Below are 56,039 nucleotides of genomic sequence, written 5' to 3' on the forward strand. Positions count from 1 at the left end.
CTGAGGGGAGCCATCCTTTCGCGGAGTCAGTGGTAATATTGACCTCGCGCCAAGGTTTATTCAAAGTTGCGGATGCGGTCTGGGCGTCTGTCGCGCCCACAATCGCAGATACTGCAAAGCATAAAACGATATATAATTTCATGACGTCCCCCCCCCCATTCAGTCTTTCAACATTCCTATAGGCCATAGCCTAAAGTCAAGGGATCAACTTGGCGTACCAAACCGGCCCGCCTGATAATCGGCATAGGCCTGATGGATTTCGGCGGCGGTGTTCATCACGAACGGGCCGTGGGCCACGATCGGCTCATTGATCGGTTCGGCATGACCGAACAGCACAACGGCGTCGCCAATGGCTTCGATGTCGACCACGTCGCCTTCGCCAAATTCGACCAGACGTTCACGCACGGCATCGACGCCATTGACCGCCACATCGCCGCGCACCACATAGCAGAAGACATCGCGGTTTTGCAGACCGTCAAAACGGATGCGCCCGCCGGGTTTGAGCACCAGCCAGCTCATGAAAACGCCGGTCAGGGATTGGATCGGCCCGTGCTGGCCCTGCCATTCGCCCGCCACCAGATGCAGGGCGCATTTGCCATCATCAAGAACCGGAATGGCGTTGGCCTGCACGCCGGTATAGCGCGGCGCGGTCATTTTCAGCTTTGCGGGCAGATTGATCCATAGTTGCAGGATTTCCAGCGGCCCGCCCGCCTGTTTGAAGCGTTCGGGCGACACTTCTTCGTGGACGAGGCCCGATCCCGCCGTCATCCACTGCACGCCGCCCTTTTCGATGATGCTTTCATGACCGCCTGAATCGCGGTGCGCCAGTTCACCCTCAAGGATGAAGGTCACCGTCTCGAAGCCGCGATGCGGGTGCGGGCCAAAGGGCAGGCCCCTGTTGCCCGGCGCATAGGTTTGCGGCCCGTGGTGATTGAGGAATAAAAACGCGCCCACATGGCCCAGATGCGGGCCGGGCAGGGGGCGGCGCGTCACCAGATCGCCGATGTCGTCACGATAGGCTTCATGCAGGGCGAGAACGGGTTTGGATGCGATCATAGACCCCATGTAGGCCCTCATGTCGATCAGGCAAGAGGTGTGTCATGATTAGGCCATCTGTCTGGCGCTTTATTCAGCCTGCGTTCAGCTTGGCGAGCCTATAGAACAGCCAGCTTTCCCGTTTGATGAGTCATGACCATGCGTATTGCTCTCCTTCTGGCCCTTGGCCTCGCCGCTGTCGCCCAGCCGGTTCTGGCGCAGAGCGCTTACGACAATCCCAATGACGGCTATCCCGGCGCGCAGCCGCAGTTTCAGCGTTACAGCGGTGCGCAGAATACTGGCGATGCTTATGAGCAGGGCCGGGCCGATCAGGCGCGCGCCGATGATGGCGCGCCTGCGCAGGGTCGCCACTATGACGGCTATTGCTATGCCCGCAAGGATCAGGCCTCGGCCACCGGCGCCATTGCCGGCGCGGCGCTCGGCGGGGTGATCGCCAACGGCGCTTCCGGGCGCTGGGATCGCGGCTCTAACACAGTGGCCGGTGCGCTGCTGGGCGCGGTTCTGGGGTCGAGCGTCGGGCGTTCCAGTATCGATTGCTATGATGGCGACTATTATCCGTATGACGCCGGTTATTACGCGCCGCCGCCACCGCCCGTCGGCTATTCGGTCGTCTATTTCAACAGCCGCCCGTCCTATGGCTATCACTATGTGTACCGGTCTTATGGTCGGGGCTATGGCTGGGATCATGGCTGGGGCGGGCGCGGCTTTCATCATCGCTGGTAAGCTGCTAAATCAGCGCCTATGGATGCGTTGAACACTGCCCTTTTCTGGCTCGACTATGCGGCTGTCGCTGTCTTTGCTGCCACTGGCGCACTGGCGGCGGCGCGCCTGCGTCAGGATTTCATCACCTTCACCTTTTTCGCCGCCATCACCGGCGTCGGCGGCGGCACCCTGCGCGATCTTTTGATCGGCGCGCCGGTCTTCTGGGTGCATCGCCCCGGCTATATCATGGTGTGCGTGGCGATGGCGGGGCTGATCTGGTTCGTCGGCGGGCGCGGCTGGCGTTTCCGGGCGCTGCTGTGGCTCGATGCTCTGGGCATGGCCGCCTATGCGGTGGTTGGCACGGCCAAGGCGCTCAGTCTCGGTGTGCCGCCGTTTTCGGCCATGATCATGGGGGTGCTGACCACGGCGTTTGGCGGGGTGATCCGCGATGTGCTGGCGGGTGAGCCCAATCTTCTGCTGCGCCGTGACATCTACATCACCGCCGCGCTTTTGGGCGCAGCCACCTTTGCGGGCTTAAAGCTGACGGGTTTGAGCTTCTGGCCTGCGGCGATTCCGGCGTTCGTGCTGGCCTTTGGCCTGCGGGCGGCGGCTATTCGTTTCCATCTCAGACTGCCCGCTTTTCAGGGCGCGCAGAAAGACCTGCCGTCCCATCATTCCTGAACAGGAGATTTCCGATGAAATATATTGTTGAAAGCAGCAAAAGCGTCGATCAGGCCGTGGCCGCCCTGCACGAGGCCGTGCCCGCTCACGGTTTCGGCATTCTGCATATTCATAATCTGAAGGAGACGATGGCCAAAAAGGGCGTCGCTTTCGACCACGAATGCCAGATTCTCGATGTCTGCAATCCCGGCAAGGCCAGGGCGGTCTTGAGCGAGGACATGACGATGAGCCTTGTCCTGCCGTGCAAGCTTTCGGTGTATGAAGAGGGCGGCAAGACCCATATCGGCATGGTGCGGCCCACCGCCCTGCTGGGCGCGATGAGCGATTCCCCCGGCATGGCCGAGGTCGCCAAAGAGGTCGAGGCGACGCTGACCGCGATTATTGACGCTGCGAAATAAGCACGCGGAAGGCTTGCTCGGCCACCTCCCAGTCTTCGGGCGTGTCAATATCGACCACCAGATTACGCGGCAGGATAACCGGTGCGGAAATCGGTGAAAAGGTGATCTCGCCCCTCAGCCAGGCCTCGCTCCAGCCCCAGTAGAACTGCGCGGCGTCATGAAAGGCCGGTTCCAGATCCTGTGAGCGCTTCATCAGGTTTTCCGGCCAGAACATGTCAAGCCCGCCATCTGCCGTCTGGCGCAGGGCGCGCTGGATCGGAAAGGCGTAGGAGGTGACGGAAAAAGCGAAGCGCTTGCCCGGTTGTTGCAGGGCGTTCCAGCCCTCTTTCAGCTTGTCGGGATCGAGAAAAGGGGCGGTGGCGTAGATGCAGCAGCAGGCATCGGCGGCTTCGCCCTGTTCGGCCAGCCATTGTAAGGCGTGAACGATGACCGGCCCCGTGCCGGCGTGGTCATTGGCCAGTTCGGCGGGGCGCATGAAGGGGGTTTCGGCGCCGTGTTCGCGCGCCACGGCGGCGATTTCGTCGTCATCGGTCGAGACGATGATGCGCTCGAACAGGCCACTGGCCTGTGCCGCCCGGATCGCATAGCTGATCATCGGCTGGCCGTGAAACAACTTGATATTCTTGCGCGGAATGCGTTTTGAGCCGCCGCGCGCCGGGATGACGGCCACCTTTTTCATGCCATCACCAGTTTGTTGATATAGGGGTCACGGCCTGCAAGCGGCAGGCGCTCGCTACCACGCGGACAAAAGGGCGACGGATAGAGATTATATTCGATGGCCAGCAGCAGGCGTGGTTCATCGACCGGCAACTGCCCCTTGTGAAAGCCATAGACATCTTCGAGAAACCACGAACCGGCGGGGCCGGTGATGCGCGCGATGGACGCCTCGCCAAAGGTGGCGGCAATGGCCTCGTCGGTCTGGGCGCGGCCCGTATCGAGGCGACGGTCGCGGTGGGAGCCGCGCACGAATCTGTGCGGGCCGGACGCTTCATCAACATCGGTGAGATAATAGAAGGCTTTGAAATTTCGGGCGCAATCATAATCGCGGTGGAAGCGCTGCACGCTTTTGGCGGTTTCGCGGCCTGGGTAAGACCAGGTGATGCCGATATTATCGATCACCGGCTTGCAGCCCATATAGGCCTCGGCGACGGCCAGTATGTCGGGCTGGTTCATCAGGGCGGCCATGTGCGGCGCGCGCAGGGTTTCGTTCCAGCTATAATAGCCGATATTGATTTCGTCCGAAGGCGGAGCATCCCAGCGAAAGCTGCCAAGATGCGGCCGGTAGGGGTCATGGCAGGGGGTGGCTTTAAAATAGGTCACCAGATCGGCCAGCCAGCCGGGATCGATGGCGGGCTGCATATCGGTGACGCCCTCTTCGCGCAATTGCTCAAGCAAAGCCCTCGCCCGCGCTGACAGTTTCAGACCGGGCGTTTTTGGCGCAAAGGCGGACAGGGTTTGCACCAGGGCCTGGCGCTGGCCCAAGCCCAGCACGGGCAGCAGGTCATAGGCGATGTTGCGACTGTCTGTGCGCGCCCGCCCGGCGAAATGGCGGAGGCTGGGTATGCGCGTTTTCAGGCGCTCGGAAAAGGTAATCTTGTCGCCCATCAAAGCGTTCGGGCGTTTTACAGATCGACCAGGGCGGCCAGATCGTCGAGGGTTTTGGCGTCTTTCAGCTTGTCGCTATCCACCGCCTTGCCCAGATCGGCATCGACCATAGCGACAAAGGTGATGACCGACAAGGAATCCCAGTTGCCGACATCGTCGATCTTTTCCTCTCCGGTCAGGCCGGACGGATCGGCTTCGAGAATGTCCGCGACGGCGGCGATAAAGGCGGGCTTGTCCATGACGAAATCCTTGCAAAAGAGGCGAAACCGGCCGGTGATGCGACCGCGAATCGTGTGATCATAGCTAAGACTCTATCCCTCAATATAAGCTTAATATTGCGCGAGCAGAACGTGCGATCTTAACCCTTTTTAAGCTTCGCTGACTATGATGCGAATCGCAGTCGGCCTTGCAGGCCAGGGAGGTATCTATGCCCGAAACCCATCTGGATGGGATCGCCTTTCGCGGCGTTCGCGCCTGCGTTCCGGCTCAGTCGCGCACGCTCGAAGACGAAAACCTGATCGATACCGAGGCCGAGCGCGAACGGCTGATGAAATCGATCGGTGTGCGTTCGCGCCATATTGCCCGCCCCGAGGTCATGACCTCCGATCTGTGCCATAAGGCGGCCGACGGCCTGCTCGACCAGCTTGGCTGGGCGCGCGACACGGTGGATGTGTTGATCTTCGTCACCCAAAGCGCCGACTATGTGATCCCGGCCACGGCCTGCGTTTTGCAAACGCGCCTGGGCCTGGGTTCATGCCTGGCTTTCGATGTCAATCTCGGCTGTTCGGGCTATCCATACGGCCTGTGGCTGGCAGCCAGCCTACTCAAAAGCGTCAGCGTCAGCGGACGGCCAGCACGGGCGCTTATTCTGGCTGGTGATATATCTTCGGCGCGCATGGTGCCCGGTGATCGCAGCGTCATTCCGCTGTTTGGCGACGCCGGCACGGCCACGGCGCTGGAAACCGACCCGGACGCCAAACCCATGCACGGCGTTTTCGGTACGGATGGCGCGGGCGCAGAACACATCATCATCAAGGCGGGCGCGCTCAAGGGGTCGTTGCTGCCGCAGCGCGAAGCCATGAGCGAGGAGGCCTTCGAGCAGCTTTACCGCGATTCACGCCTGTATCTGAACGGCACTGAGGTTTTTAACTTCACGCTGAAAAACGTGCCGCCGCTGGTTCAGGCCATTTTTGATGCGGCCGCCGTTTCCATTGACGATGTCGATTATGTCGTCTTCCATCAGGCCAATACCTTCATGCTCAACCATCTGCGCAAGAAATCGGGCCTGCCGGAAGACAAGGTGCCGATCGCCATGGAAACCTTCGGCAATACCTCATCGGCCTCGATTCCGCTGACCCTGTGCGCGCGCCTGTCTGACGCCCTGACTGAGCCGCGCGAACTGGTCTTTATCGGTTTTGGCGTCGGCTGGTCGTGGGGCGCGATGAAGCTGTCAGTCAGTGGCATTCCCGCGCCGCAGATCGATGACTATGGCTGATACGTTCCGCATCGCAGCGCTACGAGGACGGATCGCGGCGGATTACTATCATCGCGATGACGTATTGGCGGCTGAGCTGGAGCATGTCTTCAAGCCGTCATGGCTGTGTGTCGGATTTTTGCAGGATGTGCAAAACCATCAGGATTTTATCACCGCCCGGATCGGTCATCACGACATTGTGGTGCAGAATTTCCACGGCGAACTGAGGGCTTTTCGCAATGTCTGCTCGCATCGCTTTGCCCGCATCCAGTGCGCCAGCACCGGCAATCGTCCTCTCCAATGCCCCTATCATGGCTGGACCTATGACGGCGCGGGCCGTCCGGTTGGCATCCCGCTCAATGGTCACAGCTTCAGTCTGGATGAGGCGGACAAGGATGCGCTGGCGCTCGAAGCCTATGCGCTGGAAACGGTCGGCCACTTCGTCTTTGTACGGATGAGTCGCGAAGGCCCCTCCTTGCAGACATTCCTCGGCAGCTTTTATGACGATTTGCATCATGTCAGCGAAACCTGCCCGGATCGTTTCGAGAAGGATAGTTTCGACTGGGAGGCCAACTGGAAACTGGGCATGGACAATGCCGCCGAAGGCTATCATGTGCCTTTGGTTCATGCCGAAAGCTTCGGTGAAATCCTGTCAACCGACCTGACCCTGACCACGGATGCGGGCCATAGCCGCTATGTCGGTCAGTTGAAAGAGCGCTCGCTGAAATGGTGGGGCAATGTCGCCAAATCGATCCGGCTGGAACCCGGCGACACATATCCGCACTATGCCAGCTTTCTGATTTTCCCCAATATCATCGTTGTTTACGCCTATAGCGCCTTCCTGACCTTCCAGACTTTTGACCCCACCGGGCCGCAAACCTTGCGCATCCATACGTCGGCATGGCTGGCGCGCAATAATGGCCGGGCCGCACGCGATATGGTCGTTGAGTCGCTAAGAGGGTTTTCGGCTCAGGTGCGTGACGAGGATCGTGACATCTGCGCCAAAGCCCAACGCGGCACGCGGGAAGCGGGGGCACGGCGCCCCTTGCTGGGAGTTATGGAAGGGCGTATTCGTCATTTTCAGGAAACCTATATACAGTATATGCAGAAAGCCCGATTACCATGAGCCAGCCCCTCTTCAACCCCATGTCAATGGAGGGGCGCACGGTTCTGGTTACCGGGGCGACGAGCGGTATCGGCATGGCCACGGCCATCTATCTGTCGCGTCTGGGTGCGCGCGTGGTGGCCAGCGGACGCAGCGAAGAACGTCTGGCCGAGGTGATGAGCCAGCTTGCAGGCGAGGGTCATCTGGGCAGGCTGTTCGATCTGGCGCAGCTCGATGAGATCGTGCCGTGGCTGAAGGCCCTGTGCGCTGAGATTGGCCCGCTCAATGGCATCGCCCACTGCGCCGCCGTGCAGGCCACACGGCCTATTCAGGCCATCAATGCCGACTTCGTCACCAACGCCCTGTCGCAGAATCTCGGCGCATCCCTGATGCTGGCGCAGGCCTATCGCCTGAAGGCCTGCCGCGGCACACCCGCTTCGCTCGTCTATTGTTCGTCATCGGCGGCCCTGCGCGCCGCCCCCGGCAATGTCGTCTATGCCGCCACCAAGGGCGGGCTGGTTTCAGCGGTCAAGGGCCTGAGCCATGAACTGGTGCGCGACGGCATCCGCGTCAATGCCGTGGCCCCGGCCATGGTCGATACGCCGATGGCCGAAAATTTCCGCACGATCGTATCGCCGGAAAAGTTCGCGCACGTCGTAAGCCTGCAACCGCTCGGCCTTGGCCGCCCCGATGATGTGGCCGCCGCCATCGCCTATCTGCTGGCCGATACGGGCCGCTGGGTGACCGGCACGGTGCTCAATGTCGATGGCGGGTTTCTGGCGTGACCACGATGGCTCCCGCGCGCAGCCCGGTACGCAAGCTGGCGCGGCGCATCCATGACGGCCATTCGCGCGGGCCTTTGAGCTATCTCGACATGGGCAGGGCCGACGCGCCCGCCATCGTTTTCATTCATGGCTTCGGCGCTGATCTGCTCACCTGGTATCTGTGTCTTGTGCCGCTGGCATCGTCGTTTCGGGTGATCGCGCTCGATCTGCCGGCGCACGGCGCCTCCACCACCGAGGTTGGCGACGCCTCGCTCGACGCCATGCTCGACTGGTTCGAGGAGGCGCTTGAGCTGCTCGATGTGCGGGCCGCCCATCTGGTGGCCCATTCGATGGGGGCCAAGATCGCGCTCGGCTTTGCGCTGCGCCATCCCGAACCCAGCCTCAGCCTTGGGCTGGTTTCGCCCGCCGGACTGGGTGGCCATGCCAATCACGATGCGCTCAACGCCTTTATCGACGCGCCAACGCCAGAGCTGGCCGAAGCCTTTGCCCGTCGGCTGACCGGCCCGGCAGCCGCGCATTTGCTGCCCGCCATGACGCGCGCCCTGATGGAGACGATGTCCGACTCTGAGCGCCGCACCGCCCTGGGTCACCTGCTGGGCCGGTATCAGGCCTCGGCCCTGACCTGTTTTCAGACCAATGCCACTTTTTCTGCCGGGGATTTGCTGGGGCTGCACTGTCCGCTTTTGATCCTGTGGGGCGCGCATGACGACATCCTGCCCCGGCCCGATATGGCGCAATTGCCACCGCACTGCCAATGGGTTCACCTGGCGGATGCCGGACATGTGCCGCACATGGAAACGCCGCAGGCCGTGGTGGCGGCGTTGAAAAGCTTCCTCTCAGCCGGGGTGGCCTGATGCGCCTGTTTATCCGCACGCAAGCCTCAAGCGCCATCGGCATGGGCCATTTCATGCGCTGTTTCGCCATTGCCGAAGCGGCGCGCGCGCAAGGGTTGGCGGTTACCTTCCTGCTGGATGCTCTGGAAGATGGTGTGCGCCAGCGCCTGAGCGAGATTGGGGCGGATGGTGTCGTCATACCCGCTCTGGGCAGCGGCGAAGACCTGATGCGGCTGTCCGAACTGGGCCTGACGCGGCGCGACTGGCTGATCGTCGATTCCTATGCTGCCGACGAAGCCTATCTGGCCGCCTTAAGTTTGCTGGCGCGGCTGTGCGTGATCGACGATCTCGGCCTGCTGGCCGTCTATGATGCTGATCTGCTGATCAATCCGGCTCTGGCCGCGCCCGATATGGGCTATGCGACCAAAACGCGCGCCCGCTGTCTGCTGGGGGCGCCCTATGCCTTGATCCGACGCGAGTTCCGTGAGGCTGTGGCGCGGCCCGACGGGGTGGTGACGATCATGTTCGGCGGTTCCGATCCGCAGAACTTAAGCGCCGCCTGCGCCGAAATCCTGCTTCACAATGATATGTTCCGTGTACGGATCATCGCGGGCCCGGCCAATGCGCACATCGCCGGATTGCGGGCATTGGCGGCGCTGCATGACCGGCTGGAGGTGGTGGCGTCGCCGCCCTCCGTTGCCGAAGCCCTGAGCGACAGCGCGCTGGTGATCACGGCGGCGGGCGGTACGGTGGGCGAGCTGGCGGCGATGGGGCTGCCCGCGCTGGTGCTGGTGGTGTATGATAATCAGGCGGCGGCGCTGAGCGCCTGTCCCTATCCGGTGATCGATGCGCGCACGGGCCTGCCCACGGATCTGACGCTGCGGGTGGCGGCCCTGCTGGCCGATCCGGCGGGGCGCGTGCAAAACGGTCAAAAGGCGCATGGGCTGGTCGATGGGCTGGGGCCGCGGCGCATTATGGAGGCCATGACCGGTGTATAGTTTTTTGTCCTGCCGCCCGGTGACGCCGGATGACGCGAAATTGCTGCTCGACTGGCGCACGGCCCCGCACGTCACGCAATATATGCTGACCGACGTGCCCTATGACATCGAACGCCAAAGGGGCTGGATTCAGCGCTGTCAGGCGCGTGACGATTATCACGACTGCATCCTGCAATGCGAAGGCCGCGACATCGGCTATACCTCCATCACCATCACGGACCGGCATTCCGGCATAGGTGAGATCGGCATCTATATTGGCGACCTGACCGCGCCGCACGCCCTGACCATGTATAATTTCGTTCACACGCTCAACCATGCCTTTTTCACGCTCGGCCTGCACAAGCTGGTCAATCATGTGGTGGCGTGGAATGGGCGCGTGGTGAAGATGCAGGCTTTTAACGGTTATCGCCATGTCGGGGTATTGAAAGAGCACGCCCTGAAGGACGGGGTGCGCCACGACCTGCATATTTTCGAGCAGTCGGCAGCCGAATGGGCCGTATTTCGTAAAAAATTTCCCGATAACCGTAACTGGTGGGGCGCACAAACAGTATATGATGGACATTGAAGCATTCCTTATGAAAGGCGTTCATCATGTCACCTGTCTCCGCCAGAAAATCGGCCCTCGGTTTCGATCTGACCCCGCCCACTTCCGACGAGATTCAGCAACTCGCGGCCCGTCTCGATCCTGAGGCGCGCCGTATCCTGCTCGATCACGGCACTGAGCCGCCATTTTGCGGGGCCTTCGATGAATATGAGGAGGAGGGCACCTATACCTGCAATCTGTGCGCCCTGCCTTTGTTTTCGTCGCGCGCCAAGTTCCATTCCGGTTCAGGCTGGCCCAGCTTTTATGAAAGCCTCAACAAAGAACACGTTCGCTATATCCGCGATACGTCGCATGGCATGGTGCGCACTGAGATCCGTTGCGGGCGCTGTGATTCGCACCTTGGCCATGTCTTCGAGGACGGGCCAAGGCCGACGGGACTGCGCTATTGCATGAATTCCGTCGCTATGGATTTCGTGCCGGATGGTGAGAATCTGCCCGATCCGCTGAACCGCGACGATCCTGAGCATCTTTAGTGTTTATTAAGGACGATCAGGCTACCTTTTGGAGAACAAAGATATAAATAATAACCAAATAAAACCTGGGGTTGATCTTGCTGTCCATGCTCAAAAAACGTCCTGTCGCCGCCATCGAAACGACGAGCTTCACGGACGAAGCCGCCGCCCTTTCCTCGGCTCAGATCATCGCGGCCCTGTCGGCCCTTGAGACGGGTGCCGACCTGCCCGATCTCAGCGCCCTGACTGAGGGCGTGGCCCAGGGCTTACGCGCCGTTCATGCGCGCCAGTCGGCTCAGGCCGAAGCGTTGCGCAAGCAGGCTCAGGCGCGCTCATTGCAGGCCAGCGAGGTCAGGAGCGCCACTCATCATATTACCGGCGAAGTGCGCACCACGCGCGAACACGCCCAGAGCATGGCGGCGGGCATTGAAGAACTGACGGCCTCGATTGAGCAGATCGCCGCCACGGCCAGCCATGTCGCCAGTGCGATGGACGAGGCCAATTCGGCCATGCGGCAGGGCGCGCAGGCGTCGCGCGTGGCCGGTGACGCCTCGCGCAGCATCGGTGAGGCCTTTGATGTCATGACCGGTTCGACGAAGCAACTGACCGAAACCTCGACGCAGATTTCGACCTTTGTTTCGGCCATCGACGCTTTGGCGCAGCAAACCAACCTGCTGGCGCTCAACGCCACCATCGAATCGGCGCGGGCCGGTGAAGCCGGGCGCGGCTTCTCGGTCGTGGCGTCGGAAGTGAAGGCCCTGTCGGGCCAGACCCGCAAGGTCACCGATGACATCCGCGCCCATATCGAGCGGCTGGAAAGCCACGTCAAGGCCCTGACCGACAGCGTCAGCAGCGTGGCCGAGCGCGTGCAGGATTCGATTGCCAATACCGAAAACGCCTGCGTTCATATCGAATCGATTGAAAGCATCGTGGCCGATAATGCGCAGAATATGGGCATGATCGCCGGGGTCATCAATCAGCAGACCGAAGCCGTGCAGGAACTGGCGCAGGGCATTACCGCCACCGCCGAGCATTCCGCCGCTGCGGTGGGCCATGCCGATACGATTGTGGCGCATCTCGATAAGATGATGGTCGGTTAGAACGAAAGGTCTGATAGAACATTCGTTCTAACCATTGCGCAAAGCTTTAATCCGCGTTGAGATAGGGAATAACGTCCGGTTCGGTCTGGGCCAGCAGATTGGCGACCATGCGGCCATAAAAGGTCGCGCCCGTCGTCTGGTTCATGTGGGTATAGTCGAACTTCTGGGGTTCATGACCGCTCATTTGCGAGGCGTCGGTGAAGACCGCCGGCACGGATGTGCCGGTGGCTTCGGTTTTCAGCACATTTTCGGGAATCGGCTGGCCCGCCAGATAATGGTTGGCGGCCACATTGCCCATCGCCTGCACCGCGCGCTGGCTCTCGCCGAACAGGTCGATCAGCGGCAGGTGATGCTCGATGGCGACATTCTGCATCGAGGCAGCAAACGGCGCGATACGGTCGGGCAGCAGCCTATTGTCCACGAAATCGCGCATCGAGATCGGCGTTACCAGCACAAAGGTGGCCCCGGTGCTTTGGGCGTCTTTCGCATAGCCCCACAGATTGGCCGGATATTCCCACAAAACATCGGTGTGGCGTTCCGGCTTGGGCGAGCCGTCATTATGGCCGAACTGCATCAGCACATAGGTTTTGGCAAACGGCACGCCCTGATCATTGGTCGTCTTTTTCAGCGCGGTCATCACATCCTGATCCCAGATGCCATCGACGCGGTAGCTTTTCGTGCTGCGCCCGCCGCGCCCTTCATTGAGGCAGGTCACCTGCGGGCCAAACTGGCGGCAGAAGGCGTCGCCATAGCCGCTCTTATGCGCCATCGTCGAATCACCGACCAGCACGATGCGGATGGGTGGCAGGGCCTGACTGGGCGCGGCTTGGGCCTGAGCCGCGCCGGTGGTGGCGAATAGGGACAGAGAGCCAATAATGGCCAGATGACGGAGCGTGGCAAACATGGCGCGAAAAACCTCCTGCTTGGATGAAGGCGGCATAAAAGCGCCTAATGGTGGCGCAATCAAGCGAATATGATCAAAAAAAATCACTATCAAGCAATTTGGCGACTGAGGCTGACTAAAAGCGGCTGGGTTGTAAAGGCTGCCGAATGTCACGCAAGTGTCACGCACAGACGCCATAGAAGGGACAGTCCAACCCTCTTGCGGAGATCGTGATGAGCTTGCGTTCACATCTGTTATGCGCCGTCGCCGCCCTCAGTTTTATGGCGGCGGGTTCAACACAGGCAGAGCCAGCCCTGATCGCCACACTGAGGATTCCCGCCGATGCGGCCGACAAGGCCGACATGCCCGAAGCCCTTCTGGAAAACGGCGTCTCCAATCATCTGCTAGGTGGCCTGGGTTCCGGCCTGGCCTATGCCGGGGGCGATCACTTCGTCGCCCTGCCGGATCGCGGCCCGAACGCCAATGTCTATAACCCCATCGTTGATAATACGGTGAGCTATGTGGCACGCTTTCATACGCTGAGCCTGCGTCTGACCGCCAATCCGGCGGCGGGGCAGGCGGCGCAATTGCCGTATCGGGTCGATGCCAGTCTGGACAAGACAACCCTGTTGTTTGCCCCGACCCCGCTTGTTTACGGCGATGGCGTGGCGGCGCATATCCGCGACGGCAGGCCTGACATCAATACGGGGTCAAAATATTATTTCACCGGTCGCTCGGATGGTTTTTCGGCGGACGAATCTTCACTGGCGGCAGATCAGGCGCGCCTTGATCCCGAAGGCGTGCGCGTTTCCCCCGATGGCGCCAGCCTCTATATATCGGATGAATACGGCCCGCACCTGTATCAGTTTGATGCCAGAACCGGTGAGCGACTGAAGAGCTTTGCCATACCGGCAAAATTTGGCGTGGCGGTTCAGGGCGCCAGTGAAGATGTCGAACTGGCGGCCAATCGCTCAGGCCGGGCCTCCAATAAGGGTATGGAGGGGCTGGCTATAACACCGGATGGCAAGTTTCTGCTGGGTGCGATGCAGGCACCGCTGTTACAGGATGGTGGGGCATCCGGCACCTGTATTCGCCTGATCCGCTTTGATATAGCCACGGGCAGGACGCAGGAATTTGCTTATGAACTGACGCAGGTCGGCAAGCCGGGAAAGCCGAAACTGTCCGATCTCAATGAGATTCTGGCCGTCAATGACCACCAGTTTCTGGTGCTGGAGCGCGATGGCAAGGGCCTGGGAAATGAATCGAAGGCCGCGTTCAAGCGCCTTTATCTGATTGACCTGGCGTCGGCGCAGGATGTCAGCGATGTCGAGGGGGCGGCAGCCCTGGCACAGAAAGCCGTTAAAAAGACGCTCTTTCTGGATATGGTCAGCACACTGACGAAGGCGGGCATCAAGGCGTCCCACATACCGGCCAAGCTGGAGGGAGCGAGTTTCGGGCAGGATGTCACGCTGGCGGGAAAGACGCGGCATACCTTGTGGCTGTCATCGGATAATGACTTTCTGGCGAGCGTGCCGGATAAGGATGGCAAGATGCGGCCCAATCCCAATCGTCTGTACGTCTATGGTTTTACCGATCAGGACCTGCCCGGTTATCAGGCTGAGATGTTCACGAAATAGGCTTTACGGCGAAGCATAAAAAAAAGCGGCGCACCCGCGAAGGTGCGCCGTTTTCATGTTGGATCAAAAATGACCTGTCTTACGGCTGGATATAGGCCGTCTTGACGATGGTGTAGAATTCCTTGGCATAGGCGCCCTGTTCGCGCGGGCCGAAGGAGGAGGCTTTGCGACCGCCGAACGGCACATGGTAATCAACGCCCGCCGTCGGCAGGTTGACCATGACCATGCCCGACTGGATGCGGCGTTTGAAGATTTCGGCCGATTTCAGCGAGGTGGTGCAGATGCCCGCCGACAGACCCATTTCGGTGTCATTGGCCACCGTGATCGCTTCTTCGAGATCCTTGACGCGGATGATCGAGGCCACAGGCCCGAAGACCTCTTCCTTATTGATCGCCATGTCGGGCGTGGTGTTGTCGATCAGGGTGGGGGCGTAATAATAGCCGGGCGTGCCAAAGGTCAGGTCTTCGCCGCCCGCCACGATGGCGGCACCTTCGGCCTTGGCCTTGGCCACGGCGTCGCGCGCGATGTCGAGCTGTTCCTGCGAAGCAATGGGGCCCATCTGAACGCCATCGGCACGCGAATCGCCGACCTTGATGGCCTTGGTGGCCTTGGTCAGTTCGGCAACGAACTTGTCGGCAATGCCTTGCGTCACGATGATGCGCGACGAAGCCGTGCAGCGGTGGCCGGTCGAGAAGAAGGACGAGTTCAGCACCGAATTGACGGCGATGGTGAGGTCGGCGTCATCGAGCACGACGACGGGGTTCTTGCCGCCCATTTCGCACTGGACGCGCTTGCCCTTGGCCACGGCCTGATCGCGGACGCGCGTGCCGGTCGGTACCGAGCCGGTGAACGAGATGGCGTCGCAGCCGTCGATCATCAGCGGGCCAGCCACCGAGCCGCGCGCAAACACGACGTTCAGCACGCCCTTGGGCAGGCCCGCGCGGTGCAGGATGTCGGCCAGGGCCCAGGCGCAGCCGGGGGTCAGTTCGGCGGGCTTTAAGACCACCGTGTTACCAAAGGCGATGGCCGGGGCCATTTTCCACGCCGGGATGGCGATGGGGAAGTTCCACGGGCAGATCAGGCCGACCACGCCCACCGGTTCGCGGGTGATTTCCACCTTGACGCCGGGACGCACAGAATCGAGCACTTCGCCGTGGGCGCGCAGGGCCTCACCGGCGAAGAATTTGAAGATATGACCGGCGCGGGTCACTTCGCCAATGCCTTCGGGCAGGGTCTTGCCTTCTTCGCGCGACAAAAGCGCGCCCAGCTCGGCCTTGCGGGCCAGGATTTCCGTACCGGCATTGTCGAGCACGTCGAAGCGCTGTTGCGGCGTCGAATATTGCCAGGTTTCAAACGCGGTGCGGGCGGCCTTGATGGCGGCATCGACCTCGGCCTCACCGGCGGTCGAATAGACGCCGATCACGTCATTGGTGTCGGACGGGTTGATGTCGTTAAAGGTCTTGCCCGTAACGACCCATTCGCCATTGATCAGGTTTCCGAATACATTGGGTGTGCTGGTGTCGGCCATGAGCGTGCTCCTCGATTTGTGGCGGTTTCTGTTAAGGCTGACCGGCTCTATAGGCCATCATGGTAGCGTTAACAACAGGGATGTTGACCGTGTCTATATAGTCAGCCGCGCCGCCTTTGTCACGGTGCGCGGGTCAGGTTTTATTGTATTTACTGAAACTTTGGGAAATGCCTTTTGAGGTGTCATTTCCTTCCAGCCTGATAAAGCGCATCCTGCGCCCGGCATATTGCCGTCGGCACCAGTATGAGGATTTCGAGCATGGCCATTCCGTTCATCGATCTGGGTACGCAGCGCGCGCGCATCGGCGCGAAGATCGAAAGCGCGGTGGTGAATGTGCTTAATCACGGCGCCTATATTATGGGGCCTGAGGTCAAGACCTTCGAGGCCAATCTGGCGGCCTTCGCCGGGGCGAAGCACGCGCTTTCTTGCGCCAATGGCACGGACGCTATCGAACTGGTGCTGCTGGGCTTAGGGATAGGCAAGGGCGATGCCGTTTTCGTGCCGTCCTTTACCTTTGTCGCTACGGCCGAAGTGGTGCCGATGACGGGTGCCGAGCCGGTCTTTGTCGATATTCAGCCTGATACCTATAATATCGATCCGCTCAAGCTCGACGAAGCGATTGAAGCGGTCAAGGCCGAGGGGCGGCTCAAACCTGCCGCCATTATCGCCGTTGATCTGTTCGGCCAGCCCGCCGATTATCCGGCCCTGTCGGTCATTGCCAAAAAGCACGGCCTGCATCTGATCTCGGACGCGGCGCAAGGGTTCGGCGGCACGATTGATGGCCGTCAGTCGCTCGAATGGTGCGTGGCCACGGCCACCAGCTTCTATCCGGCCAAGCCGCTCGGTTGCTATGGCGATGGCGGCGCGGTGGTGACCAATGACGACGCCCTGATGGAGCGCCTGATCTCGTTCCGCGTCCACGGTGGGGCCACGCCGACCGATGCGGCGACCATGAACTATGCTCACGAGGCCAAGTACCTCAATGTGCGTATCGGCATGAATTCGCGCCTCGACACGATTCAGGCGGCGGTGCTGATCGAGAAGCTGGCCATTTTTGGTGAGGAAATCGACCTGCGGCAAAAGGTGGCGGCGCGTTATAACCGGCTTTTGGAAGGCCATGTCATAAGCGTGCCCTTCGTGCGCGACGGCTATGTCTCGACCTGGGCGCAATATACGATTGAACACGCGGACCGTGATGGCTTGCAGGCGCATTTGCGCGACGCGGGCGTGCCGTCGGCGGTCTATTATCCGATCCCGCTGCACCGCCAGCCCGGCTATGCCGCCTTCACCGCCGGGCCGCGCGATCTGGGCGTGTCCGACGCCAAGGCGAAAACCGTGATTAGCCTGCCGTTCAGCCCCTATCTGTCGGAGGCGACGCAGGATGAAATCGTCACGGCGGTGCTCAGTTATAAGGCCTAGTATAAGGCCCGGCTGGCCTCACGCCTTATTTCCATATGTTTCGGAATTGTGAGCATGTTTGGGAGGGTTTGCCGAAACCCCTTGACCTTGCGGATAAATTTGACTTTAAAAGCGCGATCTATCCTGTTATGCACACAAATCCGTCACATTTCGCGGCTGCACACGGAGCTTCAAGGCTCCGCGCTGTGTCGTGCTGTGGCATATTTTTCGATGGCTAGAGCGGTCTGCATTCTGATTGAATCGGTCAAAGGCATGCAACCCGCTCTACATTTTACGTTTTTCCGCATCTCGCATTCAATTTGTAAGTCAAATTAAATGCTCGTTGCTCTAGGGGTTACACGACTTGACCACCGCAAATGCACTTTCGGCCGCGCCGCACCTGCTGGCGCATCAGGTTCCGCTGGTACTTAATTCGGGCGACACGGCCTGGATGCTGGCCTCGACCGGGCTTGTCCTGTTCATGACCCTGCCGGGCGTGGCGCTGTTTTATGGCGGCATGGTGCGCAAGAAGAACCTGCTGGCCACGATGGCGCAGTCGGTGGCGGTGACGGTGATTGCCAGCATTATCTGGGTTCTGCTCGGCTACAGCCTGACCTTTGGCGTCGGTGCTACGCCCGCCATCAATAATGTTATCGGTTCGTTCGATGTGTTCGGCCTGCATGGCGTTGGCCTTAACACGGCCTATTCGGCGGCCCCGCAACTGCCCGAATATCTGTGGATCGCCTATCAGATGACGTTTGCGATCATCACCCCGGCCCTGATCGCCGGTTCGATCGTCGAGCGCATGAAGTTTTCGGCCTTTTGCCTGTTCATCGCCCTGTGGAGCATCTTCGTCTATGCGCCGGTGGCGCACTGGGTATGGGGCGGCGGTTTCCTGGCTCAGATGGGCGTGCTCGATTTCGCCGGTGGCGCTGTGGTACACGTCAATTCCGGTGTGGCGGGCCTTGTCGCCTGTCTGGTCATCGGCAAGCGCAAGGGCTTTGGCCGCGACAATATGGCGCCGCATAATCTCGGCTACACCATGATCGGCGCCTCGATGCTGCTGGTCGGCTGGCTGGGGTTCAACGCCGGCTCGGAATGGAAGGCCGACAGCCTGGCCGCCGTGGCGGCGCTCAACACCATCGTGGCCACCATGACGGGCGCTATCGGCTGGATCGTGCCGGAATGGTTCGAGCGTAAGCAGCCGACCCTGCTCGGCATGGTGTCGGGCATGATTGCGGGCCTTGTGGCCATCACGCCTGCGGCAGGCTTTGTCGGGCCGGGGGCCGCCCTGCTGATCGGGCTGATCACTGGCCCGATCTGCTATTTCGCCTCGACCTATGTGAAGAATTTGTTCAAATACGACGACTCGCTCGATGCCTTCGGCGTTCATGCGGTGGGCGGTTTCACCGGCGCGCTGTTGACGGCGGTGTTTGCCGACACAGCCATCAATCCGGCGGGTGCCGGGGCCAGCGTGCTCAAACAGTTGCTGGGTCTGATCGCGGTGATCGCCTGGAGTGCTACAGTCAGCTTCATCATCCTGATGGTCTGCAAATACACAACAGGCCTTCGCGTCACAGATGAGCAGGAGATCGAGGGCCTCGATCAATCGCAACACGGGGAGACGCTGCACGGATAATCTGCTAAACGTTTAAGGCTGATTATATCCCTCCCCCTCGCGATTGAACTGAGGCCCGGCTGACAGGACGAAGGTTCTGGAAAGCCGCTTCAGGATCAGCCGAGGGGGTTCGTGCGTTATATGGCCCCACTATATAGTATCTCGTGGTACTATATCGGCATCTGTGTCATATAGCAGCGGAAAATATGACATGTTTGCCCGGAATGCGGGATTAACACTTTTCTTTGCGGCACTTTTGCGCTTTTAGCAGAGGGTTGCGAAGGCGCGGGGCCGGACGTTCCGGTCGCTACCAGTCGCTAAACGCCGGTTTCACGCTGGCAGGTTAAAGGCAAAGCTTATGGATACGAACCGTTTCGTCATTGAGGTCAAGAAGACTCCTGAGAAGTCGGATGCGAAAACACGCACCGGCAATTTCAATGAGATCTATGCTGACTTCAAGCCGACACAGGCCTCGCATCAGGCTTCGCGCTGTGCCCAGTGCGGCGTGCCCTTCTGCCAGCATGGCTGCCCGTTGCAGAACAATATCCCCGACTGGCTGCGCCTGACCGCCGAAGGCCGTCCGCAGGAGGCATGGGAGCTGTCATCGGCCACCTCGACCCTGCCGGAAATCTGCGGTCGCATCTGCCCGCAGGATCGTCTGTGCGAAGGTTCGTGCGTGCTGGAGCAATCGGGCTGGGAAAATGTCACCATCGGTTCGGTGGAGCGCTATCTCGGCGACATGGCCTTTGAAAAGGGCTGGATCGAACCGATCACGCCGGAAACCGAACGCGCCCAGTCGGTGGGCATTATCGGGGCGGGCCCCGGCGGTATCGCCGCTGCCGACCGTCTGCGCACGCTCGGCTACAAGGTCACCATCTATGACCGCTATGACCGCCCCGGCGGCCTGCTGGTCTATGGCATCCCGTCGTTCAAGCTGGAAAAGCATGTCGTGGCGCGCCGCACCGACCGTCTGGCCGCATCGGGCGTGGACTATGTGCTGAACTGCGACATCGGCACGGATGTGTCATTCGAAGAGGTGCGCGAGAAGCACGACGCCATCCTGATCGCCACCGGCGTTTACAAGGGACGCAGCCTGTCCGTGCCGGGTTGCGGCTCGAAGGGGGTTGTGGCCGCGCTCGATTATCTCACCATGTCGAACCGCGTCGGCTTCGGCTATGAGGTCAACCCCGAAGCCGAGGCGCATCTCGACGCCAGGGGCAAGTCGGTTGTGGTCATCGGCGGCGGCGACACGGCGATGGACTGCGTGCGCACGGCCATCCGCCAGGGTGCGAAGTCTGTATCGTGCGTCTATCGCCGCGACCGTGCCAATATGCCGGGTTCCGACCGCGAAGTGTCGAATGCCGAGGACGAGGGCGTGCATTTCGAATGGCTGTCGGCCCCCAAGGCGGTGCTGGGCGACGCCGATCATGTCACCGGCCTGCGCATCCAGCGCATGCGTCTCACCACGCCGGACGCGCAGGGCCGTCAGGCCGTCGAGGACATACACGGTGCCGAAGCCGACCTGCCCGCCGATCTGATCATCGAAGCGCTGGGCTTTGAGCCGGAAAACCTGCCGGTGATGTTTAATGAACCTAAGCTCGAAGTGTCGCGCTGGGGCACATTGCAGGTTCAGGCTGGCGAGTTCCAGACGATGGTGCCGGGCGTTTTCGCCGCCGGTGACATTGTGCGTGGCGCTTCGCTGGTCGTCTGGGCCGTGCGCGAAGGCCAGGACGCCGCCGCCGAAATTCACCACTATTTGCAAACCGAGCTTCTGTCTGCCGCGAACGGCAATGACGAAGCCCTCCAATTGGGGGCCGCGGAATAATCATGACCCATTTTGATTCGTTTAAGCATTATCAAGACCAGCGCCAGCGCCTGATCGATGGCCACGCCTATGACCCGGAATCGGAAATCTCGGCCTGCGGCGTCGGCGTCGTCTGTTCGATCGACGGTTCGCAACGCCGCGATGTGGTCGATCTGGCCGTCAAGGCGCTGAAGGCCCTGTTCCACCGTGGCGCGGTCGATGCCGATGGCAAGTCGGGCGATGGCGCGGGCATTATGATCAATGTGCCGCAGGCCTTCTTCCGCAAGCAGGTCGAAAATATCGGCCATAAGCCGCGCCCCGGCCCGATCCTCGTCGGTCAGGTCTTTCTGCCGCGCACCGATCTGGGCGGTCAGGAAACGGCGCGAACCATCGTTGAGTCCGAGATCCTGCGTTCGGGTTTCTACCTCTATGGCTGGCGTCAGCCGCCGGTCGATGTGGCGCAACTGGGCGAACGCGCCCTGGCCACGCGCCCGGAAATCGAGCAGATCATGCTGGCCGCCCCGGAAGGTCTGGACGGCGAGGCGCTGGAACGCGCCATGTTCCTGTGCCGCCGCCGCATCGAAAAGCGCGTCGATGAAGCCAATCTGTCCGACTTCTACCTCTGCTCCTTCTCGGCCAAGACCCTGATCTATAAGGGTATGTTCCGCGCCGAGCTGGTCGATGACTTCTATCTTGACCTGAAAGACCCGGAATTTGCATCGTCGGTGGCTATCTTCCACCAGCGTTTCTCGACCAACACCTTCCCTGAATGGCGTCTGGCCCAGCCCTTCCGTATGCTGGCCCATAATGGCGAGATCAACACGCTGCGCGGCAATATCAACTGGATGAAGTCGCACGAAATCCGCATGGCCGCCGCCACCTTCGGCGATCAGGCCGCCGATGTGAAGCCGGTGATCCAGCCGCGCGGTTCCGATTCCGCCGCGCTCGACAATGTGTTTGAGCTTCTGGTGCGCGCCGGCCGTTCGGCCCCGATGGCCAAGGCCCTGCTGATCCCCGAAGCCACGGCCAAGGACGCCAATGTCTCCGACGCCAATAAGGCGCTCTATGCCTATTGCAATTCGGTGATGGAACCGTGGGACGGCCCCGCCGCCGTCTGCGCCACCGATGGCCGCTGGGTGATTGCGGGCAAGGATCGCAATGGTCTGCGGCCTTTGCGCGTCAGCGAAACGCGCGATGGTCTGCTGATCGTCGGTTCCGAAGCGGGCATGACCGGCGTGGCCGAGGAACGCATCGCGCGCCGCATCCATATTGCGCCGGGCCGCATGATCGCCGTCGATCTGGAAGCGGGCAAGCTGTTCTCGGAAGACGAGATCATCGACGCCCTGGCCCAGAAGCACGATTACAAGGGCTGGCTCGAAAACATGATCGAGCTGGAGCCGCTGATCGCCTCGGGCCCTGAGCCGCGCAACCTGACCGGCGAAGACCTGCTGCGTCGTCAGGTGGCGGCGGGCTTTACGCTCGAAGACCTCGATTCGGTGCTCGACGCCATGATCAAGGACGGCAAGGAAGCCATTGGCTCGATGGGCGATGATACGCCCATGGCCGTTTTGTCGAATGAATGGCGGCCTCTGGCCCACTATTTCCGTCAGAACTTCGCCCAGGTCACCAACCCGCCGATCGATCCTCTGCGTGAAGAGCAGGGTATGAGCCTTCGTACGCGCTTCAAGAATCTCGGCAATATCCTGGCCGAGGATGAGGCCCAGACCGATGTGTTCGTGCTGGAAAGCCCGTTCCTGACCACGCTGATGTATGAGCGCATGGTGAAGTTCGACTCGGCGGGCAAGGTCGAGGTGCTCGATGCGACGTTCGATGTGCCTGCCGAAGGTGCGCTGTCCGGCGAGGGGCTGAAGGCCGCGCTCGAAGGTCTGCGCGATCAGGCGGTCGCCGCCGTCAAGGCCGGGGCGTCGATGATCGTCCTGACCGATGAGGCGATCTCGGCAAGCCGCATCGGCGTGCCGATGATACTGGCCGCCGCCGCCGTTCATTCGCGGCTGGTGAGCGCGGGCCTGCGCTCGTTCGTCTCGATCATCGTGCGCTCATCCGAAGCGATGGACCCGCATACGTTTGCGGTTCTGGTGGGCGTCGGCGCCACGGCGATCAATCCCTATCTGTCGCTGGAACTGATGCAGGATCGTCTGGCCGGTGGCCGCTATCCGGGCCTTGATGAGCACAAGGCCTTCCTCAACTACAAGAAGGCCATCGAAGCCGGTCTGATGAAGATTCTGGCCAAGAAGGGCATTTCGGTCATATCGTCGTATCGCGGCGGCTATGAATTCGAAGCGCTGGGCCTGTCGCGTGCACTGGTGGCCGAATATTTCCCCGGCGTGACCTCGCGCATTTCCGGCATCGGCCTGTCGGGTATCGAGCAGAAGCTGAAAGTCCTGCACGGTCAGGCTTTTGCGGCGAAGCGTCCGGTGGCGCAGATCGGCGGCTTCTACAAGATGCGCGCCGCCGGTGAGACGCACTATTACCAGCCGCGCCTGATTCACCTGCTGCAAGACGCCACCACGCGCCGCGACTATGAAACCTTCAAGACCTATTCCGGTCTGATCGCCAAGATGTCGAAGACGCACCCCACCAGCCCGCGCGATCTGCTGGCCTGGCATAGTTCTGAGCCCGCCATTTCGGTGGATGAGGTCGAGTCGGTCAATGAGATCCGCAAGCGCTTCGTCACGCCCGGCATGTCGCTGGGGGCGCTTTCGCCCGAAGCGCACGAGACGCTGAACATCGCCATGAACCGCATCGGCGCGCGCTCGGTTTCGGGCGAAGGCGGCGAGGATCCTGAGCGTTATCAGCGCCGACCGAACGGCGATAACCCCAATTCGGCGATCAAGCAGATTGCGTCGGGCCGTTTCGGCGTCACGGCGGAATATCTGAACCAGTGCCGCGAAATCGAAATCAAGGTCGCGCAAGGCGCCAAGCCCGGCGAGGGCGGGCAATTGCCCGGCTTCAAGGTGACCGAGTTCATCGCCCGTATGCGTCACTCGACGCCGGGCGTGGGCCTGATCTCGCCGCCGCCGCACCACGACATCTATTCGATCGAAGACCTGGCCCAGCTCATCTATGACCTGAAGCAGATCAATCCGCGCGCCCGCGTCACCGTCAAGCTGGTGTCGCAATCGGGGATTGGCGCGGTGGCGGCGGGTGTCGCCAAGGCCAAGGCCGATGCGATTCTCGTGGCCGGTAATGTCGGCGGCACGGGGGCTTCGCCGCTCAGTTCGGTCAAGTTCGCCGGCCTGCCGTTTGAACTGGGCCTGTCGGAAGCCCATCAGGTGCTGACGCTCAACAATCTGCGTGGCCAGATCCGTCTGCGCGCCGATGGCGGTATGCGCACCGGCCGCGACATCGTGATCGCCGCCATGCTGGGGGCTGACGAGTTCGGTATCGGCACGGCGTCGCTGGTGGCGATGGGCTGCCTGATGGTGCGCCAGTGCCAGTCCAACACCTGCCCGGTCGGGGTGTGTGTGCAGGACGAACGCCTGCGCGCCAAATTCACCGGCACGCCCGACAAGGTGATCAACCTGTTCACTTTTGTGGCCGAAGAGGTGCGCGAAATCCTGGCCAGCCTTGGCCTGCGCACGCTCGGCGAAGCGGTGGGCCGTACCGACCTGCTGCAACAGGTGTCGCGTGGCGGCATCCATCTCGACGATCTCGATCTCAACCCGCTTCTGGTGCGCGTCGATCTCGATCCCAAGGCAACGGTGACTGCGCCCGACCAGATCAATGAAGTGGCCGAAACGCTCGACGCCAAGATCGTTCAGGACGCCGCCTTCCTGCTCGACCGTGGCGAAAAGATGCAACTGACCTATGATGTGCGCAACACCATGCGCGCCGTCGGCACGCGCACCTCGTCGGCCATTGTCAACACCTATGGCAACACGCTGGCCGAAGGTCACCTGACGCTGGAACTGTCCGGTTCGGCGGGCCAGTCTCTGGGCGCTTTTGCCGTCAATGGCCTGACGATCAATCTGATCGGCGAAGCTAATGACTATGTCGGCAAGGGGCTGTCCGGCGCGATCATTGTGGTGCGCCCCAAGGCGTGGCACGAAAATCAGGCGCTGGCGGGCAATACCATCCTGTATGGCGCGACCTCAGGCCAGCTCTATATCGCGGGCACGGTGGGCGAACGCTTTGCGGTGCGCAATTCCGGTGCCACCACGGTGGTGGAAGGTGTCGGCGCGCATGCTTGCGAATATATGACGGGCGGCGAGGTGGTTATTCTCGGTCGCACCGGCTCGAACTTCGGCGCGGGCATGACCGGCGGCGTGGCGTGGATCTATGATCCGGCGGGCGCCCTGCCGTCGCATATCAACCCGGACAGCATCACCCTGCGTCCGGTGCCGGACGCCAATGCCGTTCGCCTCAAGGCGCTGATCCGTCAGCATCTGGAGCGCACCCTGTCGCCGCGCGCCCAGGCCATTCTCGATGACTGGGACAATGCCCTGAAGGCATTTGTCGAGGTGATGCCGAATGAAATCCTGGCCATACAGCAAAAGCTGGAAGCCAAAAGAGCCTAAGGACGGGTGCTCTCAAAAAAAAAGCGGCTCCTTACGGGGCCGCTTTTTTTTATGATGTGGTCAACGGTCAGCGCGTCTGGGCCAGTTTCTGCGCCAGAATATCGGGCAGGACGGGCTTGGAAATATAGTCGTCCATGCCCGCGGCCAGACAGCGTTCGCGGTCACCGGCCAGGGCGTGGGCGGTGACGCCGATAATGACATTACGCGGCCCGCCATTTTCCAGATCGCGGATGCAGCCGGTCGTTTCCAGTCCGTCCATGCCGTGCATCTGCACATCCATCAGTATGGCATGATAGGGATGCGCGGCTTGGGTGATCAGCTTCAGCGCTTCGGAGCCGTTCGCGGCGGAATCGGTGGCGTAGCCCAGTTCTTCGAGCATCAGCGACAGCACCATGATGTTGGGCTCATAATCCTCGACGATCAAAACGCGCGGCGGTTCGCCATTCGCCGCCGCCACGGGGCGATAGTCGGGCTTCGGTGCCGCGTCGGGTTCGCTGGGCGATGTCAGGGGCAGGCTGAGTGACAGGCGGAACGAAGACCCTTCCATCGCCTGACTGCGCACGGAAATATCGCCGCCCATCAGTTGCGCCAATGAGCGCGCGATCGACAGGCCAAGCCCTGAACCACCAAAACGCCGGGTGATGGTTTCGTCGGCCTGGGTGAATTTGTCGAAAATGATATTGAGCTTGTCTTCGGGTATGCCGATGCCGGAATCATGCACCACAATATCAAGTTCGCAATCCTCACCCTGACAGGTGGCCTGGGCTTCGATGGCGATCTCGCCGGAATCGGTGAATTTGAGGGCATTCGACACGAGGTTCATCAGCACCTGTTGCAGGCGCGACCGGTCGCCCAGCAGCATCATGCCCTCGGTCTTGTCATCGATGCGCAAGCTGAGGCCCTTGCGTTCGATGTCCTGAGCGAACATGACGCGAATATCTTCCAGTACCGCTGTCACCTGAAAAGGTATGGCTTCCAGCTCGATATGATCGTCCTCGATGCGGCTGATGTCGAGCAGGTCATTGATCAGTTTGAGCAGCAGGTCGGCATTGGTGCGCAGGGTTTCGACGATTTTTTTCTGATCGCCGTCCAGCTTGGAGCGCGACAGGATCGAGGCCAGCCCCGTCACCACATTCATCGGTGTGCGGATTTCATGGCTCATTGTGGCCAGAAAGCGGCTCTTGGCCTGGCTGGCGGCTTCGGCGCGTTCCTTGGCCAGCTTCAGCTCGATGCTTTGCTGGGCATTTTCGCGTAAGAGTCTTTCCTTGGTGAAGGCGGCCACCATGATGGCGGGCAAAAGGTCGAGATAGGTCTGGTTGATGTCCTTGACCGCATAATCGGCCGCGCCTTTTTGCAGGGCCGCCAGGGCGATGCGCTCATCGCCACCGACGGTCAGGATGACGGCGGGCGGGGCCAGCGGCAGTTCGTCCATACGGTCGAGCAGTTCCAGCCCGTTCATGCCCGGCAGATTGTAATCGACCAGCACCAGATCATAGTTGTTGTCATGCAGCAGCTCCAGTCCCTTCTCGGCGGTGCCTGCCAGATCGACCTTGAGCCCGATCCGCTCCATGCGCTTTTGCAGCAGACGCGCCAGCGCCGCGTCGTCCTCGACATAGAGGATGTTGCGCATACCGGTGTGAAGGCCCGTTTGGAGGCCAGAATTGGGGTCGGCATGGGGAGATGCGCTGGGCAGAAGATCAGACTCCGTCATCGCAGAACCGTTGCTTTCAGGGGATACAGGCGGCATGACTTCTCGGAACTCTTTCAGCTTTTATCACGAAAATGGGGTACGCGCACCGTAGTCAGGCTCAGGCCCAGCTTGCGGATGGCTTCGGCGAAATCGTTATGATGAACGGGTTTGGTCATGAAACCGTTGCAGCCCAGCGCATAGCAGCGGTCGATGTCGCTCGGATGGTCGGTGGTGGTCAGCACGATGACCGGCACATCGGCGCTGGCCGGATCGCTTTTCAGACGGCGCAGGATTTCAAAGCCGTCAATATCAGGCAGGTTGAGATCGAGCACCACGACACTGTGGCTGTGGGCGGACGCCGCGCCGGCCAGAAAATAATCGAGCGCCTCGGCACCGTTTTTCAGGCGTACCAGCGGATTGAGCACGCCGACCCGTTGCAGATTGCGCCCGATCAGGCGTGCATGGCCTTCGTCATCCTCGACCAGAACCAGGGTGAAGGGTGTTTTCATGCCTCCACCGCCTCACGCGCCGGTTCGCTTGCCTCTTCATCGCTTGCGAGCGGTTTCTTCGGCAGGCTGACATAGAAGGTGGTGCCGACATCGAGCGCCGAATCGAACCAGATCGAACCCGCCATCTTGCGCAAGGACGCTTTGACATAGGCCATGCCGATGCCCAGCCCACGCACATCACCGACATTGCGGGCGCGCCGGAATATATTGAACACCCGCTCTGTATCGGCCGGATCAATGCCGCGGCCGTTGTCACGCAACGAAAAAATATAGTCGCGGCTCGTCTCATGGCACGAGACTTCAATCACACCTCGACGTTCGGGGTTGAGATATTTCACCGCATTGTCGAGCAGGTTGGAGAAGATCTGTTCGAGCGCCACCGCATCGGTGCGCAACAGGGGCATGTCGCCGATCTTTACCTCCACGCTCTTGGCCGAGATTTCATAACTTTGCGCGCCCAGACATTTTTCAAAGATGGCGCGCGAATCGACCGCCTCTTCCCGATAGCCGAACTTGCCGATGCGCGACAGGTCGAGAATGGCCGTGGTCAGGGTATCCATGCGATCGATAGCATTGCCGATAAAGCCGAGACTTTCGGGAATATCGTGCTTGAGCAGGGTTTCGAGCTGGGCCCAACTGCGCGCGGCGATTTTTTTCTGCTGCGGCTCCAGCAGCGCGCGTACCTCATCGAGCGCGATGTGCAGTTCGTGCGAAAAGCCTTTCAGATTGACCAGCGGCGAGCGCATATCGTGCGAGGTGATATAGGTAAAGGCCTCCATATCGGCATTGAGCTGGCGCAGTTCTTCTTCGCGGTTTTTCTGTTCGGTAATGTCGGTATGGGTGCCGATCAGGGTGCGAATCTGGCCGAAACGGTCCCACGCGCCGACGCCGCGCGCCATGATCCAGCGCCAGGTGCCGTCCTTGTGGCGCAGGCGGAAAATATTGACGTAATCGGCCGTCTTGCGGGTGACATACTGGTGGCGCACGCGGAAATAGGACTCGACATCGTCGGGGTGGATCATCGGCGTGATGACATTGATGTCTTCGTCGAGTTCATCCTCGTCATAGCCGAGCATGGCCTTGAGTTCTTTCGACATATACATGGTTTCATTGACGAAATTGACCTCGTAAACCCCGTCATTAATGCCGTTCATCACCGTGCGGAAACGCAGTTCGCCGCGCTGGTTTTCGTCCTCGATGGCCTCGTTCTCATCCTCCAGACGGATGATGATGATCGTGCCACCCAGCAGAATGCCGATGCCCAGCACAGTGCCAATCACCAGGGTATAGATCAGGTCGTTTTTCTGAGTCTTGACCAGTTCGATGCGCGCCCTCAGTCCGGTCAGCCGGTTGGCGATAGAGGTCTCGACGATATGGCGAAGCTCGTCCATCGCCGCCTTTTCCTTGTTCATCTCGGTCGGGCTGATTGTGCCACGCCCCTGACTGCGTACATGGCTGATCTGGGTTTCGAGCAGGTTTTGAATCGTATCAATGCGGTCATGCCAGGCATTGGTTTCGGCAAACGAATTATCTTCGTAATAGGTGGCGTTACGTAAGGACAAAACCTCGGCCTGCAAGCGGTTTGCGGCGCTTTCAAAAGGCGTGAGGAAACTTTTATCGCCTGTCAGCACAAAGCCGCGCGCACCGGTTTCCATATCGACCACATCCATCAGGATGATCTTGCTCTGGCGAATGTTCTCGTACTGGTAGCGCGTATATTCGTTAAGGTTCTGAACAACCTTATACTGGTTGTAAATGATCAGGCTGAAGACGCAGAGCGCAATCGAAATCAAGCTGAAAAATGCCAGATAGACGTGCTTGACGCTCAATCCCCAGGGCATTCTCATCGATCAAACCAATTCCGCCCAAACTTAAGCTTTACGACTATTCGAATATACCGAGCGCGCGCCTGATGGAACCGGTTTTGATCGTTTGCCCAACAGGCAGCGCCCTGTTACGACATAAACTAACCTATGAGCCATAATGGAACAATAAGCGCTGACGTATCTGGTGTAAGGAAAATATAAGGCGCGCCACGACGACAGCGCAATATCCCGATGGCGCAGTCGTCCGGGGGCGGGACGCCTGTGCATTCGGGATATTGTCTCGCGGGCCGACGGGGGAGGCGGCGGCGAAGGCCGGGTATGGGTTAGAGCGGTTTGCATTCTGATTTAATCGGTGAAAGGAATGCAATCCGCTCTATATTTTACGTTTTTCCGCACCTCGCATTCAATTTGTAAGCCAAATTAAACGCTCGTTTTAAACGCTCGTTGCTCTAGCGGCGCGTGAAAATGGCACCCAGCGCAAAACCGATACCGAGGGCGATCAGGGTGGAGCGCACCGGATTGGTCTTGATTTCGGACTCGACATTATGGCTGACGCGATTGGTCGTGTTGCGCGTCTTGTCGTACATGCCGCGCACCTTCTGTCCGGCTTCGTTGGCATATTCGCTGACATGATCCAGCATTTCGTGGCGCTTTTCATCCACCGCGTCGATGGCATCGTCCAGTACGTCACGGGCGCTGTGGCGGACATCGTTTTCAGCCAGTTTGCGGGTCACATTGGCTGCGGCCTTGGTGGCGGAGGATAACATGGGTAAAGTCTCCTTTGAGACGCCGGAAATGAGAAGGAAGGGAGTTCACGTTCACGAGAATCTGCCAGAACCCTTGGGCTAGGGGGGGCGGTGAAGGGCGGCGGACAAATCCGCGTGAACGTGATAAGTCAGTGTGTTCCAGACGCCTTAAGGAAGCCATGCGGTGCGATGCTGCGGCGCATAAAAAGCCTGTAAAGAGAAAATTACGCCCCTATGGATTCCCATTTTCCGCTGGTTTCCGAAGCGAACAGGGCGTCGAGGCAGCGCATATTGGCGCGTGCATCTTCAAGACCATAGGGCAGGGGTATCCGCCCGCTTACGGCGTCGGCAAAGGCTTCGCCCATCAACTGATACTGATCAGCGGCAGGCAATGTGTAGGTGACCGCCTCGCCGCCATCGAGCGTCGCGCCATCGTCGATCATCACGCGACTGGGCGTCGTGACCGGCTGATTGAACGGAATCGGCAGGTTGAGACGCGCCTTGTTGCCGAACACATTGATCGTCTGGCTGCGACCGGCCTCGGTTGATACCGTAAACGACAATTGCCGTCCCTGACCGAAATCGAGCAGACCCGACGCCACCACATCGGTGCCGAAGGAATCGCTGCGCTTAATCAGCGACAGGGCGCGCTGAGGCTCGGCTTCAAAGAAATAGCGCCCGGCCACGATACAGTAACAGCCGATGTCCATCAGCCCGCCGCCGCCCCATTCCACCCTGTTGCGGATATTGTCAGGATCGAGATTCTCGTAGGAAAAATAGCTCTGCATCATGCGCGGGCTGCCGATGGCACCCTCGCGGATCAGGTCGCGCGCCCTTATCCATTGCAGGGAATGGCGCACCATGAAGGCTTCCATGATGTGCACCCTGTCCTGATAAGGGGCCAGTTGATCGATCTCGTCGGCGTTCAGCGCCATCGGCTTTTCACACAGGACATGCTTGCCGGCGCGGGCGGCGGCCAGTGTCATCGGCACATGCAGGTGGTTGGGCAGGGGATTATAAACGACCTCTATCTCCGGGTCGGCCAGCAGGTCTTCGTAAGAGCCATAGGCCTGTTCGAGGCCAAGTTGCGCCACGGCGGCCCCGGCGGATTCCAGGCTGCGCGAGGCGATGCCCCTGACGCGGATGCGGTCGCTTTTCAGGAAGGCCGGAATGACCTTATTAAGGCCGATTTTGGCGGTTGACAGGACACCGAAGACAACAGGCTGGCTCATTTCAGACTTTCGATCAGGATGTTTTTTCAATCAGGCTTTGCGCGGCGGCGGGATTGGCGACCTTATGGCCGCTGATAACAAAGGCGAAGACATCGCGCGGCGCCACCTTGCGTTCGGACGTAATACAAGCCAGTTCGCCGGGGATTTCGCCCGCCGCCAGAGATGTCAGCCGCCTGGCCCATGTGTCAAGCGCGCTGTCGCTATAGCCTGCCTTGTGGTCTTCGCCTGTGCCCTGCAAACGCAGATAGGCGAAATCAGCGGTCTGGTCGGCGATCTGTGGAAATTCGCAGTCCGCCGCGGTGATCACCGCCACCTTGTAGCGCTTGGCCAGGGCGATGAAGGCCGGATCCTGAAAGCTTTCATGGCGCACCTCGACGGCATGGCGCAAAGCCACGCCTTCGATGGAGGCGGGCAGAAGTTTGAGGAAATTCTCGAAATCCTCAGGCTCGAACTTTTTCGTCGCCATGAATTGCCAGTTGATCGGCCCCAGCCTGTCTTTCAGCTCGATCAGGCCGCTGTTGAGGAAACGCTCGACCGAGTCTTGCGATTCGGCCAGATTGCGTCGGTTGGTGGCGTAACGGATGCCCTTGAGGGCAAAGACAAAACCATCGGGCGTCTCGTCGCGCCATTTGCGGAATACATCCGGCTTTTGCGCACCATAATAGGTGCCGTTGATCTCGATGCCGGTCAGTTGCGAGGCGGCATATTCAAGTTCGCGCTTTTGCGGCAGGTCAGCGGGATAAAACGTGCCGCGCCACGGTTCATAAATCCAGCCGCCGATACCGATATGGATCGCCATGCCTCTCTCCTGCTGCTCTCAATTTTTCATGTTCACATTATGTTCCGGATATGGCAGAGTCAAGTCATGGATTCGTCCGAAGATATAAACCCGCCGCCGCGCAAGATCATCCATGTCGATATGGATGCGTTTTTTGCGTCTGTAGAGCAGCGCGACCATCCCGAATTGCGCGGCAAGCCGGTGGCGGTGGGTGGTTCAGGTACGCGCGGCGTGGTGGCGGCGGCGTCGTATGAGGCGCGCGCGTACGGTGTCTATTCGGCCATGCCCGGCGTCACCGCCAGACGCAAATGCCCGGAACTGATCTTCGTGCCGGGACGTTTTGACGCTTATCGGGCTGTTTCGCGGCAGATTCGTGATATTTTTGAAGACTATACGCCTCTGGTTGAGCCTTTGTCGCTCGATGAAGCCTATCTCGATGTCACCGAAAACCACAAGGGCATGACCTCGGCCACCGACATCGCCAAAGAGATCCGGGCGCGCATTTTCGAAGCCACACACCTGACCGCCTCGGCCGGGGTTTCCTACAACAAATTCCTCGCCAAGATCGCGTCTGACCAGAACAAGCCCAATGGTTTATGCGTGATTCGTCCCGATCAGGGGGCCGCCTTCGTGGCCAGCCTGCCGGTCAGGAAGTTTCACGGCGTTGGCCCGGCCACGGCGGCGAAGATGCAGGCGCTGGGCATCGAAACCGGCGCCGATCTGCGCGGGCGCGATCTGGCGTTTCTGGTGCGCCATTTCGGTGTTTCGGGCAGGCACTATTACAATATCGCGCGTGGCGTCGATCACCGCGCTGTGCGCCCCGACCGTGAGCGCAAATCGATCGGCGCCGAAAACACCTTCTCCAGCGATATTTCGGCCTTTGCACCGGCCTGGACGGAGCTGGAACCGCTGGTCGATAAGGTTTGGCGACATGTGGAAAAGCATGAGGTGAAGGCGCGTACCGTCACGCTCAAGGTCAGGTTCGCCGATTTCCAGACTGTGACGCGCTCGCGCACCGGCAGCGTCATTACCGGAAAATCCGAGATGATCGCGGCGGTCAATGCCCTGCTGCTGAACGTGTTTCCGGTCAGCAAGGGTATTCGCCTTTTGGGCGTCAGCCTGTCTAATCTCCATACGCCGGAGGCGGAAAAGCCGCAGCTCAGTTTAGGGTTTTAGAGTCCTATGCCAAAAAGAGCCATTGGCGGTTTGCAAAGCCCTCCACATGCAAGCGTCAAAATCACCTGAATGCAGACGAACGATGGCGAACACGAGCGACAAGAATGTTCGCGGATTTTGGCGAACAAGGTGATGGTGCCGCCTAGGTGACTCGAACACCTGACCCTCGCATTACGAATGCGATGCTCTACCGGCTGAGCTAAGGCGGCCCGGAACGTCCGGGGTGAAGGGCCCCGCAGACTGGCGCGTTTCATTACACAGGTCAGGCCGTCTTGCCAAGGCCCTGATTGCGCTATTTTCGAGCCTTTAGGTCTTCGACTTTCCCGCTTTCAGGTCTTGCGGCGCGGCCTTGCGCCGGGAGGCACGCGCGGGCCGGGCCTTGATGTCAGGCTCGCCATCGAGATCCTGGCCGGAAAGGGCGGCATCGAAGGCACCGGGATCGTCGGGCAGGGGCACGCCGCCGCCACGCGCCGCCGAGCTGCGCCCAGCCGCCTTGATGAAGGGCATGGAAGGCATGTAACGCGAAGCGATGTCGGGCATTTCGGGCAGGCCCTTTTCGCCGCGTTCAAAACGTGGGTGAGCCAGTGCGGCGGTTTCGGCAAAGGTCAGGATCAGGCGGCTCCAGTCGGAGGCACCATAGGCGAAGGCGCGGCCTTCGGCATCCATATCAGACCAGTCGGGTTCGCCCTTGCTGAGGGTGGCGGCGGCCAGCCAGGTGCGGGCGGCGTCCATATCGCCCTGTCCTTGCGCGCCGCGTGCCATCAGCCCGCCGAGGCGGCGCGTCAGGCGGTCATCAGCCGCTTCGGGAGCGAGGTCGGTCATGGCGGCGCTCATATCGGGTTTGCTTCCGGTCAGAAGCGCGCGTTCGAGATGCAGGATCAGGCTTTCGCGGTGCTTCGGGTTACGGTCGATCAAACCTTGCAGGCGGCGGGCACGCTCGCGCGGCGTCTCATCGGATACCAGATCGCGGTAGGCCAGCCAGATAGCCGGGTGCGGCTGGGCGCTCCACGCGGCTTCGAGCACATCTTCGGCGCGGCCCAGGCGATTGGCCTTGAGCAGCAGGCGCGCCGCGATCACCGGCCCCGGTGTGAATTGCGGTTGCAGCTTGGCGGCGCGCACGGCGTAATCGAGCGCCTGATCGATGTCTTCGCCATCGGCCTCCATGCGCGCCGCCGAAGCGGCCATCAGCGCGGCTTTGGCGCGTTCGCAATAGATGGGTGAGATCAGCTTGCGGTTCAGCGCACCATCCAGCAGGCTCAACGCCTCGCGCCAGTCGCCGGCTTCGAGACGGGCCTCGAACAGGGCCCTGAAGGCCCACATGGTCGGGCGCGGCTGGCTATAGGCCTCGGTGGCCAGACGTAAGGCTTCGGCCTTGTCGCCATCGCGCTGCGCCAGTTCCATCAGGCCTTTCAGCCCGGCCAGTTTCAGGTCAGGCAGGCTGAGCATGGCGCTGTAGGCGGCGCGCGTGGCGGTGGCGTCGCCCGATTCCTGCGCGGCCAGTGCGCCTAAGATTCGCACCAGAACCGTATTGTCGCACAGATCGATGGCCTTGATCGCCAGACGGCGCGCCTCCTTGCCATCGCCCGAAGCCAGGGCCATGAAGCCGCGCGTGATCGCCTCATCGCCCTGCTTGCGCCGCGCCACGGCCCGCGCCTTTTCGGCGCGTTGCGGCGAACGCGACAGCCACAGGGCGACATTCCAGAAGATAACGGCGCACAGGGCCAGAAAGCCGATCAGGATCAATACCGCCGCCGCCGAAGTATCGATGCGGTAGTGCATCCAGTTGAGGCTGGCCTGTCCGGCATCGTGCGTGCCCGCCATCGCCAGCACGACCAGAATAAGAATGCCGAGCAGAATAAGCAGCGAACGGATCACAGCACACCTCCGTTGGCGGGCGCGTTATTGCCGGTATTGAGCTGGTTCAGACGATTCATGGCCGTTTCGCTGATCTGGCGCGTCGTGTCATCGACCAGCAGGCGCGCCTGAGCGGCATCGAGCCAGGGCTTCATCGCATCATGGGCGGCGGGCGGCAGGGCGCTCAGGTAACCGAGCGCGCCGCGCAGATCGCCGAGATTGAGGCGGTTTTCGGCACGCGCCAGAATGGCCTCCGTGCCCTGACCGCTGATATTGTCGGTGCGGCGCACCGAGATGAAGGCCCCCAGCAGGTTACGTACATGGTCGAAAAAGCTGTTCTTGCCGCTGGCGGCCCTGGCGGCGATATTGGCCTTGGCGGCGGCGGCCGGAAAACGCACAGCCAGGGTGACGGCGCTCGATACGCCCTTTTCGGCATAGGGACGTAAGGTCGCGGCGAGGGCGGGATTATCGAGGCTCGGCTCGGCGGCGGAAAGCTCCGGCAGGAAGGGCGCGCCCTCGGCCGCGGCCAGTTGCAGGGTGCGCGCCGCATAGGCCGCACCCGTGGCCTGGGTCAGGGCGCGCTGATCGGCTTCCAGCCGGTCCATGCGCGCCGAAAGCTGGGCCAGTGAGCTGCTGTCAGGCGTATAATAGGGGGGCGAAAGCGTGGTGGCACCAACGGGAGCCTGCGCCTGCGAAGCCTGACCGGGCGGAAGCGGATTCGGTTGCGCGGTCTGGTTTTGCAGGGTGGCGATCCGGGCCTGCAAGGCGGCGATTTCGGCGTCCTTGCTGGCCTCGGTGGCGTGGGACTGGCTGGCCACGGCGGAATCAGGCGTGCGCGGATGGGTCATTTTCCAGCCGAGCGCTCCCAGCAGGATGATGAAGCACAGGGCCAGAATCCCGGCAAACAGCAGAAAAACGCGCGTCACCTTGGCGGCCTCGGCGCGGGCCTCCTCGTCCGACATGTCGTTCGGATCAGTGAGGGGGGCGTCGTTCGGGATGGAGGCCAGTGGATCGCTCATGGCAGCACGTCTCTTCGTTTATCAGGTCAGTACAAGCTGTTCTAACATGGAAGCGCCGTCAGGAAACGCGGAAATGCGATGATGCGCCGGATCGGGGGCCAGTTTTTGCAAAGGCGGCGCCGCCATCGCCAGCGCTGCCGCCGTGGCCTGCCAGACGCTTTGCGAAATGCAGATAAAGGTCAGGCGCTGGCTGAACGCCCTGTCGGGGCGCTGTTGCAGCCGGTGATCAAGCGCCCGCACCGCCGCCGCACCGCCGCGCGCTGAATGGACGAGCACATAGTCGATACCCGCCGGATCGGGCAGGTCCGGCACGATCTCCACGGTTTCGTAAACGGCGGTTTCGCTGACCGTGAAGCCATAGTTTTGCAAGGTGGCGGTCAGCGGCCAGGCGGGTTCAAGCGCGGCGGCATAGAAAAATCGTGTGCTGTGATCGGCCTCGGCGCGGATGCGGGCGGACAGAGCCTGCACATCGCCCCTGGCGCTGAGGACGTGCTGGAATCCGAGCTGGCGTGCGGTCTGCGCTGTGGCATCGCCGACGCACCAGACGGTGACGGCGCGGCGCGAACAGATGGCGCTAAAAGCTTTCAGGCCATTGCGGCTGGTCACGATCAGGGCGTCGAAGGCGTGGGGGTCGATCACCGGTCGCAACGGCCTGATGTTTAAAACCGGGGCGATCAGGGGCGTAAAGCCGCGCGCCTCAACCGCTCTGGCCGTGGCCGTCGCGCCGTCTTTGGTGCGCGTGATCCACACGACCGGCCCCGCGCCCATAATCAGCCCACGGCCAGAATGAGATCGGGCCCGGCCTCGGCCCTGATCTCCTCGCCGAGTTTACGGCCCAGGGCATGGGCGCTCTGTGCGTGGGCGGCGGCCAGCGTGGCGCGCCTTTGCCAGCGCTTTTTGCCATCGGCGCTTAAGGCCTCGACGAACAGATGCAGGCTTGTGCCGTCAAGCCGGGCATAGGCCCCCACCGCCGTGCGGCACGAGGCTTCGAGCGCCTCCAGCGCGCCGCGTTCGGCCCGCACGCAAATAAAGGTCGGTTCATGGTGAAGTTTTTTCATCCAGTCCGCCCCGGCGTCTTCGCTACGGCACTGGATGGCCAGCGCGCCTTGGCCGGGGGCGCTGGCATAGATGTCGGGGTCGATAAAGGAGCGGATATGCGAATCGAGCCCCAGCCGGTTCAGGCCCGCCGCGGCCAGCAGCAGGGCGTCGCACTCCCCGGCCTGCAACTTGGCCAGCCGCGTATCGACATTGCCGCGCATCATGACGATCTGAAGGTCGGGGCGGCGGCTGAGGGCCTGGGCCTGACGGCGCATCGAGGCGGTGCCCAGCCGCGCGCCCTGCGGCAATTCGCTCATCGAGACATAATTGGGGCTTAAAAAAGCATCGCGCGCATCCTCGCGTTCGGGCACGGCGCACAGGCTAAGGCCCGGAATATCATCGGCGGGCATGTCCTTCAGCGAATGAACGGCCACGTCGATTTCGCCGCGCAGCAGGGCGTCTTCGATTTCCTTGGTGAAGAGCTGCTTGCCGCCCGCCTCGATCAGGCGGCGATCCTGAATGCGGTCGCCCGCTGTCGAGATAATGGTCAGCGGCGCGATCTCATCGGCGCGTGACGGGTCTTCATTCAGGGCGGCCACGATGCGGCGCTGCACCCAGCCGCACTGGGTCAGGGCCAGTTTCGAACCGCGCGTGCCGATTTTCAAGCGTGCCGTCATCTCGTCTCCGGGCATTGGATGTGAGGCTTCGCGGCGACAAGCTGCAAAATCGCTTGACGCCGCCCCTTTCGTCTTTGTCTAAGAGACACCACTTTTCGCATTGGGTTACAAGGCCGCTTTACCGCACATGACGCCTCATCCACCATTATCCGATCCCGCTCTGACCGTGTTGGGCCCCCTGACTGTGCTGGGTATCGAATCGAGCTGTGATGAAACCGCCGTCGCCGTGGTGCGGCGCGATGGCGCGGGCACGCATGTCTTAGCGAGCCTCATCTATTCGCAAACCGCCGAACACGCCGAATTCGGCGGGGTGGTGCCGGAAATCGCTGCGCGCAGCCATGTCGAAACCATTGACGAACTGGCGCAGCGCGCTTTGGCCGAGGCCGGTCATCCGGCGCTCGACGCCGTGGCAGCCACGTCCGGCCCCGGCCTGATCGGCGGGGTGATGGTGGGTTTGAGCTTCGCCAAGGGATTTGCGCTGGCGCGTGATTTGCCGCTCATCGGCGTCAATCATCTCGAAGGCCACGCCCTGTCGGCCCGCCTGAGCGAGGACGTGGCCTTTCCGTTTTTGCTGTTGCTCGTATCGGGCGGCCATTGCCAGCTTTTGAGCGTGAAAGGCGTTGGCGATTACGAGCGCCTCGGCACCACGATCGATGATGCGGCGGGCGAGGCATTCGATAAGACGGCCAAGATGCTGGGCCTCGGCTATCCGGGCGGGCCAGCCTTGGAAGCCTGTGCCAGGGACGGCGATGCGGCGCGGTTCAGCCTGCCACGCGCCCTTCTGGGCCGCAAGGACTGCGATTTTTCCTTTTCCGGCCTGAAAACCGCTGCCGCGCAACTGGCCCATGCCGAGGTGAAAACGCTTAAGGATCGCGCCGATCTGTGCGCCTCAGTTCAGGCCGCGATTGCGCGCCAGCTTGTCGAGAAATCCGAGCGCGCCATGAAGCTTTTCTTGCAGGAAAATGCCGTGGAAAAACCGGCCTTTGTGGTGGCAGGCGGGGTGGCGGCCAATCAGACGATCCGCGCCGTGCTGAAGGCTGCTGCCGAAAAACATGGCTTCGTCTTTACCGCTCCGCCGTTGAAGTACTGCACCGACAATGCCGCCATGATCGCCCTGGCAGGCCTTGAACATTTCGCCAAGCTTTGCGACAACAGGGCCGATCTGAAACAGAAAAGCATGGGCCTGTCGGCGCGTCCGCGCTGGCCGCTCGATGAGATCCGCGCCGCCAGCCAGCCGGTGCATAAAAAATCAGGCCGCAAGGGAGTAAAAGCATGACGGTGGAAACCTTCACAAAGGTCGGCGTCATCGGAGCGGGCGCCTGGGGCACGGCTCTGGCTCAGGTGCTGACGCTGGGCGGCAATGCCGTTTTGCTGCACGCCCGCGAGGCCGAGGTGGTGGCCTCGATCCGCGATGCGCGCGAAAACACGCTCTATCTGCCGGGCGTGACCCTGTCCGACGCCATCACCGTGACCTCCGATCTGGCGGTTCTGGCTGGTTGCGACCTGATTCTGGCCGTGCCGCCCGCCCAGCATATGCGCGCTACCCTGACCGCCTTTAAGCCGTTTGCGCAGCCGGGTTTGCCGGTCGTTCTGTGCGCCAAGGGGGTGGAGCGCGGCTCCGACGCCCTGATGACCGAGGTGCTGGGCGATGTGCTGCCGGAGGTGGCGCAGGCCGTGCTGGCCGGGCCCAATTTCGCCCGCGAAGTGGCGCTGGGCCTGCCCTCGGCCGTGACTCTGGCCTGCGCCGATATGGCGATGGGCGCGAAGATCGCCGCCACCCTGGCCGGGCCCACCTTCCGGCCCTATCAGTCGAACGATCTGATCGGTGCGGAATCGGGCGGGGCGATCAAGAATGTCATCGCCATCGCCTGCGGTATCGCGGAGGGCAAGGGGCTGGGCCGCAACGCCCATGCCGCCCTGATCACGCGCGGTTTTGCCGAAATGACGCGGCTGGCTATGGCGATGGGGGCGCAACTCGTCACCATGACGGGCCTGTGCGGCATGGGCGATCTGGTGCTGACCTGCTCATCGCCGCAATCGCGCAATATGAGTGTCGGTCTGGCGCTCGGCAAAGGCCAGACGCTGGAAGAGGCGCTGGCCGGTAAGGTGTCGGTGGCCGAGGGCGTGCAATCGGCGCCCGCCGTCTGCGATCTCGGCAGAAAATTCGGTGTCGATCTGCCGCTGTGCAATGCGGTTAATGCCGTGCTGACCGGCGCTCTGTGCGTCGATGGCGCGATTGATGCCCTTTTGTCGCGCCCACTCAAGACAGAGCGGGTGTAGCTGTTTATAACCATGTATATCGTATATGTGTTATACGGAGATATACATTGCTATAAATTATTAGACAGGCTACATGTGGCCTATGAAATCGATTTCGAATCCTTTTGCGCCCGGTGCCGGTTCGCAGCCTCCGGAACTGGCAGGGCGCGATCAGATTATTCAGGACGCGGACATTGCCCTGCAACGTATTTTGCTGGGCAGGCATGACCGATCCCAGATACTGCTGGGTCTGCGCGGGACAGGAAAAACCGTTCTGCTGAACAAGATCGAACAATTGGCGGAACACCACGGCCACCTCACCTCCTTTATCGAAGCACCGGAAGACAAGACGCTCGCGGAACTTCTTTATCCGCGCCTTCACCAGACCTTGCGCAAACTGTCCTTCGTGGAAAGCGCCAGGGTCGCCGTATATAATGCCACGCGCGCCCTGCGGGCGTTTGCGGGCGTTTTCAAAATTTCGATGGACGATTTGTCGCTATCGGTTGATCCCGAAGCCGGCACGGCGGATAGCGGCATACTGGAATATGATCTCAGCGATCTGTTCGTGCGCGTCGGCGAAGCGGCGAAGGCAGCCAACAAGGCCTGGAGCCTGCTGATCGATGAGGTGCAATACCTGTCGGAAGAGGAACTGTCGGCCCTGATCGTGGCCCTGCACCGCGTCAACCAGAAGTCATTGCCGATCATTTTCTTCGGCGCCGGATTGCCGCAGGTGGCGGCACTTTCCGGCAATGCCAAATCCTATGCCGAAAGACTGTTCAAATATACGACGGTTGACAAGCTGGACAGGGTTTCCGCCGCCGCAGCCATAAGACAGCCGGTAGTGGATGAGGGTGAAGCCATTTCTGATGAAGCGCTGGAAGCTATTTTCGAACATACCAGCGGCTACCCCTATTTTTTACAGGAATGGGGGTATCAGTCATGGAATATAGCCAAAGCCTCGCCCATCAGCGCCGAAGATGTGCGGCAGGCTTCGGGCGCGGCTCTGACGCGGCTTGATGATGGCTTCTTTCGGGTGCGCTTTGATCGCCTGACTCCCAAGGAACGTGATTATGTTCAGGCCATGGCGACGCTCGGCAAGGGGCCTTATCGCTCTTCCGATGTGGCGGATGTGCTGGGAGAAACCGTGCAGGCCCTTGGGCCTTGCCGCGCCAAGATCATTAACAAGGGCATGATCTATAGTCCTGCTCATGGCGATATTGCTTTCACAGTGCCGATGTTCGAGGATTATCTGAAAAGAATCCTGGCGTCGGCAGCCTGACGCAAAAGTCTCGCCGGCTGCGGGAATCCCTGCTAGCTTCGCCGCAATCATAAAAACAGCGGAGGAGAGACTATGAAAGCCCACTGGAAAACGCTGGCCCTTGCCTCGGCCCTGATGGGCGCGGCCTGTCCGGCCCTGGCGGCACCGCGCCCGGCGATCACCGGCGTTTCGCATATCGCCATCTACAGCGCCGACCCGGCCAGAACCGAGGCCTTTTACGTTCATGATCTCGGCGCGACAAAGGGCTCCGATCCCGAAAATCCGCTCGGCGCGCGCTATTATTTTTCACCCGGCCAGTTTGTCGAATCCCTGCCCCTGCCTGCCGGTGCGGGCGCTGACCGGCTCGATCATATCGCCTTCACCACGCCCGATGCCGCCGGTTTGCGCGGCTGGTTTGAGACACAGAAGATCACGCCGGGCGCTTTGATGCGCGGCAGCGATGGCAGTCAGTGGTTCGATGTCAGCGATCCCGAAGGCAACAGGGTCGAGTTTGTGCAGTATCCGGCGCAACTGCCCGATGTGCCGAATGATCCTCTGTCGGATCACATCATCCATGTCGGGCTGATCGTGCATGATGCCGCGAAGGAAGACAGGTTTTACCGCACCCTGCTCGGTTTTCGGCCCTATTGGCATGGCGGCTTTGATGACCATAAGGATGACTGGATTTCGCAGCAGGTGCCCGATGGCGGCGACTGGATCGAATATATGATCCAGCCGGGCACCGGCCCCATTCCTGCCGGGATGAGCCAGCAGACGGCGGGTGTGCTCAACCACTTTTCACTCGGCGTCGCCAATATCGAGGCGACCTATACGACCCTGTGGAATGGGGATCGCCTGAAAGGGCAAGACCCCAACACCGTACCCAAGATCGGGCGTGACGCCAAGTGGCAGCTCAACCTGATCGATCCCGATGGCACGCGCGCCGAAATCATGGAATTCCACGCCATCGGCACGCCGTGCTGCTCGCCCTTCACCGCGCCCGATCCGGTGAAATAGGTCAGCTATTGTCCGCTGACATAGTGGCCGTTGACATCGAAGACCAGCTTGCCAAGCGTCACCTGCACGCTGGCTTGCGTATCGGCAGCGGAGGCACCCGCCGTCACCGTGTAGCTGCCCGGTGCCACCGTCCATTGCTTTGAGGTGGAATTGTAAGTGGCCAGCAGGCGCGGATCGATGGTGATCTGCGCCGTCTGGCTCTGAGCGGGGGCGAGGTCGAGCTTGGCGAAGCCGCCGAGGCGTTTCGGCGCTTCCCAGTTCGCACCGGACACGCCTTGACCCGACACATAGATCTGCGCCACATCCTTGCCCGCCACCTTGCCGGTGTTTGTCAGGGTTACGGCCACGATCAGCCCGTCATGCGTGACATCGACCGGATGCAGATCGCTTAGGGTGAACTGCGTATAGCTCAGGCCGTAACCGAACGGAAACAAAGGCTTATAGCCCTTCTTGTCGAACCATTTATAGCCGACAGCCGCGCCTTCGACATCGTAATCGGCGGTGTAGCGGCCATCATGTTTCGTATCGCCCTTGCCGCCAGCCAGTACCGGATGCGGCAACTGATCGAGCGAGGCCGGGAAGGTGAGGGGCAGATGGCCCGACGGATTGACTTCGCCGGTCAGGACGCGGGCAATCGCCTCGCCGCCGCCTGCACCGGGGAACCACGCCTCGATCACCGCGCCCACATTTTCAAGCCACGGCATGGTGACCGGATCGCCGGTTTCCAGCACCACCACTGTATGCGGATTGGCCCTGGCGACGGCGGCGATCAGGGCGTCCTGATGGTTCGGCAGGGCCAGGTCTTTCTGGTCCATGCCCTCGGCTGACCACTGGGTGGCGAAAACAATAGCGATGTCGGCGTTGGCCGCCAGCTTCGCTGCCTTGCCTGCGTCCTTGCCGGAATCGTACACCACGCTGGCGGAGGTGCGCGCCTGCACCCCCTTCATCGGCGAGGACGGATCATAGACCATCGGGCCGGGAAAGGCGTCAGGCCCGTCATTGGGCAGGATCAGCCCATTGGCGGGCGCGCCATGCGGATAGACCTGTGACGAGCCGCCGCCCGACAGCACGCCGACATCGGCATGGCCGCCGATGATGACGATCTTTTTCGCCGTCCTGGCCAAAGGCAGAATGCCGTCATTTTTGAGCAACACAATGGCCTCTTCTTCGTCGGCCTGACTGACGGCGGCATCGGCAGCATAGTCGATCCTGGCTGACTGATCGCCTGCCACCGGATCATCGACGAGGCCATGCGCGAACATGGCGTAGAGGATGCGGTGAACCATGTCGTCAAGCCGCGCCTGCGGCACCTGACCCGCCGCGATGGCGGCCTTCAGCGGCTCGGCGAAATAGCGCGTCTTGCCGAAGGGCCAGCCCGATTGCTGGTCAAGGCCGCTATTGGCCGCCTTGACGGTGGAATGGGTGGCGCCCCAGTCGGTCATGACATAGCCCTTGAAGCCCCAGTCGGTCTTCAGCACATCACTGAGCAACCACTTGCTTTCGCAAGCATAATCGCCATGCACGATATTGTAGGAACACATGACCGAGCCGGGCTGGCCGATCTCATTGGCGATCTGGAAGGCCAGCAGGTCGGAGGTGCGCGCCGCCGCGTCGTCGATCTTGACATCAAGGTCGGACTGGCTGGTTGACTGGTCGTTGAAGGCGTAATGCTTCAGCGTCGAGATAATATGGTTCGACTGGATGCCCTTGATTTCATTGCCGTCGATAGTGCCGGCCAGCAAAGGGTCTTCGCCGGCATATTCGAAATTGCGGCCATTGCGCGGATCGCGGGCCAGATTGACCCCGCCGGCCAGCATGACGTTAAACCCTGAAAAACGTGCCTCATGGCCGATCATCGCCCCGCCCTGATAAGCCAGTTCGGGGTTCCAGGTGGCGGCGGTGGCCATGCCCGATGGCAGGGAGGTGCGCAGGCGCGGCGTGGGCGAACGCTGGGTGGCGACCCCGACCCCGGCGTCGGTCTGCCATTGCGCCGGAAGGCCGAGACGGGCGATTCCGGGTACGAAACCGGCGGAATCGGGCAGGCCGTCGGCGGGCGCTTTAAAATTTTCCCACGGTGCGTCGGTTGAGAAATAGCCGAAGACCAGTTGCAGCTTTTCGTCCTGCGTCATGGCGGCCACCGCCGCATCGGCGCGCGCCTCGGGCGACTGGCTGGCGTCAAGCCACGGCTGGGCAGGTGCGGCGGTCTGGGCGAAGGCGGGCACCGTGATGAGCGCCATGACGGAACCGAGCAAAAGGGCCTTGAACATGCGGTTATCCTCTCCTGATTTTTTTATGATCCGCAGTCTTGCCCCCGGCCCGCCTTCGCGTAAAGCCGTTTGTGACGGACGCCTACCGGAAATAGGCATCGCCATCGAGGTCGGCCAGCAGATCGGGCTGGCTCGGTGCCCAGCCCAGGGTTTCGCGCGTCCATTGGCTTGAGGTCGGGTTGTCAAGCCTGGTGAAATGGCTGAACCAGCCGAAATGATCCGCAGCCTCTTCCGGGGTCAGGCTGACCACGGGCAGGTTCAGCCCCTTGCCGATGGCGGCGGCGATGTCGCGGAAACGCGTGCCTGCGTTCTCGGCGGCGTGATAGCGGGCATCGCTGGCATTGCGTTCGAGCGCGAGGCGGAAAACCTGCGCCGCATCAAGGCGATGCACACCCGGCCAGACATTCTCGCCCTCGCCGATATAGGCCGATTTCCCCTTGTCGCGTGCCGCCTGGATCAGCATCGGCACGAAGCCGTGATCGCCCGCGCCATGCACCGAAGGCGGCAGACGAACGACTGACACATTGACGCCGCTGGCAGCGGCAGCTTCGGCGGCCTGTTCGGACGCGATGCGTGGCAGGGTTGTGCGTGCGTCGGCGGTGCGCATGGTTTCGCTGGCACCCGGCACACCCGCGGTTATGCCTGTGCCGGACGTGACCACGAACGGCTTGCCGGTATGGGCCAGAACCCCGGCCATAGCGGTGATGGCGCGCCGGTCGATCTCGCAGTTTTCGACGAATTTCGAGAAGTCGTGGATGAAGGCGGTATGGATGACGCCATCGGCGGCCTGCGCGCCCCTGATCAGGCTGTCCACATCCTCAACATCCCCGCGCAAAGCTTGCGCGCCCGCCGCTTCGATCGCCGCCGCCGAGGCGTCTGACCGCGCCAGACCCAGCACACTATGGCCGTGGCGCAAAAGCTCCTGCGTCACCACTGAGCCGACCCAGCCCGACGCACCCGTTACAAATACCCGCATATCTTTTCTCCGTTTTAACACCACATTGCGATGACCGTTATCGCAATGTGGCAAGGCCGACTGGCCGCCCGAGCTTATGCGAGGAGCCATGCGGCGTTTGAGCTGCAAAAATGCTAATACCAACTTGCAACCTTTAGATTCTTGTCTGTGCAAAGTTGGTATTAGATGGACGAAGAGGGATATGGCGCGTATTTTATCGGGGTAAAAGACGTGAGTTTATACAGGTATAATGACTAACAGCATGACGGATGATAATGCGCTTGGCGCCTTTCTGAAAGATCGCCGCGCCCGGCTCGATCCGGCGGCCTTCGGCATTCCGCTGACGCGCAGGCGTACACCCGGTCTGCGCCGCGAAGAGGTGGCCAGTCGCGCCCATGTCAGCGCCACCTGGTACACCTGGCTGGAGCAGGGGCGCGGCGGGGCGGCCTCGGCCGATGTGCTGGAACGGATCGCGCGCGCCCTGATGCTGACCGAGGTGGAGCGCGAACACCTGTTCCTGCTGGGGCTGGGCCGTCCGCCGGAAGTGCGTTACCGCGCGACTGAAGGCGTCAGTCCGCGCTTGCAGGGCGTGCTCGACGCCATGCCGTACAGCCCCGCCTTTATCAGGACGCCGATCTGGGACATTATCGCCTGGAACCGCGCCGCAGAAGCCGTTCTGACCAATTACGGCGTGCTGACGCCCGGTCAGCGCAATATTCTGCGCCTGATGTTTTCTACCGATCATATACGCCAACGCCAGTCGGACTGGCTGGCCGTGGCGCGTTTCGTGGTGGCGACGTTTCGCGCCGATGTGGTGCGCGCCGGGGCGGCCGGTGAGGTGCAGGGGCTGGTGGATGAGCTGTGCGCCATGAGCGCCGATTTCGCTGCCCTGTGGCGCGAAAACGATGTGCAGAGTGGCTTTGGCGAGCATCCGAAGCGCATCCAGCACCCGCTGGCGGGCGCGCTGTCGCTCGATTATTCAAGCTTTGCCGTTGATGGCCGCTCCGATCTCAGCCTGGTCGTCTATACGCCCTCGACCCCGGAGGATGTCGCCAAGGTGAAGGCGCTGATCGAGGGGTAGGAAGAGGATTTTTGCCACGAAACAAAGTTCGGCGAAGCCAGGGTGGAATAAGGATCAACCACGGAAAACACGGATCGCCGCTAAAGCGACGTCACGGATGAAGGGTTGGGCATTCATTTAGAAATCCGTGTCATGGCTGAAGGCCATGATCCGTGTTTTCCGTGGTTTTATTCTTGTTCTTCTGTAACTTCGAAAACCCTACTCCGCCTCGAATTTTGCCACGTCATCAAGCAGACCTTTCACGGCGGCGGCGATGATCTCTTCGCCTTGCGCCACCGTGGCCAGAGATGAATCCGAGCCGATGCGTCCGTCGGGGAAGCGGTGGCGATAATCGAGTGCATCACGGATCGGGCCGGAGGGCGCGATCTGCGGCTCCATCGCGGCGGATTTGACGAAATCGGGATAGGCGGCGAAGGTGACGGCCAGTTCCGAAGGCGTGGCGTGGCTGCCGTGGCCGGTGGGATAGAGCCTGGCGCACAGGCGCATGACGCCCGGCAGATCCCACCAGTTGCGCAATTTGAGAATGAACGGGCACGGTTCGGCTGTGTAGGAAAAACCGGCATAGATTTCCGAGAAGGTGGCCTCGATGGTGGCGACATTGCCGCCGTGGCCATTGAGGAAATAGATGCGGTCAAAGCCGTGACGGTTGAGCGAGGCTACCCAGTCCTCGATGGCCGCCATGAAGGTAGAGGGGCGCAAGGAGATGGTGCCGGGAAAACCGAGATGATGCTGGGCCATGCCAATATTGAAGGTAGGCGTGATCAGAAGATTGCCCTCCTTTTCCGCCGCCTGGGCGATGATTTCCGGGCATAGCCAGTCGGTGCCGAGCAGGCCCATTGGCCCGTGCTGCTCATTGGAACCGATGGGGATGATGATGGTGCGTGAGGATTTCAGGCGTTCGTCGATTTCGCACCAGGTGGACATATGAAGCAGCATGATAGACCTCCGGTGGCGGCAAAGCGGCATGTTACGGTGCGCGGGCGCGGCTTGCCAATAGGTGATCGGGCCCCGCCTTCTATATTGTGCTGTTAAATGCCCTATGACAGCGCCGTCATGGGCGATTTTTCGCATTGGTCTTATGGACAGGCAAAAAACCATTCCGTAAGGTCGCGGCAAGGCCGTAAAAGGCCGCGAAAATCAGAGGAAACGCCCCATGAGCGATGCCGCAAGCGATAATACGCTGTTCCCCGTTCCCGCCACCTTCGTCCGCGAGAAAACCCTGACCGCCAAGGGCCTTCAGGCGCGGCATGACCTGTTCGCCCGCGATCCCGAAGCGCACTGGCGCACACTGGGCGAAGCGCTCGACTGGATGACGCCGTTCAGCAAGGTCAAGGACGTGTCGTATCAGCGCGAGGATTTTCGCATCCGCTGGTTTTATGATGGCCAGCTCAATGTGTCCGTCAACTGCATCGACCGCCATCTGGCGACGCGCGGCGATTCCGTGGCCTTCATCTTTGAGGGCGATGATCCGGGCGTCTCCTACAGCGTCACCTATAACCAGCTTTCGGTCGAGGTGAATAAGCGCGCCAATCTGCTGAAACACTACGGCGTCAAGAAGGGCGACCGCGTCACCCTCTATATGCCGATGATCCCTGAGGCCGCTTTCTTCATGCTGGCCTGTACGCGGATTGGCGCGGTGCATTCCATCGTGTTTGGCGGCTTCTCGCCCGACAGTCTGGCCGGGCGCATCCGTGATTGCCGTTCTGATATTGTCATCACCGCCAATGAAGGTTTGCGCGGTGGCAAGACGATCCCGCTCAAGGCCAATGTCGATCTGGCCGTGCTGCAATGCCCCGATGTGCGCCATGTGCTGGTGGTCGAGCATACGCCCGCCCACTACCTGACCCATGAGGGCCGCGATATTTCGGTGTCGAAGGCGCTGGAGGGCATGTCGGATGTCTGCCCGCCCGAACCGATGAATGCCGAAGACCCGTTGTTCATCCTCTATACGTCGGGCTCGACCGGCAAGCCAAAGGGCGTTTTGCATACCACCGGCGGCTATCTGGCCTGGGCGGCCTATACCCACAAGACCGTCTTTGATTATCAGGAGGGCGATGTCTATTGGTGCACCGCCGATGTCGGCTGGGTGACGGGCCATTCCTATGTCGTCTATGGCCCTCTGGCCAATGGCGCCACCTCGCTGATCTTTGAAGGCGTGCCCAACTACCCGGATTCGTCGCGCTTCTGGCAGGTGATCGACAAGCATCAGGTCAATATCTTCTATACCGCCCCCACGGCCATCCGCGCCCTGATGCGCGAAGGCGAGGCACCGGTCAAATCAACCTCGCGCGCCTCTTTGCGTGTGCTCGGATCAGTAGGCGAGCCGATCAATCCCGAAGCCTGGCTGTGGTATCACCGCGTGGTCGGCGATAGCCGCTGCCCGATTGTCGATACCTGGTGGCAGACCGAAACCGGCGGTATCCTGATCACGCCGGTGCCGGGGGCTATCGCGCTCAAGCCCGGTTCGGCCACCAAACCCCTGCCCGGTATCCAGCCCTGTCTGGTCGATGCCGAGGGCCAGGTGCTGGAAGGCGCGGTCGAAGGCAATCTGTGCATCACAGATTCCTGGCCCGGCCAGATGCGCAGCGTTTACGGCGACCATCAGCGCTTCCTCGACACCTATTTTTCGACCTATCCCGGCAAGTATTTCACCGGCGATGGCTGCCGCCGCGACGAAGACGGCTATTACTGGATCACCGGCCGCGTCGATGATGTGCTCAATGTGTCGGGTCACCGTATCGGCACGGCCGAGGTCGAAAGCGCGCTGGTCGGCCATTCGGGCGTTACCGAGGCCGCCGTGGTCGGCTATCCGCACGACATCAAGGGGCAGGGCATCTGGTGCTATGTGACGCTGAAATCCGGCCTGACCGGCACGGATGCGCTCAAAAAAGAACTGCGCGATCATGTGCGGCAGGAAATCGGGCCGATTGCCTCGCCCGACGTGATCCAGTGGGCGCCCGGCCTGCCCAAGACGCGCTCCGGCAAGATCATGCGCCGGATTTTGCGCAAGATCGCGGAAAAGCAGCCCGACCAGTTGGGTGACATCTCGACCCTGGCCGATCCGTCGGTGGTGGCCGATCTGATCGAAGGCGCGAAGGGACTGGGTTAACCGAAGGACCGGGATGAGAACGGCGTTCTTATCCCGGCCTTATATCAGGCGTTCCGATCCGAACCCGCGCCTTATGAAGGCGGGTCTATACTCTTCTGTTCAACCAGAGGAGACGCGCCGTGACGCATGACAATAAGAATTCCGCCGCTGCGGATCGGGCTGCAAAAGGCAATGCCGGTATCGATCCCGAAACCGGCGAAGGCCGCAAGGTGTTTTCGCCCGGCGAACTGAACAATGCCGGTGAAGACAAGGAATATTTCCACCCCGACAAGGATCACAAGTTCGAGGTGCCGAAAGACGCCAATAAGCACGCCCTGAAGCCTGATGTCGAAGTGGCCCCCGGCAATACGCTCAAGCCCCAGACCTGATGAAACCAGGCCTGATGAAATACGCCTTGTTGTTTGCGTGAATAGGGCGCATGACCCGTGCTCATAACCAACAGGAGGCCAGCATGGCCAAGGGACAAAAAAAGAGCACGCGCGAAGTGCGTAAGCCGAAGGCTGACAAGGCTGCCACGCAAAAGGCAGCGCCTTTGTTCGCCAATGGCTCGCTGACACCCGCGCCTTCAGGCAAACAAAAAGCCTGACGTCATCTCGCCGCGTTTGACGGCGCCATACCATGCCCAGAGCAGGTGCGCGGCCACGGAGCGATAGGGCGACCAGATTCGTGCCCGTTCGGCGCAGGTAGGCTCATCGGGCCGCGCCTGATGACCATCCAGCCAGCCGAGCGCCTCACGCAAAGCCACATCGCCGGTCGGGAACAGATCGAGGCGGCCTTCGGCGAACATCAGATAGACTTCCGCCGTCCAGCGGCCAATGCCCTTTTGCGCCATCAGGGTGCTGGCCGCTGTTTCTATATCCATCTTCATCAGGGCGGCGGTATCGAGATCGCCGCGCAGCATGGCTTCGGCCAGCGCCCTGGCATAGGCGATCTTGGGCCGCGACAGGCCATAGGCGCGCAACGACTCTTCTGAGTGGTCAAGCAGGTTTTGCGGCGTCAGTTCGCCGACACCGCCCTTGAGGCGGGCCAGAATCGTGTCGGCGGCCTTGACCGACAATTGCTGTTCGACGATCAGGCCTATCAGAGCCGGAAAGCCGCCGGGCCGCAGGCGATACTGGATATGGGCGAAATGGGCGCACAGGGGCTTGAGGCGCGGATCGCGCGCCGACAGGTGGGCCAGATGGTCGGGATCGAGGGCATTGCCGGTCATGGCTATCGTTTATAGGCGTGATAATATTTGTTTGCATCGCATAATCTTCCCCTCTTCCCATGACAATGGGGAGAGGACGGGAGCCAAGCGCAGCGATGGCGACCGGGTGAGGGGCATTCCTGATAGACCCACCAAGCCCCTCATCCGACCTTCACTGCGTTCAGGCCACCTTCTCCCCTTGAAAGGGGCGAAGGGAAGTTAAGCTGATCGAGTTTAATATCATCAGACCTTAGCACGCCGTTTGCGAAAAGCCGTCAGCAGATTACGACTTGATGCAGCCGACCTGCGCCACACGATACTCGCGGCGTAATGTATCGGCGATAATGCCGTAATTATTCTTCGTGACGATGGCTTCCGATTCGTAATCGGGGACGCGGTCGGGTGGATTGCCGATGGCCTGCACGGTCTGGGTGGTTGAGGTATAGATGCGGCCACGGCGCGGCGCTTCTTTCAGGGTAATGCCAACGACGCGCGAGGTGGCATCGATGGCCGGTGCGCCGAGAAGCTGGTTGAGATCGCCCTTAAGGCCCTCGGTCTGGCCCGCCTTGGCCCAGGCCAGCACGGTTTCATTATGCTCGAAACGCTTGGAATGCTCGATCACCGTCTGGCCGATCAGGCGCGCCGTGGCCTCGCCGACCTCGCCGCCGGGAAAGCCCGGCATGAAGACGCGCATCCCGGTGGTGACATCCTTCGGATGATCGAGCGGCAGCGGGCGGCCCGCCCCTTCGGTGACGGCGATGACGTAGTTGTCCATATTGGCGATGGGCCGCACGGTAAAGGGCACGCCGAGATTGCCGCCGATATTGAGGAAGGGATGGCTGCACTGGCGGATCGAATCGCGCGCCACGATCCATTCGCCGGTTTTCGAGATCGAGAAGGCCGTGCCGGTCATGACCTTGGTGTCGTCCACCGGCAGATTGATGATCGATGTGGCCGCAAACGGCGTGAAATTGGCGAACAGCGCCATTTCGCCGATGCCGGGCGGCGGCGGCGCGGGCGGCGCGTTCGATGTCTCGTGCCACCTGCCGGGGATCACCACCAGGGCGATGACTCCACAGCCGTAGAAGAGCCAGTCGAGTTTCATCAGCCTGCCACCGCCGCGGCCAGAACGAGGGCGGCGGCCAGTTTGGCGGCCACCAGCAGCACGGCGGCGGACACTTCGCCCTCATTGATGCGCGCGGGCAGGCCGGTCAGCAGGAAGTCGATCAGGCGGAAAACGAACAGTTGCAGCACGATGGTGGCCCCGCCCCACAACAGGATTTCCCGAAAAGAGGTCGAGGCGGCCATCGAAGCGGCCAGCGGAATGGCCAGGCCGATAATCACGCCGCCAAAGGCGACGGCTGCCGCCGAATTGCCTTCGCGGATCTGCTGGATTTCCTTGTAAGGGGTCAGAACCGAATAGATGGTGGCGCCGATCAGCAGCATGAAGAGGGTGACGCCGGCATGGAGCAGGGTGACGGGGAAACCGGCGGCAAAGGCCTGCATTTCCGGGCGCAGGATTTCCGGCGACAGGAAATTAAAGTTAAAATCGGATGTCATCATCTTCCCCTGAACACGCTTTTCAGCCGGTACTGGTCACGCTGCGCTGGTCTTGGCGGCGCTAGTCTTGACGGCGCTAGTCTTGGAGGCATAACCCTGCAAGATCAAGTCCAGGGGGGCTGATCTGTGGATAAAATTATGATGACAGTCGGAAAGCTTTTTAAACTAAGGGGTTAGCCGATCATGCCCGCGGCCAGATGGCCATAGGGCAGCAGCGTTTCATCGCCCGCTTCGGCCTGAACTGGTTCAGAATCGGACAGTCTGGCCTGTTCGGCCCTGGCTTCGCGGCGCAAAACGCTGGCGCGCGTCTTCTCGCTCTCGGACTTCAACTGACCACATGCCGCCAAGATGTCACGGCCGCGCGGGGTGCGGATCGGTGAGGCGTAGCCAGCCTTGTTGAGGATAGCGGCGAACACCTCAATCGTCTTCCATTCCGAACATTCATAATCGGTGCCCGGCCACGGATTGAACGGGATCAGATTGATCTTGGCCGGAATACCCTTCAGCAGGCGGATCAGTTCGCGCGCCTCGGCAGGTGAGTCATTGACACCCTTCAGCATCACATATTCGAAGGTGACGCGGCGCGCATTGGAGATACCGGGATAGGCGCGGATACCGGCCAGCAGTTCGGCCAGCGGGTATTTCTTGTTGAGCGGCACCAGCACGTCGCGCAGCGCATTATTTGTGGCGTGCAGCGAAATGGCCAGCATGGCCTGGGTGCGGTTGCCGAGGGCTTCCAGTTCGGGCACGACGCCGGAGGTCGAAACCGTGATGCGGCGGCGCGAAATGGTCAGGCTTTCGGGATCGGAGATGATGTCGATGGCGTCGGCGACATTGTCGAGATTATAGAGCGGCTCGCCCATGCCCATGAAGACGATGTTCGACAGGCTGCGCTCTTCGTGGGCGGGCGTTTCCTGACCGAAGCCCGGCCATTCGGCCAGATCGTCACGCGCCACCTGAATCTGCGCCACGATCTCGGCGGCGGTCAGGTTGCGCACCAGTTTCTGCGTGCCGGTATGGCAGAAGGTGCAGTTGAGCGTGCAGCCGACCTGAGACGACACGCACAGGGCGCCCGAACGGCCAACATCGGGAATATAGACGCTTTCGACCTCGATGCCGGGGGCCATACGGATCAGATATTTGCGCGTGCCATCCTTGGATACCTGACGCTCGACGATTTCCGGGCGGGCCAGGCTGAACTTTTCCTTGAAAAGGGCGCGCTGTTCCTTGGCGATGTCGGTCATGGCGTCGAAATCGGTGAGGCCATAATGGTGGATCCAGCGCCAGATCTGGCTGGCGCGCATCCGCGCCTTGCGCGGTTCCACCACACCCGATGCCGTCAGGGCCTCGGCCAGACCGGCGCGCGTCAGGCCGCTGAGGTTTACAGCGGGCGAAACAGCGGGCTTTGCGGACAGGTCAAGCGTATGGGCCAAGGCGGGATACTCGGATTTCGGGGATGGGCGCGGCTATACAGGAAAAGACGGAGATTGTCTAACGATGGTCATGCTTCAGGCTGCGCACATAGGATTCCAGCACGGCATTCATGCGTGTTTGGTAGCCCTTGCCTGTCGCCTTGAAGGCTTCGAGTACCGAGGACTTGACGCGCAGCGTAACCGGTTGGGTGGTTTCGGGCATGACGACCTTGGCGCTTTTCCAGAAATCATCATCCAGTTCCGGAATATCGCTATAGTCGATGTCGCTATCGGGCAGGGCGGCCAGTTCTGTGGGCGTCAGTTCTGTGGGCGTCAGTTCTGCGGACATCAGGGCCTTATCGGAATGCGTTTTCATAAGCCTGCCTTTCGCGGTAATTGGCGCGCCGTGCGGAAATGATGCGGATTTTCCCGGCGCGATCTGTATGAACAACGAGAAGAACAACCCGTCCGTCGATCCTGCCGAGGTTGAGCTGTCGCGTTTCGCCATAGTCCTGGCGCGTATCGGTTGCGGAGAGAATCGGCCCTTCAAAAATCCGGCTTGCCGTGGCGAAGCTGATGCCGTGCTTTTCAATATTGCGCCGGTTCTTGGCTTCATCCCATTCAAACATATTGTATGTTAATACATATTGTATGTACAAATCAAGACTTTTTGCCTGAATTTAACGGGTGCATCCAAGTCTGCGCATCGTCGTTTCATTCCGCATGACATAGGCTCGTGATCGCATCCGCCGATAAAAGGAGATTTCGCCATGCCGCAAAAGACATGGTCACACGAGGTCACGGAGCATTCCGATGCGATGGACACCAAGAAAAACATCTTCACCTCGCACGATCCGCATAAGATCGCCCTGTCGCTCAAACACTCAGCCGAGGCCAGCCACCGCCGCAAGTCGAGCCCCTATCGCTCGGCCATGTCGATGCTGACCTTCTACATCAATCGGGCCGGTGATAATCTGAGTAAAGGCCAGCGCAAGGTGCTTGAAAAAGCCAAGGACGAGCTGCGCGAGGCGTTCGGCAAGGCTTAGACTATGACGGTATGAGATTGTATCGCCTGATTTCCCTTCTCCCCTCGAGAGGGGAGAAGGTGGCCCGAGTGCAGCGAAGGCCGGATGAGGGGTCTGGCAGACCTATAAAGAATGCCCCTCACCCGGTCGCCTTCGCTGCGCTTGGCTCCCCCCTCTCCCCGCTTCGCAGGGAGAGGGGGGAGGAAGAGGTTCCAAGTCCAATCATCACGCTTTAGAGCAAGATGACTTTAGATAGACTCGTCATCTCGCTCTAAGTCTTTGCTTACGCATCATGTTTTTCCAAAAAGTGGCATCCACTTTTTGGCATGACGCTCTACTGGTCGGCACCGCACACCGGGCAGGCCGGATCGGCGGACAGTTTGACGATGCGGCTGTCCATGCTCAGGCCGTCGAAGATCAGCAGCCGTCCGCTTAAGCTTTCGCCCGCACCGGTGATGTGCTTGATCGCTTCCAGCGCCGCCAGCGTGCCCATCACCCCCGCCAGAGCGCCGATCACGCCGACACGTTCGCAGGTTTCGGCGTCGGGCGGTATATCGGGCACAAGGCACTGATAGCAGGCGGAGCCTGTAAATGTCGCCAACTGCCCGGAAAAACGCCCGATCGCCGCTGAGATGAGCGGCTTTCCCAGCGCATGACAGACGCGATTAACCAGCAGCCGCGTCGGGAAGTTATCACAGCCATCGATGACCAGATCATAGCCGCCCAGCACGTCCGCCGCATTATGTTCATCGAGACGCAGGCGATGCACATGGCAATCGCAATTCGGATTGAGGTCACCGAGATGCGTCGCGGCCATTTCTGCCTTACTGGCCCCTATGTCGCGCGTGGCGAACAGAACCTGCCTTTGCAGATTGCTTAAGGCCACATGGTCGTCGTCGATCAGGCCAAGCTGGCCCACGCCCGCCGCCGCCAGATAAAGGGCCGCCGGTGCGCCGATGCCGCCCATGCCGACCAGCGCCACCCTGGCGGCCTTCAGCCTCATCTGGCCCGCGCCGCCGATCTCTTTCAGCACCAGATGGCGGGCATAGCGGTCGATTTCGTCGTCTGTCAGGGGCAAAGCGGTCATGAGGGTTCCTCTTTCATCGCAAATGGCATTCCCCTACTTGAATCGCAACGCCAAAACGGCCAAGTACACATCCATG

At 61.0% G+C, this 56,039-nt stretch carries 54 protein-coding genes and 1 tRNA gene (2 of these 55 only partly in view); 27 read left to right on the forward strand and 28 right to left on the reverse strand.

Annotated features, from left to right (window positions below; genetic code table 11):
* Together QB905_RS12370 and QB905_RS12375 are read right to left on the reverse strand one after the other, a co-directional pair.
* Positions 1 to 142: the 5' end (the start) of a DUF4019 domain-containing protein gene (locus QB905_RS12370; protein ID WP_282975327.1), read on the reverse strand. The gene continues 464 nt to the left of window position 1, outside the view; only the first 142 of its 606 coding nucleotides appear in the window; the start codon lies at positions 140 to 142; its stop codon lies off the left edge, out of view.
* A gap of 62 nt (positions 143 to 204) precedes the next feature.
* Complete coding sequence (locus QB905_RS12375) at positions 205 to 1,056, reverse strand: pirin family protein (protein WP_282975328.1); 852 nt, start codon at positions 1,054 to 1,056, stop codon at positions 205 to 207.
* Positions 1,057 to 1,194: 138 nt separating this feature from the next.
* Here QB905_RS12375 and QB905_RS12380 point away from each other — a divergent pair, with 138 nt between their 5' ends.
* Genes QB905_RS12380 through QB905_RS12390 form a run of 3 tightly spaced genes read left to right on the forward strand, consistent with a single transcriptional unit; the run spans position 1,195 to position 2,837 of the window.
* Complete coding sequence (locus QB905_RS12380; RefSeq protein WP_282975330.1) at positions 1,195 to 1,779, forward strand: glycine zipper 2TM domain-containing protein; 585 nt, start codon at positions 1,195 to 1,197, stop codon at positions 1,777 to 1,779.
* 18 nt (positions 1,780 to 1,797) lie between these two features.
* Positions 1,798 to 2,439: a trimeric intracellular cation channel family protein gene (locus tag QB905_RS12385; RefSeq protein ID WP_282975331.1), complete on the forward strand. Its 642-nt coding sequence runs from the start codon at positions 1,798 to 1,800 to the stop codon at positions 2,437 to 2,439.
* Between the two features lie 14 nt (positions 2,440 to 2,453).
* Positions 2,454 to 2,837, forward strand: a complete 384-nt coding sequence (locus QB905_RS12390) for a DUF302 domain-containing protein (RefSeq protein ID WP_282975332.1) — start codon at positions 2,454 to 2,456, stop codon at positions 2,835 to 2,837.
* On the opposite strand, the gene pseF is transcribed toward QB905_RS12390, so the two are convergent.
* From pseF to QB905_RS12405, 3 genes are read right to left on the reverse strand one after another with little or no spacing between them, the layout of a single operon-like run.
* The gene (gene pseF, locus QB905_RS12395) at positions 2,818 to 3,516 is read right to left on the reverse strand and encodes a pseudaminic acid cytidylyltransferase (RefSeq protein ID WP_282975333.1); all 699 of its coding nucleotides are present in this window, start codon (positions 3,514 to 3,516) and stop codon (positions 2,818 to 2,820) included. The genes QB905_RS12390 and pseF overlap by 20 nt on opposite strands.
* Positions 3,513 to 4,442, reverse strand: a complete 930-nt coding sequence (locus QB905_RS12400; protein ID WP_282975334.1) for a phytanoyl-CoA dioxygenase family protein — start codon at positions 4,440 to 4,442, stop codon at positions 3,513 to 3,515. Before QB905_RS12400 ends, pseF begins: the two co-directional genes overlap by 4 nt.
* Positions 4,443 to 4,459: 17 nt before the next feature.
* Complete coding sequence (locus tag QB905_RS12405; protein WP_282975335.1) at positions 4,460 to 4,681, reverse strand: acyl carrier protein; 222 nt, start codon at positions 4,679 to 4,681, stop codon at positions 4,460 to 4,462.
* Between the two features lie 188 nt (positions 4,682 to 4,869).
* Between QB905_RS12405 and QB905_RS12410 the strand changes: the two genes are divergently transcribed.
* From QB905_RS12410 to QB905_RS12445, 8 genes are all read left to right on the forward strand, one after another.
* Positions 4,870 to 5,937, forward strand: coding sequence for a 3-oxoacyl-ACP synthase III family protein (locus QB905_RS12410; protein WP_282975336.1), 1,068 nt, complete (start codon positions 4,870 to 4,872; stop codon positions 5,935 to 5,937).
* Positions 5,930 to 7,042 carry an aromatic ring-hydroxylating oxygenase subunit alpha gene (locus QB905_RS12415; protein ID WP_282975337.1) on the forward strand — a complete coding sequence of 371 codons (1,113 nt, stop codon included), beginning with the start codon at positions 5,930 to 5,932 and terminating at the stop codon, positions 7,040 to 7,042. Before QB905_RS12410 ends, QB905_RS12415 begins: the two co-directional genes overlap by 8 nt.
* Positions 7,039 to 7,806 carry an SDR family NAD(P)-dependent oxidoreductase gene (locus tag QB905_RS12420; protein ID WP_282975338.1) on the forward strand — a complete coding sequence of 256 codons (768 nt, stop codon included), beginning with the start codon at positions 7,039 to 7,041 and terminating at the stop codon, positions 7,804 to 7,806. The genes QB905_RS12415 and QB905_RS12420 overlap by 4 nt, the downstream gene beginning before the upstream one ends.
* A gap of 5 nt (positions 7,807 to 7,811) precedes the next feature.
* Positions 7,812 to 8,660, forward strand: coding sequence for an alpha/beta fold hydrolase (locus tag QB905_RS12425; protein WP_282975636.1), 849 nt, complete (start codon positions 7,812 to 7,814; stop codon positions 8,658 to 8,660).
* Complete coding sequence (gene pseG, locus QB905_RS12430; protein ID WP_282975339.1) at positions 8,660 to 9,637, forward strand: UDP-2,4-diacetamido-2,4,6-trideoxy-beta-L-altropyranose hydrolase; 978 nt, start codon at positions 8,660 to 8,662, stop codon at positions 9,635 to 9,637. Before QB905_RS12425 ends, pseG begins: the two co-directional genes overlap by 1 nt.
* Positions 9,630 to 10,202 (forward strand): GNAT family N-acetyltransferase, encoded by a 573-nt coding sequence (locus QB905_RS12435; RefSeq protein ID WP_282975340.1) that lies wholly within the window; start codon positions 9,630 to 9,632, stop codon positions 10,200 to 10,202. Before pseG ends, QB905_RS12435 begins: the two co-directional genes overlap by 8 nt.
* A gap of 26 nt (positions 10,203 to 10,228) precedes the next feature.
* On the forward strand, positions 10,229 to 10,714 hold the full coding sequence (gene msrB, locus QB905_RS12440; protein WP_282975341.1) for a peptide-methionine (R)-S-oxide reductase MsrB: 486 nt from the start codon (positions 10,229 to 10,231) through the stop codon (positions 10,712 to 10,714).
* A gap of 86 nt (positions 10,715 to 10,800) precedes the next feature.
* The gene (locus QB905_RS12445; RefSeq protein WP_282975342.1) at positions 10,801 to 11,793 is read left to right on the forward strand and encodes a methyl-accepting chemotaxis protein; all 993 of its coding nucleotides are present in this window, start codon (positions 10,801 to 10,803) and stop codon (positions 11,791 to 11,793) included.
* A 46-nt stretch (positions 11,794 to 11,839) separates the two neighbouring features.
* Here the strand turns inward: QB905_RS12445 and QB905_RS12450 are convergent, their stop codons facing one another.
* Positions 11,840 to 12,697 (reverse strand): SGNH/GDSL hydrolase family protein, encoded by an 858-nt coding sequence (locus QB905_RS12450; protein WP_282975343.1) that lies wholly within the window; start codon positions 12,695 to 12,697, stop codon positions 11,840 to 11,842.
* A 212-nt stretch (positions 12,698 to 12,909) separates the two neighbouring features.
* On the opposite strand from QB905_RS12450, the gene QB905_RS12455 reads away from it, so the two are divergent.
* Positions 12,910 to 14,313, forward strand: coding sequence for an esterase-like activity of phytase family protein (locus tag QB905_RS12455; RefSeq protein ID WP_282975344.1), 1,404 nt, complete (start codon positions 12,910 to 12,912; stop codon positions 14,311 to 14,313).
* Between the two features lie 79 nt (positions 14,314 to 14,392).
* Here the strand turns inward: QB905_RS12455 and QB905_RS12460 are convergent, their stop codons facing one another.
* Positions 14,393 to 15,841 (reverse strand): aldehyde dehydrogenase family protein, encoded by a 1,449-nt coding sequence (locus tag QB905_RS12460; RefSeq protein WP_282975345.1) that lies wholly within the window; start codon positions 15,839 to 15,841, stop codon positions 14,393 to 14,395.
* Between the two features lie 258 nt (positions 15,842 to 16,099).
* On the opposite strand from QB905_RS12460, the gene QB905_RS12465 reads away from it, so the two are divergent.
* The 4 genes from QB905_RS12465 to gltB all read left to right on the forward strand — a co-directional run bounded on the left by QB905_RS12465 (position 16,100) and on the right by gltB (position 25,199).
* Positions 16,100 to 17,260, forward strand: a complete 1,161-nt coding sequence (locus QB905_RS12465) for a DegT/DnrJ/EryC1/StrS family aminotransferase (protein WP_282975346.1) — start codon at positions 16,100 to 16,102, stop codon at positions 17,258 to 17,260.
* A gap of 343 nt (positions 17,261 to 17,603) precedes the next feature.
* Positions 17,604 to 18,878 (forward strand): ammonium transporter, encoded by a 1,275-nt coding sequence (locus tag QB905_RS12470; protein WP_282975347.1) that lies wholly within the window; start codon positions 17,604 to 17,606, stop codon positions 18,876 to 18,878.
* Between the two features lie 337 nt (positions 18,879 to 19,215).
* Positions 19,216 to 20,682: an NAD(P)-dependent oxidoreductase gene (locus tag QB905_RS12475; protein WP_282975348.1), complete on the forward strand. Its 1,467-nt coding sequence runs from the start codon at positions 19,216 to 19,218 to the stop codon at positions 20,680 to 20,682.
* Positions 20,683 to 20,684: 2 nt separating this feature from the next.
* Positions 20,685 to 25,199, forward strand: coding sequence for a glutamate synthase large subunit (gene gltB / locus QB905_RS12480; protein WP_282975349.1), 4,515 nt, complete (start codon positions 20,685 to 20,687; stop codon positions 25,197 to 25,199).
* Between the two features lie 67 nt (positions 25,200 to 25,266).
* Here the strand turns inward: gltB and QB905_RS12485 are convergent, their stop codons facing one another.
* The 6 genes from QB905_RS12485 to QB905_RS12510 all read right to left on the reverse strand — a co-directional run bounded on the left by QB905_RS12485 (position 25,267) and on the right by QB905_RS12510 (position 32,001).
* Positions 25,267 to 26,910 (reverse strand): response regulator, encoded by a 1,644-nt coding sequence (locus QB905_RS12485; RefSeq protein ID WP_282975350.1) that lies wholly within the window; start codon positions 26,908 to 26,910, stop codon positions 25,267 to 25,269.
* 53 nt (positions 26,911 to 26,963) lie between these two features.
* Positions 26,964 to 27,398: a response regulator gene (locus tag QB905_RS12490; RefSeq protein WP_282975351.1), complete on the reverse strand. Its 435-nt coding sequence runs from the start codon at positions 27,396 to 27,398 to the stop codon at positions 26,964 to 26,966.
* Positions 27,395 to 29,245 (reverse strand): sensor histidine kinase, encoded by a 1,851-nt coding sequence (locus tag QB905_RS12495; protein ID WP_282975352.1) that lies wholly within the window; start codon positions 29,243 to 29,245, stop codon positions 27,395 to 27,397. The genes QB905_RS12490 and QB905_RS12495 overlap by 4 nt, the downstream gene beginning before the upstream one ends.
* A gap of 428 nt (positions 29,246 to 29,673) precedes the next feature.
* The gene (locus QB905_RS12500; protein WP_282975353.1) at positions 29,674 to 29,991 is read right to left on the reverse strand and encodes an ElaB/YgaM/YqjD family protein; all 318 of its coding nucleotides are present in this window, start codon (positions 29,989 to 29,991) and stop codon (positions 29,674 to 29,676) included.
* 203 nt (positions 29,992 to 30,194) lie between these two features.
* Positions 30,195 to 31,202 carry a Gfo/Idh/MocA family protein gene (locus tag QB905_RS12505; protein ID WP_282975354.1) on the reverse strand — a complete coding sequence of 336 codons (1,008 nt, stop codon included), beginning with the start codon at positions 31,200 to 31,202 and terminating at the stop codon, positions 30,195 to 30,197.
* A 13-nt stretch (positions 31,203 to 31,215) separates the two neighbouring features.
* Complete coding sequence (locus QB905_RS12510; RefSeq protein WP_282975355.1) at positions 31,216 to 32,001, reverse strand: DUF72 domain-containing protein; 786 nt, start codon at positions 31,999 to 32,001, stop codon at positions 31,216 to 31,218.
* A gap of 66 nt (positions 32,002 to 32,067) precedes the next feature.
* Between QB905_RS12510 and dinB the strand changes: the two genes are divergently transcribed.
* A complete protein-coding gene (dinB, locus tag QB905_RS12515; RefSeq protein ID WP_282975356.1) occupies positions 32,068 to 33,156 on the forward strand; it encodes a DNA polymerase IV in 1,089 nt (362 codons plus the stop codon).
* A gap of 133 nt (positions 33,157 to 33,289) precedes the next feature.
* On the opposite strand, the gene QB905_RS12520 is transcribed toward dinB, so the two are convergent.
* From QB905_RS12520 to hemC, 5 genes are all read right to left on the reverse strand, one after another.
* Positions 33,290 to 33,365 (reverse strand) — tRNA-Thr (locus tag QB905_RS12520).
* A gap of 97 nt (positions 33,366 to 33,462) precedes the next feature.
* The gene (locus tag QB905_RS12525) at positions 33,463 to 35,031 is read right to left on the reverse strand and encodes a heme biosynthesis protein HemY (RefSeq protein WP_282975357.1); all 1,569 of its coding nucleotides are present in this window, start codon (positions 35,029 to 35,031) and stop codon (positions 33,463 to 33,465) included.
* Positions 35,028 to 36,029, reverse strand: coding sequence for a COG4223 family protein (locus QB905_RS12530; protein ID WP_282975358.1), 1,002 nt, complete (start codon positions 36,027 to 36,029; stop codon positions 35,028 to 35,030). The genes QB905_RS12525 and QB905_RS12530 overlap by 4 nt, the downstream gene beginning before the upstream one ends.
* 21 nt (positions 36,030 to 36,050) lie before the next feature.
* Positions 36,051 to 36,797: a uroporphyrinogen-III synthase gene (locus QB905_RS12535; RefSeq protein ID WP_282975359.1), complete on the reverse strand. Its 747-nt coding sequence runs from the start codon at positions 36,795 to 36,797 to the stop codon at positions 36,051 to 36,053.
* A 2-nt stretch (positions 36,798 to 36,799) separates the two neighbouring features.
* On the reverse strand, positions 36,800 to 37,744 hold the full coding sequence (hemC, locus tag QB905_RS12540) for a hydroxymethylbilane synthase (RefSeq protein ID WP_282975360.1): 945 nt from the start codon (positions 37,742 to 37,744) through the stop codon (positions 36,800 to 36,802).
* Between the two features lie 127 nt (positions 37,745 to 37,871).
* Here hemC and tsaD point away from each other — a divergent pair, with 127 nt between their 5' ends.
* From tsaD to QB905_RS12560, 4 genes are all read left to right on the forward strand, one after another.
* A complete protein-coding gene (gene tsaD / locus QB905_RS12545; RefSeq protein WP_282975361.1) occupies positions 37,872 to 39,020 on the forward strand; it encodes a tRNA (adenosine(37)-N6)-threonylcarbamoyltransferase complex transferase subunit TsaD in 1,149 nt (382 codons plus the stop codon).
* On the forward strand, positions 39,017 to 40,024 hold the full coding sequence (locus tag QB905_RS12550) for an NAD(P)H-dependent glycerol-3-phosphate dehydrogenase (protein ID WP_282975362.1): 1,008 nt from the start codon (positions 39,017 to 39,019) through the stop codon (positions 40,022 to 40,024). Before tsaD ends, QB905_RS12550 begins: the two co-directional genes overlap by 4 nt.
* Before the next feature lie 82 nt (positions 40,025 to 40,106).
* Complete coding sequence (locus QB905_RS12555) at positions 40,107 to 41,282, forward strand: ATP-binding protein (RefSeq protein ID WP_282975363.1); 1,176 nt, start codon at positions 40,107 to 40,109, stop codon at positions 41,280 to 41,282.
* Between the two features lie 72 nt (positions 41,283 to 41,354).
* Entirely contained in the window at positions 41,355 to 42,278 is a 924-nt protein-coding gene (locus tag QB905_RS12560; RefSeq protein ID WP_282975364.1) for a VOC family protein, read from the forward strand.
* Positions 42,279 to 42,283: 5 nt separating this feature from the next.
* Here the strand turns inward: QB905_RS12560 and QB905_RS12565 are convergent, their stop codons facing one another.
* Together QB905_RS12565 and QB905_RS12570 are read right to left on the reverse strand one after the other, a co-directional pair.
* Complete coding sequence (locus tag QB905_RS12565; protein ID WP_282975365.1) at positions 42,284 to 44,545, reverse strand: glycoside hydrolase family 3 C-terminal domain-containing protein; 2,262 nt, start codon at positions 44,543 to 44,545, stop codon at positions 42,284 to 42,286.
* Positions 44,546 to 44,627: 82 nt separating this feature from the next.
* The gene (locus QB905_RS12570; RefSeq protein WP_282975366.1) at positions 44,628 to 45,521 is read right to left on the reverse strand and encodes an SDR family oxidoreductase; all 894 of its coding nucleotides are present in this window, start codon (positions 45,519 to 45,521) and stop codon (positions 44,628 to 44,630) included.
* 241 nt (positions 45,522 to 45,762) lie between these two features.
* Here QB905_RS12570 and QB905_RS12575 point away from each other — a divergent pair, with 241 nt between their 5' ends.
* On the forward strand, positions 45,763 to 46,581 hold the full coding sequence (locus QB905_RS12575; RefSeq protein WP_282975367.1) for a helix-turn-helix transcriptional regulator: 819 nt from the start codon (positions 45,763 to 45,765) through the stop codon (positions 46,579 to 46,581).
* A gap of 198 nt (positions 46,582 to 46,779) precedes the next feature.
* Here QB905_RS12575 and QB905_RS12580 read toward each other — a convergent pair whose 3' ends face one another.
* Entirely contained in the window at positions 46,780 to 47,517 is a 738-nt protein-coding gene (locus tag QB905_RS12580) for a creatininase family protein (RefSeq protein ID WP_282975368.1), read from the reverse strand.
* 217 nt (positions 47,518 to 47,734) lie between these two features.
* Here QB905_RS12580 and acs point away from each other — a divergent pair, with 217 nt between their 5' ends.
* From acs to QB905_RS12595, 3 genes are all read left to right on the forward strand, one after another.
* Positions 47,735 to 49,690, forward strand: coding sequence for an acetate--CoA ligase (gene acs / locus QB905_RS12585; RefSeq protein ID WP_282975369.1), 1,956 nt, complete (start codon positions 47,735 to 47,737; stop codon positions 49,688 to 49,690).
* Between the two features lie 119 nt (positions 49,691 to 49,809).
* Positions 49,810 to 50,058, forward strand: coding sequence for a hypothetical protein (locus QB905_RS12590; protein ID WP_282975370.1), 249 nt, complete (start codon positions 49,810 to 49,812; stop codon positions 50,056 to 50,058).
* A gap of 83 nt (positions 50,059 to 50,141) precedes the next feature.
* Entirely contained in the window at positions 50,142 to 50,276 is a 135-nt protein-coding gene (locus QB905_RS12595) for a hypothetical protein (RefSeq protein ID WP_282975371.1), read from the forward strand.
* On the opposite strand, the gene QB905_RS12600 is transcribed toward QB905_RS12595, so the two are convergent.
* The 6 genes from QB905_RS12600 to QB905_RS12625 form a co-directional block, all read right to left on the reverse strand.
* Positions 50,256 to 50,900 carry a DNA-3-methyladenine glycosylase family protein gene (locus tag QB905_RS12600; RefSeq protein ID WP_282975372.1) on the reverse strand — a complete coding sequence of 215 codons (645 nt, stop codon included), beginning with the start codon at positions 50,898 to 50,900 and terminating at the stop codon, positions 50,256 to 50,258. The two genes, QB905_RS12595 and QB905_RS12600, sit on opposite strands and share 21 nt — an antisense overlap.
* 262 nt (positions 50,901 to 51,162) lie before the next feature.
* On the reverse strand, positions 51,163 to 51,984 hold the full coding sequence (locus QB905_RS12605; protein ID WP_282975373.1) for a peptidase: 822 nt from the start codon (positions 51,982 to 51,984) through the stop codon (positions 51,163 to 51,165).
* Entirely contained in the window at positions 51,984 to 52,439 is a 456-nt protein-coding gene (locus tag QB905_RS12610; RefSeq protein WP_282975374.1) for a DUF350 domain-containing protein, read from the reverse strand. Before QB905_RS12610 ends, QB905_RS12605 begins: the two co-directional genes overlap by 1 nt.
* A 173-nt stretch (positions 52,440 to 52,612) precedes the next feature.
* Positions 52,613 to 53,872 carry a dual-specificity RNA methyltransferase RlmN gene (rlmN, locus tag QB905_RS12615; protein ID WP_282975375.1) on the reverse strand — a complete coding sequence of 420 codons (1,260 nt, stop codon included), beginning with the start codon at positions 53,870 to 53,872 and terminating at the stop codon, positions 52,613 to 52,615.
* 58 nt (positions 53,873 to 53,930) lie between these two features.
* On the reverse strand, positions 53,931 to 54,227 hold the full coding sequence (locus tag QB905_RS12620; RefSeq protein ID WP_282975376.1) for a BrnA antitoxin family protein: 297 nt from the start codon (positions 54,225 to 54,227) through the stop codon (positions 53,931 to 53,933).
* Positions 54,208 to 54,510, reverse strand: a complete 303-nt coding sequence (locus tag QB905_RS12625) for a BrnT family toxin (RefSeq protein ID WP_282975377.1) — start codon at positions 54,508 to 54,510, stop codon at positions 54,208 to 54,210. Before QB905_RS12625 ends, QB905_RS12620 begins: the two co-directional genes overlap by 20 nt.
* A gap of 111 nt (positions 54,511 to 54,621) precedes the next feature.
* Here QB905_RS12625 and QB905_RS12630 point away from each other — a divergent pair, with 111 nt between their 5' ends.
* Positions 54,622 to 54,897, forward strand: coding sequence for a DUF3175 domain-containing protein (locus tag QB905_RS12630; protein WP_282975378.1), 276 nt, complete (start codon positions 54,622 to 54,624; stop codon positions 54,895 to 54,897).
* A gap of 313 nt (positions 54,898 to 55,210) precedes the next feature.
* Here QB905_RS12630 and QB905_RS12635 read toward each other — a convergent pair whose 3' ends face one another.
* Entirely contained in the window at positions 55,211 to 55,963 is a 753-nt protein-coding gene (locus QB905_RS12635) for a HesA/MoeB/ThiF family protein (protein WP_282975379.1), read from the reverse strand.
* Positions 55,964 to 56,036: 73 nt separating this feature from the next.
* Here QB905_RS12635 and hslV point away from each other — a divergent pair, with 73 nt between their 5' ends.
* Positions 56,037 to 56,039, forward strand: the beginning of a protein-coding gene (gene hslV / locus QB905_RS12640; RefSeq protein ID WP_282975380.1) for an ATP-dependent protease subunit HslV. It continues 543 nt past the right edge of the window; 3 of the gene's 546 nt are visible here — the first part of the coding sequence; its start codon is at positions 56,037 to 56,039; its stop codon lies off the right edge, out of view.

It is taken from the genome of Asticcacaulis sp. EMRT-3 (assembly GCF_030027245.1).
Classification (GTDB): Bacteria; Pseudomonadota; Alphaproteobacteria; order Caulobacterales; family Caulobacteraceae; genus Asticcacaulis.

Excerpts from the sequence above, each read along its gene's own strand:
- QB905_RS12375 (WP_282975328.1), bottom strand. The coding sequence starts at position 1,056 with ATGATCGCATCCAAACCCGTTCTCGCCCTGCATGAAGCCTATCGTGAC.
- QB905_RS12380 (WP_282975330.1), top strand. The coding sequence starts at position 1,195 with ATGCGTATTGCTCTCCTTCTGGCCCTTGGCCTCGCCGCTGTCGCCCAG.
- QB905_RS12385 (WP_282975331.1), top strand. The coding sequence starts at position 1,798 with ATGGATGCGTTGAACACTGCCCTTTTCTGGCTCGACTATGCGGCTGTC.
- QB905_RS12390 (WP_282975332.1), top strand. The coding sequence starts at position 2,454 with ATGAAATATATTGTTGAAAGCAGCAAAAGCGTCGATCAGGCCGTGGCC.
- pseF (WP_282975333.1), bottom strand. The coding sequence starts at position 3,516 with ATGAAAAAGGTGGCCGTCATCCCGGCGCGCGGCGGCTCAAAACGCATT.
- QB905_RS12400 (WP_282975334.1), bottom strand. The coding sequence starts at position 4,442 with ATGGGCGACAAGATTACCTTTTCCGAGCGCCTGAAAACGCGCATACCC.
- QB905_RS12405 (WP_282975335.1), bottom strand. The coding sequence starts at position 4,681 with ATGGACAAGCCCGCCTTTATCGCCGCCGTCGCGGACATTCTCGAAGCC.
- QB905_RS12410 (WP_282975336.1), top strand. The coding sequence starts at position 4,870 with ATGCCCGAAACCCATCTGGATGGGATCGCCTTTCGCGGCGTTCGCGCC.
- QB905_RS12415 (WP_282975337.1), top strand. The coding sequence starts at position 5,930 with ATGGCTGATACGTTCCGCATCGCAGCGCTACGAGGACGGATCGCGGCG.
- QB905_RS12420 (WP_282975338.1), top strand. The coding sequence starts at position 7,039 with ATGAGCCAGCCCCTCTTCAACCCCATGTCAATGGAGGGGCGCACGGTT.
- QB905_RS12425 (WP_282975636.1), top strand. The coding sequence starts at position 7,812 with ATGGCTCCCGCGCGCAGCCCGGTACGCAAGCTGGCGCGGCGCATCCAT.
- pseG (WP_282975339.1), top strand. The coding sequence starts at position 8,660 with ATGCGCCTGTTTATCCGCACGCAAGCCTCAAGCGCCATCGGCATGGGC.
- msrB (WP_282975341.1), top strand. The coding sequence starts at position 10,229 with ATGTCACCTGTCTCCGCCAGAAAATCGGCCCTCGGTTTCGATCTGACC.
- QB905_RS12445 (WP_282975342.1), top strand. The coding sequence starts at position 10,801 with ATGCTCAAAAAACGTCCTGTCGCCGCCATCGAAACGACGAGCTTCACG.
- QB905_RS12450 (WP_282975343.1), bottom strand. The coding sequence starts at position 12,697 with ATGTTTGCCACGCTCCGTCATCTGGCCATTATTGGCTCTCTGTCCCTA.
- QB905_RS12455 (WP_282975344.1), top strand. The coding sequence starts at position 12,910 with ATGAGCTTGCGTTCACATCTGTTATGCGCCGTCGCCGCCCTCAGTTTT.
- QB905_RS12460 (WP_282975345.1), bottom strand. The coding sequence starts at position 15,841 with ATGGCCGACACCAGCACACCCAATGTATTCGGAAACCTGATCAATGGC.
- QB905_RS12465 (WP_282975346.1), top strand. The coding sequence starts at position 16,100 with ATGGCCATTCCGTTCATCGATCTGGGTACGCAGCGCGCGCGCATCGGC.
- QB905_RS12475 (WP_282975348.1), top strand. The coding sequence starts at position 19,216 with ATGGATACGAACCGTTTCGTCATTGAGGTCAAGAAGACTCCTGAGAAG.
- gltB (WP_282975349.1), top strand. The coding sequence starts at position 20,685 with ATGACCCATTTTGATTCGTTTAAGCATTATCAAGACCAGCGCCAGCGC.
- QB905_RS12485 (WP_282975350.1), bottom strand. The coding sequence starts at position 26,910 with ATGACGGAGTCTGATCTTCTGCCCAGCGCATCTCCCCATGCCGACCCC.
- QB905_RS12490 (WP_282975351.1), bottom strand. The coding sequence starts at position 27,398 with ATGAAAACACCCTTCACCCTGGTTCTGGTCGAGGATGACGAAGGCCAT.
- QB905_RS12495 (WP_282975352.1), bottom strand. The coding sequence starts at position 29,245 with ATGAGAATGCCCTGGGGATTGAGCGTCAAGCACGTCTATCTGGCATTT.
- QB905_RS12500 (WP_282975353.1), bottom strand. The coding sequence starts at position 29,991 with ATGTTATCCTCCGCCACCAAGGCCGCAGCCAATGTGACCCGCAAACTG.
- QB905_RS12505 (WP_282975354.1), bottom strand. The coding sequence starts at position 31,202 with ATGAGCCAGCCTGTTGTCTTCGGTGTCCTGTCAACCGCCAAAATCGGC.
- QB905_RS12510 (WP_282975355.1), bottom strand. The coding sequence starts at position 32,001 with ATGGCGATCCATATCGGTATCGGCGGCTGGATTTATGAACCGTGGCGC.
- dinB (WP_282975356.1), top strand. The coding sequence starts at position 32,068 with ATGGATTCGTCCGAAGATATAAACCCGCCGCCGCGCAAGATCATCCAT.
- QB905_RS12530 (WP_282975358.1), bottom strand. The coding sequence starts at position 36,029 with ATGAGCGATCCACTGGCCTCCATCCCGAACGACGCCCCCCTCACTGAT.
- QB905_RS12535 (WP_282975359.1), bottom strand. The coding sequence starts at position 36,797 with ATGGGCGCGGGGCCGGTCGTGTGGATCACGCGCACCAAAGACGGCGCG.
- hemC (WP_282975360.1), bottom strand. The coding sequence starts at position 37,744 with ATGACGGCACGCTTGAAAATCGGCACGCGCGGTTCGAAACTGGCCCTG.
- tsaD (WP_282975361.1), top strand. The coding sequence starts at position 37,872 with ATGACGCCTCATCCACCATTATCCGATCCCGCTCTGACCGTGTTGGGC.
- QB905_RS12550 (WP_282975362.1), top strand. The coding sequence starts at position 39,017 with ATGACGGTGGAAACCTTCACAAAGGTCGGCGTCATCGGAGCGGGCGCC.
- QB905_RS12555 (WP_282975363.1), top strand. The coding sequence starts at position 40,107 with ATGAAATCGATTTCGAATCCTTTTGCGCCCGGTGCCGGTTCGCAGCCT.
- QB905_RS12560 (WP_282975364.1), top strand. The coding sequence starts at position 41,355 with ATGAAAGCCCACTGGAAAACGCTGGCCCTTGCCTCGGCCCTGATGGGC.
- QB905_RS12565 (WP_282975365.1), bottom strand. The coding sequence starts at position 44,545 with ATGTTCAAGGCCCTTTTGCTCGGTTCCGTCATGGCGCTCATCACGGTG.
- QB905_RS12570 (WP_282975366.1), bottom strand. The coding sequence starts at position 45,521 with ATGCGGGTATTTGTAACGGGTGCGTCGGGCTGGGTCGGCTCAGTGGTG.
- QB905_RS12575 (WP_282975367.1), top strand. The coding sequence starts at position 45,763 with ATGACGGATGATAATGCGCTTGGCGCCTTTCTGAAAGATCGCCGCGCC.
- QB905_RS12580 (WP_282975368.1), bottom strand. The coding sequence starts at position 47,517 with ATGCTGCTTCATATGTCCACCTGGTGCGAAATCGACGAACGCCTGAAA.
- acs (WP_282975369.1), top strand. The coding sequence starts at position 47,735 with ATGAGCGATGCCGCAAGCGATAATACGCTGTTCCCCGTTCCCGCCACC.
- QB905_RS12595 (WP_282975371.1), top strand. The coding sequence starts at position 50,142 with ATGGCCAAGGGACAAAAAAAGAGCACGCGCGAAGTGCGTAAGCCGAAG.
- QB905_RS12600 (WP_282975372.1), bottom strand. The coding sequence starts at position 50,900 with ATGACCGGCAATGCCCTCGATCCCGACCATCTGGCCCACCTGTCGGCG.
- QB905_RS12605 (WP_282975373.1), bottom strand. The coding sequence starts at position 51,984 with ATGAAACTCGACTGGCTCTTCTACGGCTGTGGAGTCATCGCCCTGGTG.
- QB905_RS12610 (WP_282975374.1), bottom strand. The coding sequence starts at position 52,439 with ATGACATCCGATTTTAACTTTAATTTCCTGTCGCCGGAAATCCTGCGC.
- QB905_RS12620 (WP_282975376.1), bottom strand. The coding sequence starts at position 54,227 with ATGAAAACGCATTCCGATAAGGCCCTGATGTCCGCAGAACTGACGCCC.
- QB905_RS12630 (WP_282975378.1), top strand. The coding sequence starts at position 54,622 with ATGCCGCAAAAGACATGGTCACACGAGGTCACGGAGCATTCCGATGCG.
- QB905_RS12635 (WP_282975379.1), bottom strand. The coding sequence starts at position 55,963 with ATGACCGCTTTGCCCCTGACAGACGACGAAATCGACCGCTATGCCCGC.